This is a genomic window from Flexivirga endophytica, from assembly GCF_014640635.1.
GTDB lineage: Bacteria > Actinomycetota > Actinomycetes > Actinomycetales > Dermatophilaceae > Flexivirga > Flexivirga endophytica.
Genome location: NZ_BMHI01000003.1, coordinates 457281 through 513293, shown reverse-complemented (window position 1 = coordinate 513293; position 56013 = coordinate 457281). Strand labels below are relative to the sequence as shown.

The window sequence follows — 56013 nt, the reverse complement described above, 5'->3', positions numbered from 1 at the left end:
GCAGTATTCGATGCTGTGGCGGGTCATCGAGGACCAGGTCGTGCCGGCGTCGCAGGAGCTGGGCATCTCGCAGATCGTCTGGTCACCGGTGGCGCAGGGCATCCTGACCGGGAAGTACAAGCCGGGCGAGCAGCCGCCGGCCGGGAGCCGGGCGACCGACGAGAAGGGCGGCGCGGACATGATCTCGCGCTTCCTGAACGACGAAACCCTCACGGGCGTGCAGCAACTCGCGCCGATCGCGGCGGACCTGGGGCTCACCATGGCCCAGCTCGCCGTGGCCTGGGTGCTGCAGAACGACAACGTCGCCAGTGCGCTCATCGGCGCGTCGCGGCCGGAGCAGGTCACCGAGAACGTCAAAGCGTCCGGTGTGAAGCTGGACGCGGACGTGCTGTCCCGCATCGATGACGCGCTGGGTGGCCTTGCGCAGCGCGACCCGTCGCTGACGAAGTCGCCGGAGACGCGCGTCGCCTAGCCATGCTGATCGAGTAGCGGGGGAGCGCAGCATCATGCTGATCGAGTAGCGGGGGAGCGCAGCGGAGGAGCGTATCGAGATCGAGGCGCTCGGTCACCTGGTCTCGATACGGCCTCGGCCTACTCGACCCGCTTGTTCCGCTTGTCCTGCTACTCGACCCGCTTGGGGCGGGGTTTTCGCGGCTTGAGGCGCACGGGCGGGAGCTCGGGCGCCGGGATGCGGTCGATCTGGCCGTCATACCCCTCGACCCGGCCGAATCGACCTGTGTCTGCTTGCCATTCGTCGCGCGCGGCCACGACTTCCTCGTGGGTGCGCGCGACGAAGTTCCACCACATCACGATGTCCTCGTCCAGTGGCGTGCCGCCGATGAGTATGGCGCGGGCGGGCGAGTCGCCGGACATGAAACGGATGTGCTCGCGGCCAGGATCGACCAGGCCGAGCTCCGCGTGCTGCAGCACCAGCGCCTCCTCCTCCATCGCGTCCCCCGGGGCGATGGTGAGGTCGCCGTCGTCCAGCAGCACGGCATGCTCGAACGCTGGATCGACCTCGACGTCGACAGCCGTGCCGGGCGACAGCTCGAGCTGTGCGGCGACCAGTGGAGTGAACGTGCGGACCGGGGAGGTCGCGCCGGCCAGCGACCCGACGAAAACCCGCGCACTCGCCTCGCCGGCCATCACCGGAAGCTGGGTGACCGGCGTCGTGAAGTGATCGAAACCGTTGGTGCCGTTGCGGTCCACGTCGGGTTGGGCGACCCACAGTTGGACGCCGCGCAGGTTGTCCGAGCGGGACACCTCCGAATGGCTGATGCCGTTGCCCGCGGTCATCAGGTTGACCTCGCCGGGTCGAACCAACTGCACGTTGCCGGCGCTGTCCCGGTGCTCGACCTCGCCGTCGAACAGCCAGGTCACCGTCTGCAGGCCGCAGTGCGGGTGCGGCGCGACGTCCATCGGCGTGGTGGACGGGCCGAAGTGGTCGGCGAAACACCAGGCGCCGACGAGGGTGCGATCGCGGTGCGGCAGGGTGCGCCGCACCAGCATGGCCCGCAGGCCGCCGAGCGGCACTTCACGAGGCTCCAAACGCTGCAAGGTCGTCATCCAACACACCATAACCTCTCAAATTTGAGACTAGTCTGATCATCGATGGTCACCTCCCGTATGCGCATGTGGCGCGACTACTTCGAGTCGAGTGTGTTGTTGCAGAACGCGCTCGACGAGCAGTTCCGCGCCGACTCCGATCTGACGCTCGCCGAGTACAACCTGCTGTTGCTGCTCCACGACGCGCCGGACCGGCGGCTCCGGATGGGTGATCTGGCGCGCGGGATGGTCTTCTCCAGCAGTCGACTCAGCTATCAGATCAGCGTGCTGGAGAAGCGTGGCCTGGTATGCCGTGAGCGTGACGCGCACGACGCGCGCGTCATACACGCGTGTATGACGGATGCCGGCAAGCAGAAGTTCGACGAATCCGGGCGCTCGCACCTGATGGCGGTGCGGCAGCTCTTCCTCGACGACCTCGACGCGGACGAGGTCGCCACGCTGGAGGCGGTGTTCGGGCGGCTCAAGACGAAGCTGCGCGAGCCCGCCGACCGGACCAGGAATAATTCAAATCTGAAGTAAGTTGATCCCGATATGCCTGCTGTCACAGTGTCGAACATCCTCACCCTCCCGCGCGTGTCCACGCCAGAGCCGAGTGCGCAGTCGCGCCCGGTCCGGTCGGTCACCACCGCCCCGCAGGGTTTCGAGGGTGAAGGTTTCCCGGTGCGCCGCGCGTTCGCCGGTGTCTCGATGGCGGATCTCGATCCGTTTATCCACATGGACCAAATGGGTGAGGTCGAATACGCCCCCGGTGAGCCGAAGGGCACGCCCTGGCACCCGCACCGCGGTTTCGAGACCGTCACCTACATCATCGACGGGATCTTCGAGCACCAGGACAGTGCCGGTGGCGGTGGCAGCATGACCGACGGCGACACCCAGTGGATGACCGCCGGTTCCGGCCTGCTGCACATCGAGAAGCCGCCGGAGTCGCTGGTCGTGTCCGGTGGGCTCTTCCACGGCTTACAACTGTGGGTCAACCTGCCCAGCACGATGAAGATGACCGACCCGCGCTATCAGGACATCCGCGGCAAGGAGGTCTCGCTGCTGTCGAGCCCGGACGGCGGGGCGCTGCTGCGCGTCATCGCCGGTGAGGTCGATGGCCACGACGGCCCCGGCATCACCCACACTCCGATCTCCGTCATCCACGCGACCGTCGCACCGGGCGCGCGCGTGCAACTGCCGTGGCGCAAGGACTTTAACGCGCTCGTCTACGTCCTAGCCGGTCGGGGATCCGTTGGTGCAGAACGCCGTCCGATCGAGATGGGCCAGCTTGCGGTCTTCGGTCCCGGCGACGTCATCGAGGTCGCGGCCGACGACAACCAGGAGTCGCGCAGCCCCAGCCTGGAGCTCGTCATTTTGGGTGGGCGGCCGATCCGCGAGCCCGTCGCGGCATACGGGCCGTTCGTCATGAACACCCGCGAAGAGCTGATCACGGCGTTCGAGGACTTCCAGGCCGGCCGGCTCGGCACCGTCCCCGCGGAGCCGCACCCAGGTCACGACGTCCTCTGACCCCTCCGCCGGCGGGCCGCGGTGTGGCACCGGGCGATCAGCTCGACGGCGGTCCACGTCCACGCCACCAGCACCACGAGTTGTATGACGAAGACCGGCGTCGGCGGCAATGCGTCGTAGTCGGCGAAGAACTGATAGAGCGTCAGGAAGACCGCCGGTCCGACCAGCCAACGGGCGCAGCGCCAGCCGGTCCAGCCGATGAGTGGGCGACCGACGCCGATCGGCGTCGCGATGGCTCGCATGCTCGTTCCGTCGATCGCCAGCGCTGACGTCATACGCGCCTTCCAGCCCAGCCAGGCCGCCGCGGCCGGCAACGGTGTCCAGCCGAAGAAGACGATCGAGAAGATCGCGGCGACCGGTCCCATGCTGTCGCCATACGGGTGATTCCTGTTGCCGCTGACCACACCGGCGGCGATCGTGGCACAGCCGAGCATGGCACCACCGGCGATCACGACCAGGACGCACGTGACGACGGTCCGGAGCGTCGACGGGGCCAGCATGCGCGTCACCCTAGCCGCAGAACCGCGGCCGTATGCCGCGCTCGCAAACTACTACGCGTAGTAGTAACGTTGATTACGACAAAACGTAGTAGTCAATGAGGAGGCGGCGTGGACGCCCTTGAGCTGGCGAGGTGGCAGTTCGCCATCACGACGGTCTACCACTTCCTGTTCGTGCCGATCACGATCGGACTGTCCGCGATCGTGGCCGGTTTCCACACCTGGTACCTCCGCCGACGCGATCCCGAACTGCTCCGGTTGGCGAAGTTCTTCGGCAAGCTCTTCACGATCAACTTCGCGCTCGGGCTCGTGACCGGCATCGTGCAGGAGTTCCAGTTCGGGATGAACTGGTCGGACTACAGCAAGTTCGTCGGTGACATCTTCGGTGCGCCGTTGGCGTTCGAGGCGCTGCTCGCGTTCTTCATGGAGTCGACGTTCCTCGGGCTGTGGATCTTCGGCTGGGGACGCATCCCTGAGAAGATCCACGTCGCCTGCATCTGGATCGTGCACATCGGGACGGTGCTGTCGGCATACTTCATCCTCGCCGCGAACTCCTTCATGCAGCACCCCGTCGGCTACAAGTACAACCCGAAGACCGGGCGCGCCGAGCTGACCGACTTCATCGCCGTGCTCACCAACAAGGTGCAGTTGGTGACCTTCCCGCACGTGCTCGCCGCGGCATACCTCTGCGGTGGCGCGTTGGTGATGGGCGTCGGGCTCTGGTCGATGCGCAAGCACACGCACGACAAACTGATGTACCGCAAGGCTGCACGCGTCGGCGCTGTCATCACCCTCATCGCGGGCATCGGGGTCTCGATCACCGGTGACACGCAGGGCAAGGTGATGACCGAGGTCCAGCCGATGAAAATGGCCGCGGCAGAGGCGCTTTACCAGACACGGGACAGTTGTGCGGAGTTCTCGATCTTCACCATCGGGTCACTGGACGGCGAGCACGAGAAGTTCGCGATCACCGTGCCGTGCGTGCTCAGCTTCCTGGGCACCGGATCCTTCAACGGTCAGGTCAAGGGCATCGACGACCTGAAACATGAGCTCCCGCAACAGATCTCGCAGGCCGCCGAGCAGCGTGGCGAGCCTGCCCGCTACGTCCAGCCGGCCGATGCGGTCTTCACCCCGAACATCCCGCTGGCCTACTGGTCGTTCCGGCTGATGATCGGCATCGGTATGGCGGCCTCGGCCATCTCGGTCGTCGTGCTCTGGCTGACCCGCAAGGGGCGCTCGGAGGTGCCGCGGTGGCTGGTGCTCGCCGGCATCGTCTCACCGTTGCTTCCATTGCTGGGCAACAGTTTCGGCTGGATCTTCACCGAGACCGGGCGTCAGCCGTGGCTGGTGTATGGCGTGATGACCACGTCCTCGGGCGTCTCGCCGAACGTCACGATGGGCACCGTGATCACTTCGATGGCGGTCTTCACGATCCTGTATGCCGGGCTCGCAGTCGTCGAGGTCAAGCTGATGCTCGACTACACCCGGCACGGCGCGGATCCTTACCAACCCACGAAGCAGTCCGCGGACGACGAGCCGCTGGCGTTCTCCTACTGAGGAATTCACCATGCCACTGGAAACTTTCTGGTTCATCCTGATCGGCGTGCTCTGGGCGGGTTACCTCGTCCTGGAGGGTTTCGACTTCGGCGTCGGCATGCTGCTCGCGGTCATCGGCCGGGGGAGTACGAAGGCCGAGACCAACGACAAGCGGCGGCTCATGCTGACCACGATCGGCCCCTTCTGGGACGGTAACGAGGTGTGGCTGATCACCGCGGGTGGTGCCATGTTCGCGGCCTTTCCTGCCTGGTACGCAACGATGTTCAGCGGTTTCTACCTCGCGATGCTGCTCCTTCTCGTCGCGTTGATCCTGCGCAACATGGGTTTCGAATACCGCTACAAGCGGGACAGCGACCGGTGGCGCGCCGGCTGGGACGCGGCGATCATCGGCGGCTCGGTGTTGCCGCCGCTGCTGGTCGGAGTCGCACTGACCAACCTGATCCACGGCGTCCCGATCGACCGGTCCGGCAACTTCACCGGGACCTTCTTCACGCTGCTCAATCCGATGAGCCTGCTCGGTGGGCTGACCCTGGTCGCGGTCTCGCTGGTGCACGGCGCGTTCTTCCTAGCACTCAAGACATCGGGGTCGATCAGGGAGGAGGCGCGCACCGTGGCCCGCCGATGTGCCCCGGTCGCAGCTGTTCTCGCCATCGCGCTGCTCGTCTGGGTCAACGTGCACACCGGCACGATGTGGTCCTGGCTGGTGGCAGGGCTCGGCGTGCTCGCGTTCGTCGGCGCACTCGCGGCCGACCGGATCGGTCGGGATGGGCTGGCCTTCACCGGCACCTTCCTGACCATCGGCGCCACCGTGGCCTGCTACTTCCTCGCGACATACCCCGACGTCATGCCGAGCACGACCGCCGCGGCATACAGCCTGACCGTGCACAGCGCGGCGAGCTCGCACCTCACGTTGCAGATCATGACCGGTGCTGCGTTGGTGTTCACGCCGATCGCGGTGCTCTACTCGGCCTGGAACTACTGGGTCTTTCGTAAGCGGATCAGCACCGATCACATTGCGCCGCAGACGGATCCGCTCGCGAAGGTGAAGGTCGGCTGATGCGACCCTTCGACCCGCGACTATTGCGCGCCGAGCCGCGCGTGCGGCGCCCGCTGGCAGTGCTGGGCGCGATCGGTGTCGCGCAGGGTGTGCTCGCCATCGGGCAAGCACTCGCCGTCGCCGCGCTGGTGGTCGCCGTGGTGCGCGAGCAGCCGTTGCTGGGCCCGTCAATCCTGGTCCTGGTCGTCTTCGGACTCCGCGCAGTGCTCGGGGGAGCAGCGGAACGCGTTGCGGCATGGGCGGGTTCGTATGTCGGGTCCTTGCTGCGACGCCGCGCCGTCGACGGTTGGCTCGAGCGCACCATCGATACGCGGCCCGGCGAGACGGTCATGCTGACGCGTGCCACGAAGGGCCCCGAGGCGATCGAGCCGTATGTCGCCCGCTACCTACCCGCGCTGATCAGCGCGGCGGTCGTGCCCGCGCTGGCGCTGGTGGCGCTGGCATTCACCGACTGGGTCAGCGCGCTCATCGTGGTGCTGACACTTCCGTTGCTCCCGCTCTTCGCCGCGCTCATCGGCATGCACACGCGGGATGAGACGGCGGCGCGCTGGCGCGAGACCGACCGGTTGACAGGGCATTTCCTCGATGTCATGCGTGGCCTGCCGACCCTGGTCAACTATCAACGGGCCGAGCACCAGGTCGGGCTGGTACGTGCGGTCGGGCAGCGGTGGCGGGTCGCAACGGTTCGCACGCTGCGCACGGCGTTCCTCAGCTCGGCCGCGCTCGAACTGCTGGCCACCATCTCAGTGGCGATCGTCGCCGTTGCGGTGGGGCTGCGGCTGGTGAGCGGAGGGATGAGCCTCGAGGTCGGCCTTGTCGCCATACTCCTGGCGCCGGAGGCGTACTGGCCGATCCGCAGGGTGGGGCAGGAGTTCCACGCCGCGGCCGACGGCGCGCAGGCGATCGACGAACTGCTGGCCGACCAACCGGCGCCGGACCCGATGACCGTTGCATCGGGAGCGGCGCTACAAGCACGGAACCTGGACTATCGCCACCCGGGCGTGCGCGACCTGGTGCTGCGTGGTCTCGACCTCGACTGCCGCACCGGTCTGACCGCGCTGAGTGGCCCGTCAGGTAGCGGGAAGACGACCGTGCTGGAGCTGCTCGCGGGCCTGCGCACGCCGACGAGCGGGTCGGTGCAGCGCGGTCGCGGGTCGGCCGTGCACTACGTGACGCAGCGTCCCTTCCTCGTGCCGGGAACCGTCGCCGACAACCTCGCGCTCGGTGGCGCGCTGCCACCCGGCAGCGACTGGCTCCCGGAGCCGCTGCGTCGGCTGCCCGACGGCCTGGCGACGACGGTCGGCGACGAAGGCTTCGGCCTTTCCGCCGGCCAGCGCGCGCTGCTGGCGCTCAGTCGCGCGCGACTGTCCGACGCCTCGATCGTGCTGCTCGACGAGCCCACCGCACACCTCGACCCGGCGATGCGCAGTCAGGCGGAAGCGCTGATCCGCGACCTCGCCCGGAGCCGAACCGTCGTCGTCGCCACGCACAGTGACAGTCTGATCACCTTGGCGGACAACGTGGTTCGACTCGCACCGACGGTGCGCGTCGAGCCTGTGAGCAACGGCTCACGTCCGCGCAGTGCTCCGGCACGCCCCGTCGAGGTGCACCCCGTCGTGGAGCAGCAGGTGCCCAGCACCCACCGCCATTCCGTATGGCGCCCGGTGCCGGGCGTCCTGCGCGCCGCGACGGTCGGATCGCTGGCGACCACCTGCGGGGTGGCGCTGACCGCGACCTCGGGATGGCTGATCGTGCAGGCCAGCACCCGCCCGCCGGTGCTCACCCTGATGGTGGCGATCGTCTGCGTCCGCGCCTTCGGCATCGGGCGTCCGGTGCTGCGCTATGCCGAGCGGATCCGCTCCCACGACGCCGCACTCGGCGATCTGGTCGACCGGCGGGCATCGCTGTTCGCCCGGTTGATTCCGCTCACACCCGCTGGGCTTGGCCGGCGCCGTCGGGCCGACGTGCTGACCGGGGCGGTGAGTGACTTGGACGACGAGGTGGACGTGCAGGTGCGCGCACTGGTGCCGCTCATCGGCGTCGCCGTGACGGCACTGCTGGCCACCGCAGTGGTCACGGCACTGCACCCGCCCAGCGGCATGGTGCTCGCCGGAGCGCTGATGGCAGCGGCTCTGGTCGGCTGGTGCGACTACCGGCTGGAGAGCGCCGGCCAGCGCCATACCCTCCGAGCACGTGCGTCGGTGAACGATGCCGCTCAGCTGCTGACCACCGATCTTCCTGCGGTGCAGGCGATCTCGGCCACCGAGCCGCTGCTCGCGCGACTCGACGATGCCGCTCGGGACAGCACCCGCGCCGCCGGGCGGCAGGCGCACGGCCGCGCCGTGGGTGTCGCACTGACCGCCCTGCTGGCCGGCGTCGCGACCGTCCTGACCGCGATCCTCGCGCAGGACGGGCTGGCCGCCGGCAGGCTCGACGCCCCCGTCGCCGCCCTGCTCGTGCTCGGCCCACTCGCCCTGACCGACGTGTTCGCGGCGATCCCGGACGCGGTCGGCGCTGCGGCTCGGGGACGCTGGGCGCACGCACGGTTGGCCCGGCTCACCGATCAGGAGCCGGCGGTGTCGGACGAAGCGGCCGTCGCCGCCGTTGCGCAGCCGGTCAGCACGCAGCCCGGCCTGCGGTTGCAGGACGTCCACGCATCGTGGACCGGTGCCGACACCGACGCTGACACCGCCCCCGACCTGGCCGTGGACGACTTCCGGCTCGCGCCCGGCGAACGGATCAGCGTGACCGGCCCCAACGGCGCCGGGAAGTCCACGCTGCTGGCGGTGCTCGCGCGGCAGCTCGAGATCGACTCCGGCAGTTACGAATTCGACGGAGTCGAGGCACGGCACCGCAGCCCCGCCGAGGTGCGATCCCGGCTCGCGATCGTCGACGACGAGCCGCACGTCTTCACCGGTACGGTGCGCGCAAACCTGTTGCTGGCCCGGCCCGACGCCGAGGACGCCGCTGTCGCGACCGCGCTCGTCGACGCGGGGCTCGGCCGATGGCTGGCGTCGCTCCCAGACGGCCTCGGCACCGAGCTCGGTGCGGGACGGAGTATCAGTGGTGGCGAGCGGACCCGCCTGGCGATCGCCCGCGCGCTGCTCTCCGAGCGCCCGGTGCTGCTGCTGGACGAGCCGGTGGCACATCTGGATTCGCCGACGGCACGCGCGGTCATGCACGACGTGCGCACTGCGACGGCGGGTGCTTCCGTGGTCGCGGTGTCCCACCAGGCCGTCGCGGCGCTGGCGCCGGACCGTGAGTTCGCCATACGGGTGCCGGGAGCGCGGCGCCCGAGGGTTACCGTGTCGTCGTGGTGAGGCAGGGACGGTCCGGGCTCGGTGACCTGGAGAGTGCGGTCATGGAGCAGCTGTGGGCGCTCCCGGAAGACGGCTGGCTGTCGGTCCGTGAGGTCCACGAACGCCTCGTCGACCGCGACCTGGCCTACACGACGGTGATGACGGTGCTCGACCGGTTGGCGAAGAAGGACCTGGTCAGTCGCGAACGCGCCGGCCGCGCCTGGCGCTACCGCGCGGCGTCGACCCGCGACCAGCTGACCGCCGAGGTGCTGCGGTCCAGCCTCGAGCCGCTCGCGCCGAGCGACCGCAAGGCGGCCCTGTTGCACTTCCTGGACAACGCGTCGGAGGCCGACATCGACGTGCTGCGGGCCGGCCTCGCCGACGTGGAGCGCAAACACTCCCGCTGACGTCAGCCGACTCCCAGCAGCGCACCCCAGGCGATGACGCCGGTCGCGAGCACGATGACGGCAGCGCTCAGCAGCACGCCGGTCGACAGCAACCGGTGGCGGCGCGGGTCGGCGAGCAACTCCATCCGACGTACGGCCGCCTCACCGCCGGCCCCGAGCGTTGCGTCCGGGTGCGTGCCACCGGCCAACTGCACCAGACCCCGTGCCACGGCGACCGCTCCGACCGACCGGCACGCGGCCCGGTCGGCGAGCAACTCGATGAGCAGCCGCACCTCCTGGATGCCGCGGTCGCTGCGGATGGCGCGCGGCACGGTGGTGTGCAGCACGGTGAAGAACTCCAGCACGAGGTCGTGGCGCAACCGCAGATGCGCCCGCTCGTGGGCCAGCACACCGTTCAGCTCGTCCGCAGGCAACGCATGAATCGTGCTGTCGGTCAACACAACTCGACGGCGTCGACCCGGAATGCAATAGGCAGTCGGTGTCGGGTGCGCCAGCACGGTCACCGCGTCGTATGGCGTCCCCGCTGCCGGGGCATCACCCAGCAGGTCGACGAGTTCGGCATGTTCGCGTCGCGTCGCGCGCAGGGTGCGGCCGATCCGGTGCCCCTGCAACAGCAGCCGCGCGAGGATCAGGCCGGAGATCGCCAGTCCGACCAGCAACAACGGTACGTTCGCAGCAGGAGCCGGGATCTGTCGACCGTCCCGGACGAATTGCAGGATCGCCAACGGCGCCAGGCTGACCGACGCGAAGACCGCGGACAACGAAATCGCCTGCCACAGCAGCAGAGTCGGCCCGGGGACCCGCTCCAGGCCGGTGAATCGCGGCAGTAGCCGCGGAGCCGGCCAGGTGAGCAGGACCGCGACCAGGAGTAATCCCGCCGTCAGCACGACGCCATTGTCGCCGAGCGGTCGCGCTACTCCTTGAGTGGCACGGCATACAGCGTGGTGTCGCTGCCGACCGAGGCGACGCAGAAGGCGACCTTGGAGGTGCCGCCGCGCGGGATGCTGACCTGGCCGCTGGTCGTCTTCGCCGGACCGAGCGACTTGCCCTGGTCGGTGGCGGTCAGGACGTTCTCTCCGGACATGCTCCAGCAGTTGTCCTGCGACATGGCGATCGGCGACCACTGTCCGGTGATCACGTGACTGTCACCCGTCGTCATGTCGACCCAGACGTTGCTGCCGACCGCCCAGCTCTCGTCCGGCGCGAGCATGAAGTTGCTCGGGAAGACAGCGGGTTTCACCGGTTCGGTGGTGACGCGCGGGCGCAGCTTCGGCAGCGAGAAGGCACGCAGCAGTGAGGCTGTCGGGTCGTCGTCGGGCACGAAGGCGGTGATGAGCTGGTCGCCGGTCGCCGCGACGAAGGTACCGGGCGTCGTGCCCTTGGGTGCTTGTAGTTGCTTCGGCTTGGGAGCCTTCTTGGCGTCCTTGCTGAGCCACACCCGTCCCTGGGAATCCGTCGCCACCAGGCTGCCGTCGGTGAGCATCGCCACCGGGTTGGCGCCCTTGGGCAGCGCACGCTGGGTCAGCTTGTCGCCGTGCAGGATGTAGGCGCTGTCCTTGTCGTCCGGTTTGGTGAGAATCACCCCGCTGCGGGTGAGCCCCACGCTCCACTTGGGCTCGAGCGGCCACGTCTTCGGATCGCCGCCGTCGAGCGGGTAGGCCAGCAGCTGGGTCTGGGTGCTGAGCAGGATGGCGTCGGTCCCGTCGACGGGCACCAGCGCTGGTCCGTGCGCCACGACCGCCTCGACCGGCAGGTCGGCCTTCCACTGGGTCTTGCCGGTGTGCGCGTCGAGCGACAGCAGCTGGGTGCCGCCGGTGGTGTCGTTGTCGACGGTGCACACCAGTTGCTTCTCGGTCACCGCGAGCTGCGGTGACACGTCGGAGAGTTTGACGACCGACCACAGATAGCTCGCGGGCAGGCCGGCCGGGGAACGGATCCCGTCCGGCAGCGGCGTGCCGGTCACCGCCGGTGTCGGCCCGGTCGCGGTGTCGTCGTCGCGGAACGCGAAGAACCCGGCCGCGGCCGCACCGACGAGCACCAGGGCACCGGCGCCACCGAGCAGCAGGGTACGGCGGGAAGGGCCACCGCGGTCGTCCGCCGGTGCGTTGTCCTCGTCGCGCTGGTAGTCCTCGTCGTCGACGGCCGGTTCGGTCTCCGCGGCCGTGTCGAAGTCGTGCGGTAGATGGGTCAGCGTGGTCGTGGTCGGGATGGGTCGGCCCAGGTCGTCGGTGAGCGCCGCGGTCGGCGGGGTCAGCCGTTCGGTGGCCTCCGCGTCCTCCGGCTGGTGGTCCGGCTCGTGATCGACGTATGCCGGCTGCGCCTCCGGCTCATCTGGTGTCTCCGCGGGGCGGAACGCGTTGACCGGCTCGGCGGCCGCTGCGGCGGGGTGCGCCGGCGGAACCTTGGAGGTCGCCGGTGTGTGAGCGGGTCCGACGACCTGCGGGGTGCCGTCAGGAGCGAGGGCGATGTGCCAGACCCGTCCGTCGGGGGTGCGGCCGAGCACCCGAACGGTGTTGCCGCGGTCGTGCGTGTCCGCGCGCACGCGGGCCTCGCGCAGCAACTCCTCGTAGGGGTCCTCGCCACGTGTCAGGGGGATCTCGTCGTCGTCGACCAGGCCGACGAGTCGGTCGTCGTGCTGCTGCAACTCGATGACGTGCGCGATCGTGTCCGGCACCGGACCGCCTGGCGTTGCGCCGCCTGCTGCGCGCGCCGCTGCTGCACCGGCCGCTGTGCCACCTCCTGCGCCCGCCGTCGTCGCCGGGGCCGGGGTCGATCCGTCGTCCGTCGGCGGCGCCGGGACCTCCCATGCCTCGCCGTCCGGTCCGATGGCCAGATGGAAGGTGGCGCCGTCCTGCGTCATACCGGTGACTCGGATGGTGCGACCCGGCTGCGTGCGATCGGCACGCCGGCGGGCGGCGCGGATCAGCGCGCGGTGGATGCCGACGCCCGGAGGCACGGTGAGCTGCTCGTCGTCCAGCCACGCCGTGGGCGCGCCGTTGGCGTCGTTGCGCACCTGCAGGACGAACGCCGGACGCGGCGGGACGTCGTGTTCGTGCTCAGTCATGGCGCTTTCGGATCGTGGGCAGAGGGTTGGTGTCCGGGCCGGAATATTACCGACGGGTCAGGACGACCGGCCGGGTGTTTCACGGTCGCTCAACGCGAGTCTGACACGGTGCGTGCCCGCCTCCGACGGCGCGCCGCCGCCGAAATCTGTTCGTGACCTTTGCGGGGGCGGGCATCGACGGCTCGTCCTCGGACTCGATGCTGCCGTATAGCTGAATCTAGCAACGAGCAAATATATGAGTAGAAAGCCTCATCGAGGCCGCGGCTCGCCGGGCCTGCCCTGCGCCTGCGAGCGCTGCGGTGGCGGGTACGCTCCCACGGTGTCGTTGGACCAGGAAACCGTTGCCCGAGTGCTCGGCGTGGACGTGCCGCCGCTCGCAGGCCCGATCGTCGCCGTGACCCATGATTCGCGGGACGTCGTGCCTGGCGGTGCGTTCGTGGCGATCAACGGGTTCACCACCCGGGGCGCCGACTTCGTCCCGCAGGCGTTGGAGCGCGGCGCCACCCTCATCGTCGCCGAGGAGCCGATCGACGGCGTGCCGACCGCCGTGGTCGCCGACGACCGGGTCGCGCTGGCGGCGCTCGCGACCGAGCTGGCCGGCCACCCGTCGCACGACCTGACGGTCCACGGGGTGACCGGCACCAACGGCAAGACCACCAGCTCCTACGTGCTGCACGCGATCCTCACCGGTGCGTATGGCGAAGCCGCCACCGGCCTGATGACGACCGCTGAGGTCATCATCGGCTCCGAGCACGAGACGGCCGTGCGCACCACCGGCGAGGCCACCGTGGTGCAGGCCAACCTCGCCCGGATGCGCGACGCCGGTGTGCAGCACGTTGTCCTGGAGACCAGCTCACACGGCATACATCTGCATCGTGTGGATGGAACTCGTTATGCCACAGCGCTTTTCACCAACCTGACGCGCGACCATCTGGACCTGCACGGGACGATGGAGCACTACTACCGGACCAAGCGCAAGCTCTTCCAGTGGACGAGCGGCCCGAAGCTGGCCAATGCCGACGACGAGTGGGGTGCCCGGCTGGCCACCGAGGTCGAGGGCACCCGGACCTTCGGTGCCGCGCAGGACGCCGACTACCGCATCGAGGCCGAGCGTCGCGACGGCGTTCGGACAGTCTTCGAGCTGGTCACACCGGGCCACGGACGACTGACCCTGAGCATCCCGTTGCTCGGCGACTACAACGTGCACAACGTCGCCGGCGCCGCCGGCATCGCCCTCGAGCTGGGTATGTCCCCTGAGGTCCTCACCCGATCCGTTCACGAAATGGCCCAGGTTCCAGGACGATTCGAGCGCGTGCCGGCAGCTGTCGACCTCGGTTTCGAGGTCGTCGTCGATTACGCACACACCGACGTCGGTCTGGCGGCGGTCCTCGAGGTCGCCCGCGAGGTGGCCGGTGACGGCCGGCTGCTGTGCGTGTATGGCGCAGCGGGTGCCCGCGACCGCGACAAGCGTCCGAAGATGGGCGCGGTCGCCTCACGGATGGCGGACGTCGCGATCATCACGACCGATGACGCCTACCACGAGGACCCGCAGGACATCGCGGACGAAGTGATGGCGGGTGCCGATCCGGCCAACACCACCATCGTCATCGACCGGCGGGCCGCGATCGACAGTGCGTTGCGGCAGGCTCAGCCCGGTGACGTCGTCGTCGTGGCGGGCAAGGGCCACGAGCGGGTGCAGCACCTGGCCACCGGCGACGTTCCCTTCCACGACGTCACCGTCGTCACCGAACTCCTCGCCTCCCGCTGACCTCAGCCGGCGCGCGTGTCGCCGGCCCCTGGGGGTGTGCGTTGGTCTCCCCAGTGTCGAGTCGTGTACGGGTATGTCGGTCTGGGGTGTGCGTTGGTCTCCCAGTGTCGAGTCGTGTACGAGTATCGGTGCCCGGAGCGTTCACAGGTCGACACTGGGGAGAGTTGTGTTCGCCTCCCGCTGATCTCAGCGCGGACGGACCCTGCTCGGAGACTTCGCCGTATCCGTGTGAGCGGGTCGGCGCGACTCGCGCCGGCGGCTTTGCGACGATGGACCCGTGCGCACAGTCGGCTCACCTCTCGGTGGCGGCCCTCCCAAGGTGATCGCTCACCGCGGGGCCAGCCATGAAAACCCCGAACACACTCTCGGTGCCTACGAGCGCGCGATCGACGTCGGTGCCGACGGTCTGGAGTGCGATGTCCGCCTCACCGCCGACCGCCACCTGGTCTGCGTGCACGACCGCCGCGTCAACCGCACCTCCAACGGGCACGGGGTCGTGTCGGCGCTGGAGCTGGTGCAGCTGGAGGGACTGGACTGGGGCAGCTGGAAGGCCGCGCACGCCGACGAGAACGAGATGCCGGACCGGCACCACGCCGACATCCTCACCCTGCGGCAGCTGATCCGCTCGGTCGTCGCGAGCGAGCGCAAGCCCGATCTCGTCATCGAGACCAAACACCCGACCAGGTATGCCGGCGAGGTCGAACGCCGACTGGTCGATCTGCTGGGTGAGTTCGACCTGTTGCGACCGGGGCCGGGAAAGCCAGTGATCCGGGTGATGTCGTTCTCCCACTTGGCGATCCAGCGGATGGCCAAGCTCGCACCGCACGTGCAGCGCGTCCAGCTGATCGAGGTGAGCACCTCCCCGCGCTTCCGGGACGGACTGCCGCCCAACGTCGCGATCGCCGGGCCGCGCATGGGGATCGTCCGCCGCAATCCCGAATTCGTTGCGCGACAACACCATTACGGCCACCAGGTGCACGTGTGGACCGTCGACAAGGAACCCGACATCGAGCTGTGTCTGCGGATCGGTGTCGACGCGATCATTTCCAACCGCCCTGCGCTGGTCCGCGAGATGGTCGACGCGGCCTACCCAGGACGGTGAGCGACCGATCCGGCATGATGGCTGGCCGACCCGCTGAGTCGGGCACGACTTACGGACACGACACACGACATACGGCATGCGACGGCAGATGAAGACGACGAGAGGTGGCCACGACGTGAGTGACAAGCGCAAGTCCGAACCCTGGGTGCGGACGGTGCGGCTGCCGTGGACGATCGAGTCGGTGCCGCGGGTGCGCCAGGAGGTCGTGGCGGACCTGGGCGCCGGCAAACTGCCCGACTCGGTCGTCGAGGAGGCCGAGACGGTCGTCGCCGAGCTGGTCGCCAACGCGATCCTGCACGGCCGTCCCCTGCCTGACGGCACGGTGCGCGTCCGGTGGCGGGCCCGCCCGCCCCGCGTCGAGATCGAGGTCACCGACGGCGGATCCGACAAGCAGCCCAAGCCCAAGCCGCAGGCCGACTGGGCGCCGAGCGGCCGTGGGCTGCGCATCGTGCGGTCGCTCGCCTACGAGTGGGGCGTCAATGACGAGGACGGACACACCATGGTGTGGGCGGCGCTCGGTGGCGCGTCCCGACGCCGGATTTGAGAGTCCCCGTATGACGATCCCGATCGACGGCGTGAAGGTCGGCCACTGGACCGACGAGAAGGCCCGAACCGGTTGCACCGCAATCGAATTCCCCACCGAGACCGTTGCGTCATACGAGTGCCGCGGCGGGGCTCCGGCGGCGCGTGAGCTGGCGCTGCTGGAGCCGGACAAGTCCGTCACCAGCATCGACGCGTTGCTGCTGACCGGCGGCTCGGCCTTCGGGCTCGCGGCTGCCGACGGCGTCATGCGCCGGATGGAAGAACTCGGCCGAGGCGTGCCCACCCCCGGTGGTGCCGTGCCCATCGTGCCCGCGCTGGGTCTCTTCGACCTCGCGGTCGGTGATGCGTCCGTCCGGCCCACCGCCGATGACGGGTATGCCGCGGCGGCCGCCGTCACCACGGACGAACCCGCGACCGGCCAGGTCGGTGCCGGCACCGGTGCGATGGTCAGCCACTGGCGCGGCCCGGACGGGGCGCGGCCCGGCGGCATACGCACCGCTACTCGCCGGCTCGGTGCCGTCGTGGTGTGGACCCTGGTTGTGGTCAACGCCTTCGGCGACATCGACGACGGATCCGGGCCGGTCGACACCGCATCGGTGGAAGCGTTGCAGCAGCCCTTCGAATTCGACCGCACCCACACGACGATCGGCGCCGTCGTCACCAACGCGACCCTCGACAAGGTCGGCTGCCGCATCGTCGCCCAGGGCGCACACGACGGACTGGCTCGCGCGATCACCCCGCCGCACACCCGCTTCGACGGTGACGCGTTCGTCGCCGCCGCGACAGGTGAGGTCGAGGCACACGTCGACGTCGTGCGACTGCTGGCGCTCGCCGCGGTCACCGACGCGATCCGGCACGTCTAAGAGCCCTGCGAAATGCGCGGACGGAGAGAGTCGGGTCCCCGCGAAGTATTCGGAGGAACGGAGCGGGGGAAGAAACTTTGTGGGGTGGCTCTACGCTGATGCCCCATGGGTAAGGCATCGCGCCGCAAGGGCGCCGACAAGAAGGCCGCGCGCGCGGCACGAGTGCCCTTCGCGGCCAGGCCGTTCGAAGGCCTGCCGGGGGAGACCAGCTGGGTCGCGATGCGCGAGATCCTGCCAGCTGCCACAGCCCGGCTCTCCTTCTCGTATGACGGGGCGGAGCACTCCGCCACCGTCGCGACCGTCCTCCCGCTGGCCTGGGCCGGCCTGCACCGCTCCGACGGCGAGCGTTTCATCGCGACCCAGTCCGGCGCTGGTTCGGGCGACCTGAGCCGCGACCTGGCTGCCGCCCTGATCGGAACGGTCGAAGCCGGACCGGGCGAGCCGGTGATCAAGACGCCGCCGGTGACCGGTGAGACACCGCGCCTGCAAGACCTGCTGTCCGCCGACGTTCCGGAGATCGAGCTGCACGACGGGTTCGACTTCTGGGTCGAGCAGGACGAGCTCGACGACGCGACCGCCGCCTCGCTGGAGCAGGCCAACGCCGCGATCACGCCGACGGTCGCGTTGCCGTCGACCGAGTCCGCCTACTGGTGCCGCATCGGCGAACGCACTTATGTCCGTTGGGTTTTGCCGCACTCGGAGGACGAGGCCACCGCAGCACTGGCCCGCCTGCACGCCGCCGGCCACGACGGTCTGGATGATGGCCGCCTGTTGGGCGCGTTCCGCACCTGCGGGCTGCTGGTCCCGGTGTGGGAGGTCGACGCTGCGGCGGAGGGTTCGTCATACGACGACGGCATGGAGCAGTTGGCCGGCCGCTTCGACGAGGCGCTCGCGTCGGTGCGCGCCGGTGACGCGCTGACCGACGACGAGCGTCGCGCCCGCGCCGGACTGGTGTCCCGTCAGATCACCATCCGCTGAGCCGGATTCAGCCCTGCCGCGCCTTCATCCGTGGATTCTGCTTGTTGATGACGTACGTCCTGCCGCGGCGCCGCACAACCTGTGACCCCGGCTGGGATTTCAACGAGCGCAACGATTTCCGGACCTTCATGAGCTCACCTTCGGATTGACGAGACCGCGTTCGACGGCACGCGCGATGCGGCGCGGCACGAGGACCATGCCGTCCTGTGTGTGCACGGGGACGAGCGGCGGCGGCAGTGCGCGCCATTGCGCCCGGCGGTGTCGGGTGTTGCTGCGGGACATCTTGCGTTTGGGGACTGCCATGGGTGTTCTCCTTCATCGGTCAGATCAGGTCGTGTACGCCGCCGAGCCAGGGCTCGAGGCCGTCGCGCCGGACGTTCCACCGCGTGCCGCGGGCGAGCAACTCGTCGTCGGTCAACGCGCAGTCGGCGAACGCCCTGCAGATGTCGGTCGGTTCGGCGTGGTCGCGCAGACCGACGACGGTCAGCCGTGAGGTGGGCGCCCCGTTCCACGGGCCATGCGCACCGAGGCGCACCTGTCCGGCGGCGCCGTCGAGGACACAGACCGTTGCGCGGGTGGGCAGCCAGACACAGCCGCGGATCCGATGACTGCCGACGCACATCGTCTCAAGGGCACTGGCGAAGCGGTCCGGGTGCAGCGGGCGGTCCGCACATAGGTCGAGCGACCAGACATGATCGCTGTCCAACGCCGGCAGGTCGTGCCGGCGTACTTCGGCCACCCACTTCTCGGCTTGCCGGTGGGCATGGATGCCGGTCACCAGTTGCCCACCCGGCAGGTCGGCCCAATCGGTGGCGAGCAGCGACGACGGTCGGCGCAGTGCGTTGAGCAGGTCGGTCCCGGCGGCGTCCGCGGGGCCGAGGAGCTGCACCGCATCGGCATACTCGACGATCCCGGCCAGTGTCTCGGCGAGACCGCGGTCGTCACCGGCAAAGGTCGGCACACCGTGCTCGCCGAGGGTCAGGTCGCTGGTGAGGTCGGGCACGACGGTGTCGCCGCGGACCGCCGCGACGACGCCGTGGATGTGCAGCGGCAGTCCGTCGAGTTCGGTCTGCAACGCGCACACGCGGCAGACCTGCAGCGCCGATGCCCCCGCGGGAAGCTGCGCGACGATCGCACCCCATCGGTCGAGCTCCTGCAGCCGGCGCAGGGTCGGGATCACGTCCTCCCGTATGGCGCACGAGGTGCACCCGTGATCCAGCTCGACCCGCTCGGTCTCCAGCCGGCCGCGGATGTCGCTGACGGTGCGCACCAGTTGGTTGGTCGCGTCGTCGATGCGGTATGCCGCGACCACCGGATCTGGGAGATCGAATTGGGTTGCGACTGTGACGGATTCGATCACGTCCGGGTCGACGCCGGTGATCACCACGATCGGGGTCATGGGCGCTCACCACCGTGGTCGTGGAGGGGCGCGTGTCGGGGGTGGATGTCGGGTTTCACGGTGCCTCACTGTAAGTTAATGGGAACGATTCTCATTATATCTGGAGGCATCATGTCACGTCACTGCCAGGTCACCGGAGCGGTGCCCGGCTTCGGCCATCGCATCTCCCACTCGCACCGGCGCACCAAACGACGCTTCGACGTCAACGTGCAGCGCAAGAGGTACTGGGTGCCGTCCCTCGGTCGGTTGGTCACCCTGCGGGTGAGTCCCCGCGGCATACGCACGATCGATCGGCGTGGCATCGACGTCGTCGTGGCCGAGTTGGTCGCGCGCGGGGAGCGGATCTGATGGCGCGGCGTAGCCAGGACGTCCGGCCGAAAATCGTCCTCGAGTCCACCGCGGGCACCGGCTACCGCTACGTGACCGAGAAGTCCCGCCGCAACGATCCCGACCGGCTCCGACTGCGCCGGTACGACCCGGTCGCGCGACGACACGTCGAGTTCAAGGAGGCGCGCTGATGGCCAAGACCAGCAAGATCGCCGCGGACCGGCGCCGTCGGGAGGTCGTCGCGAAACACGCGGCGCGGCGGGCCGAGCTCAAGCAGCTGGCCAGGAACGCTCCGACGGATGACGAACGCGACGCTGCACGTGCAGCGCTCGCCCGGCTGCCGCGCGACGCCTCGCCGACCCGGTTGCGCAACCGCGACGTCGTCGACGGCCGGCCGCGCGGTCACCTCGCGGCGTTCGGCCTGTCCAGGATCCGCTTCCGGGAGATGGCACTTCGCGGTGAGCTGCCGGGGGTCACGAAGTCGAGCTGGTGACCTGCGGGTCGTCCGGTGGGGAAGTGGCGGCGGAGGCATCGGTCGGGGCATTGGTCGGGGCATCGGCAGAGGAGCCGGCCGACTGCTTCGGGTGGGCGAGGGTGCCGCTCACCCGTGCCTCGGCCGGCGGATGACCCGACGGCGCAGCGGCCAGCAGCATCAGCAGCGGTGCCAGCAGCAGCAACCCGGTCGGCGGGATCGACACACCGGAGTCGTTGGACGCGAAACCCAGGATCCAGCAGACGACGATCGCGGCCAGGCCCTCACCGAGCATCGGCACCCGCCGGACCAGCGGGAACAGCAGGCGGCCCGGCCAGCGGGACGGCGTCAGCAGCACGGCGATCGACAGGATCAGGATCAACGGCACGAGTGCGGTCAGCCCGTTGCTGGTCAGCATCGTCCAGTTGGCCCGCACGATCCGCTCGAGCCCGGAGAAGTCGCCGTGGTAACGGATCTGAGCGACGAAATCGCCCAAGTGCGTGCGGTATTGGGGAGGTCGCAGGTAGTCCAGCACGCTGATCGTCCCGACGATCGCGACAGCGGAACCGATGATCAGCGCAGCACGCCGCCAGGTCAGTGCCAGACCGCCGGCGTTGAGTGCGAGGTAGGCGAACGCCGGGAACATCGCGAGCGGGCCTGCCCCGTCGGCGCCCCAAGTGGGCGTGCCGTCGATGAGCAGTGTCACCAGCCCGATCAGGATGACCGTGGTGGCAGCGAGTTTCCGGTGCCCGCCGCGGATCAGCACTCCGGCCAGCAGCGCGCAGATCAACAGCGACGACGTGGCGATCAGGGCGTCGCCGACGTTGCCCATGCCGTAGAACCGGCCGCCATACACCGGCTGCAGACCCATCATCGAGACGAACTGCAACGGCGTCCCGTGTATGACGTCCAACAGCAGCACCGACAACGTCACGAAAGCGATGAACAGCGGTGCGCCGATGGGGTAGCGGCGCCAGGGGCCGAGCAACGCGAGGGCCGCGATGACTACGGCGAAGCCCACCACTCCCCAGCCCAGCGCGGTGCGGGGTTCGGGCGCGTCCCACCAGGGCACCAGCCCGATCAGCCAGGTGCTGACCGGCATCGAGGCGGTCACGGCCGCGCACCCGCTCAGCCACCACCGCAGCGGTGTGCTCGAGCCGGCGGGGACGCCGGACTGTTGCGCGCGACGACGACGGAGCCACCACCAGACGACGCCGGCGCCCAGCAACACCACCATCGCCACCACGAACCGGGTCAGGAAGTCCGCTGACAGGCCGTGCTCCACGCGCAGTTGCATCGCGACCATGCCGGCGTCGGTGATCGCGCTGTCGCCCGCCGGCCGCGGCTGCACGGCCGGGCGCCGTCCCTCCGGCTGGTGCGGTGCCTTGTCGCCGAGCCGGGCGAAGACCAGCGCGGACAGGTCGGTCAGTTGCACGACCCCCGGCTGGCGGGTCGAGTTGGAGGTGAGCAGGCCGTGGGTGACGCCCGGGCCGTTGATCACGACGCTGTGCAGCACCTCCGGGCCGGTGGCATCGGAGAACCCGGCGACCACGACCGTCGCGTTCGCGGGCGCCTTGGCCAGCAGTTTCCCCAGCAGTTTGTCGTCGATGGACTGCAGGCTGATGAACGTGATCGGGCAGGCGTTGATGTCGACGGTGGCCGGATCGGCGACGTAGTGCTCGACCCGCCCCTGGGCGTTCGCGGCCGCCAGCGATGCGTACTGGCCGGCGGAGGTGATGCACTGACCGGCGCCGGTGAGCCGGGTGGCGATGTGTGACGGGTCGGCGGGGACCGACCGGGACAGCGCCCGGTGGCGCACCCGCGGCCACGCCGGGTAGACCGCCGGGGCACCCGAGCCGGTGGTCGACTCCGAGGTGATCGGATTCGGCGGTGCGGGCGACCAGCACTTCTTCGGCGTCTCGCCGGGCGCAGTCATCGGAACGCGTTTGCCCTCGCTGGTGCGCTTGCCCGCGCCGAAAGTCAGCCACGACTGGCCGTCGCAGCTGTGCGAGCTGAGACTGCGGGTGGTCAACGAGCCGACTGCGCCGTCCTCGGCCAGCTTCCACAGGTTCGGCGTCTTCTTCGCGCTCACCTGGTCCCAGGACAGCGTCGGCTGGCTGACGACGATGAGTGGTCCGGGCTGACTGATCTTCTCGGCGGCGGGCCACTGGGTCAGGAACGAGATCAGGTACGACCCACCGACGGCGACGACAGCGACACACACCACGCACACAAGCCACCGTCGGAACACCGGGCAAAGGTTACGGGACGAAACCAGCAATGCCGCATCCCAAATGGTGTATGGCGGATGTGAATCGCCCCGCATTCCCGTCCGTATGACGGTGCGTCGACGCGTGCCCCGGGCGGCGTTCGTAAACTTCGGACGTGATCCAACCTCGACGCATCGCCTACCAGGGCGAACCCGGCTCCAACTCGCACGCGGTGTGCGAGCGCGAATTTCCCTACCTGGAGTCCGTGCCGTGCGCGTCGTTCGAGGACGCCTTCGCCGCGGTGGAACGCACCGACGACGACGGGCCGAGTGCCGATCTCGCGCTGATCCCGATCGACAACTCGCTGGCGGGGCGCGTCTCCGACATACATCACTTCCTGCCGACCAGCGGCCTGCACATCGTCGGGGAGCACTTCCACCGGATCCGGTTCTCGCTGCTGGGTGTTCCGGGTGCGTCGATCGACCAGCTGCGGACCGTGCACAGCCACGTGCACGCGCTCGGGCAGTGCCGCAACGTCATACGGGAGCTCGGCCTGGAGCCGGTGATCTCCGGTGATACCGCGGGCGCCGCGCGCGAGGTCGCCGAGGCGGCCGACCCCACCATGGCTGCGATCAGCCCGCCGCTGGCCGCGTCGATCTACGGCCTGGACGTGCTGCGCGAGGACATCGAGGACGAGGACCACAACACGACCCGCTTCGTGGTGCTGTCGCGGGAGTTCATCGTGCCGCCGCGTGGCTCGGGTCCGATGGTGACCAGCTTCATCTTCAACGTGCGCAACATCCCGGCCGCGCTCTACAAGGCACTGGGCGGCTTCGCCACCAATGGCATCAACATGACCAAGCTCGAGTCCTACATGGTGGGCGGCAAGTTCGCCGCGACGCAGTTCCTCAGCGAGGTCGACGGGCACCCCGAGGACCCGGGCCTGAAGCTCGCGCTGGACGAGCTGCGCTTCTTCACCACCGACGTCAAGATCCTCGGTGTCTACCCCGCGTCCCCCGAGCGGCACTGAGTCGTCTGGCTCGACTCTTCGCACGACGGCCGGGCTGGAGGGTGTCCCGAAGTGCCGACGGTCGGTCCGTGGGGACGGGTTGGGCGCTGGAGTGTGTCCCGAAGTGCCGACGGTCGGTCCGTGGGGACGGGTTGGGCGCTGGAGGGTGTCCCGAAGTGCCGACGGTCGGTCGGTGGGGACGGAGCGCGTGCGCAACCTGACACTGGGGAGACTCCGGCACGGCGGAACCGAACCGGCCGACGGATCAGGCCGGTTTGGTCCAGACCACGTAATTGCTCAGGTGGTGGCCGTTGACCATGGGTGAGGCGATGTCACAGGTCACCAGGGTCACCACCGGGGTCGAGCTGCCGCCCCACACCCGCTGATCGGTCGTCAACGCCGTCTTGGTCACCGACTCCTTGTGCGTGACGGTCAACTCGACGACCTTGTCGTTGCTGCAGACCACCTTCACCCGGGCACCGGTCGGGACGTTGCGCAGGTTGTAGAAGTTGTCCGGGCCGTCATACGTGACGTGACCGGCGATGACCGAGATGCCGTCCTGGCCGGGCTGGGTCGAGCGGTTGTACCACATCGTGGTGTGCGCGGGCGGGTAGATCTGACCCTGTGAGTTGGTGCCCATCGGCACCACACGCTCACCGACGATGCCGACGCTCTTGACCGTCAGGCTTTTCGGAATGCACGCAGCCCCAGCGGGATTCGCGATCTCGACGGGTTTGCTGTTGCTCTTCGGCTCCGGCAGTGCGGAGGCCTTGCGCGTGGCGTGCTTCGCGGACTTCGACGAGCTCGCACTGTGCTTCTTGGGCGAGTGGCTCGACGACGAACTGCTCCCCGCCGACCCGCTCGAGCTGGACGACCCCGGACCCGTCGGAGAGCTCGCCGCGTTGATCGGGGCGGCGGGCGAGTCGTCACTGGTGAGTCCGTGGACGAGCGTCACACCCCCCGCGACCGCGATCGCGGCGCCGGCGACGATCGCGATCGTGCCTTTCGTGCGTCGGCTGGAGTGTCTTCCCACCGGGCATCGTCCCCTCGTCGTATCCCCGCGGCCGGCCGGGCCGCACCGCTCGATTATGTCTCCCGATTCTGTGCGTGCGCAGCAAGCTACTGAACTTCGCGTAAGAAGGGTCTTGACAGCGTCACTTTACAAACGACATGCTTTTGTAAAGCAAGCGACGTGATGGGAGTCACACGATGGCGGTGTTGGACGCATCCGGAACAGTTCCCGGCGACTCGACCCAGGAGTGGCACGACAAGAAGCGCTATCTCTGGCTGATCGGTCTCGTCATACCGTCGGCGTTCGTCGCCGTCTACGCGCTCTATGCGCTGACGGCGTGGTCGGTCTTCCTCTGGGCCGGGCCGATCCTGATCCTCGGCATCGTGCCGGCGATCGACCTCGCGGCCGGCCTCGACCGCAGCAATCCGCCCGACGACGTCATCGAGGCGTTGGAGAACGACAAGTACTACCGGTGGATCGTCTACATGTATCTGCCGCTGCAGTTCGCCGGGCTTTTCGCGATCATGGCGATCATCGGCGGCGTCAACCCGGTGGGCTGGGTGCTGCAGCACACCGCCGGCTACGACTGGGCGCTGGCCAACCTGCCGCACCGCTTCGTGCAGCCGTGGGACCTGAGCGTGCTGGACAAGGTCGCGGGCGCCATCTCGATCGGGTGCGTCGGCGGCATCGGCATCAACACCGCGCACGAGCTCGGGCACAAGCGCGAGAGTCACGAGCGCTGGTTGTCGAAGATCGCTCTGGCGCAAAGCTTCTACGGCCACTTCTACATCGAGCACAACCGTGGCCACCACGTGCGCGTCGCCACCCCGGAGGACCCGGCGAGCAGCCGGATCGGTGAGAACTTCTACCAGTTCTGGCCGCGCACGGTCATCGGCTCGCTCAAGAGCGCCTGGGGCCTGGAGAAGCGGCGCTATGCCCGCCGTGACAAGCACCCCTTCCGGATCGGCAACGACGTGCTCAACGCCTGGCTGATGTCGGTCGTGCTGTGGGGTGCCATCGTCGCGCTGTTCGGCTGGAAAGTGTTGCCCTACCTGGTGATCCAGGGAGTCGTCGGCTTCTCGTTGCTGGAGGTCATCAACTACATGGAGCACTACGGCATGCGGCGACAGAAGGTCGGCGTGCCGGGCAAGGTCCGCTACGAACGCGTCAACCCGAGCCACAGCTGGAACTCCAACAACATCGCGACCAATGTGCTGCTCTACCACCTGCAGCGACACAGCGACCACCACGCGAACCCGACCCGTCGCTATCAGGCGCTGCGCGACTACAAGGAATCCCCAGTGCTGCCAACGGGATACGCCGGCATGATCGTGCTGGCGATAGTTCCCGCCGTATGGCGCAAGGTCATGGACCCGCGCGTGCTCGCCCACTTCGACGGCGACATCTCGCTGGCCAACATCTCGCCGCGCAAGCGCGAGAAGATCCTCGCCCGGTATGGCGCCCGCCCGGACGCCGCACCCTTGGAGGTCGTCGGCAGGGACACCTCGGTGCATGACCAGGCCGGCGGGCACGGTGGCCGCTGCCCCGGTTGCGGCTATGAGTATGACGAGCGCACCGGCGCACCCCGGGAGGGCTTTCCCGCCGGCACGCCGTGGGACCAGATCCCCGACACGTGGTGCTGCCCGGACTGCGGGGTCCGCGAGAAGCTCGACTTCATCCCGATCACTGCGTCGCGAGAGGTGGCGTGATGCGGATCGTCGCGGACATCGGTCAGTGCGAGGGTCTCGGGATGTGCGAGGCGATGGCGCCGGACATCTTCGAGGTCGGTCCCGAGGGGCACGTCGTGATCCACGACGCGTCACCGGACGAGTCGCGCCGGCAGGACCTGCAGGCGGCGGTCGACGCCTGCCCCGTGCTCGCCCTGACCATGCAGGACTGAGCAGCCGGTGACCACGGACCTACGACGCCTGGTCGTCGTCGGTGCCTCGCTGGCCGGCCTGCGCGCCGTCGAGGCGGCCCGGCGGGCGGGGTTCACCGGCTCGATCACGCTCATCGGCGCGGAGCGCAGTGCGCCATACGACCGGCCGCCGCTGTCGAAGGCGCTGCTGCGCGCCGACGCCCCGGCGAGCGTGTCGCCGTTCCACACCGAGGAGCACCTGCGGACCGAGCTCGGGGTCGACCTGCGCTGCGGAGCGCCGGCGACCGGTCTCGACATCGATCACCGCCGGGTGCTCGTCGGGGCTGACCGGGTCGACTACGACGGGCTGATCATCGCCACCGGCGCGGCCGCCAACGCGTGGCCGCTGGGCGCCGGAGTGCCCGGCGTGCACCCGCTGCGCACCGCCGTCGACGCACTCGCGATCCGGGCAGCGCTCGACGCGGGGAAGCGAGTCGCGGTGATCGGGGCCGGTTTCATCGGCTCCGAGGTCGCCTCTGCCGCCCGGGCACGGGACCTGCCCGTCACCGTGATCGAGGCTGCACCCCAGCCGCTGACCCGATCGGTAGGGCCCTCCGTCGCCGACGTGCTCACCGGCCTCCACCGATCGGCCGGCGTCGACCTGCGCGTCGGCACCCAGGTCACCGAGGTGCACCAGAACGCTTCGGGCGTCACGGGATTGACGCTCGGCGACGGCAATTACCTGCCGGCCGAACTCGTCGTGCTCGGCATCGGCGCCCGCCCCGCGACCGGCTGGTTGCGCGACTCCGGACTGGCACTGCACCGCGACGGCGGCGTGCTCGTCGACGCGACGCTGGCGACGAGAGCACCCGGTGTGTATGCCGCCGGCGACGTCGCCCACGCACCGCTTTCCGTCTTCGACGACGAGGTGGTGCGGCTGGAGCACTGGACCAGCGCCGCCGAGCAGGGCGCCGCCGCGGCCCGCCACCTCCTCGACCCCGACACCGCCCGTCCGTTGCAGACCGTGCCCTACTTCTGGTCCGATTGGCACGGGCACCGGCTGCAGTTCGTCGGCGTGCCGACCGCGGACGAAGCGCGCGTCATACGACCGGAGCCGGAGCAGTTCCTCGCCCTCTATCGGCGCGGTGACCGGGTCGTCGGTGCGTTCACCGTCAACGGGCAGCGGGAGATCATGCGCTACCGCCGCCACATCGTCGGGCACGCGCCTTTCGAGGACGCGCTCGCCGAGGCGGGCGCCCACGACCGGGCGGCGGTCTGAAGCGGGCGCCGGCGGTTTCGCCGGCCGGCGGGCAATCGGCGGCACGCATGCTTAGACTCGCGCTCGTGACGTCGGCATCGCCCGCAGACGAGGATCTGCGCACCCGCCTGCTGCGGGTGGCGGCCACGATGACGGTCGCGGACGGGTGGTCGAAAATGACCATGTCGCGGCTGGCCGACGAGGCCGGGGTCTCCCGTCAGTCGGTCTACAACACCTTCGGCAGCAAGCCGGCGCTCGCTCAGGCGCTGGTCATGTCGGAGCTGTCGGTCTTCCTCGGCAAGGTGGTCGACGCATTCGAGGGCAGTGGCGGCGACCCGGTGAAGGCGGTGCACGACGCCGCGCTGGGTGTGTTGCTCCTCAGCCGGAAGAGTCCGCTGTTGCGCGCCGCCGTCGCCGGCTCGCACGGTGCCAATTCGGAGTTGCTGCCGTTGCTGACCACCGACAACGAGCAGTTGCTGGCCACCGCGAAGCGCGTGGTGACGGACGGCATGCTGCGCTTCCAGCTACCGCTGGACCGTGCGCAACTCGACATCGGCGTCGATGTCATCGTGCGCACCGTGCTCAGCCATGTCATCCAGCCCAGTTCCACCCCGGAGAAGACGGCCACCGGCATCGCCTGGGTGGCCAGCGCCGTGTTGCATTGGGCCGAGTGAGGATCGGCCCGCTTCAGCTCTCGCGGGCTCGATGGGTCAGCCCACGCATACCGGCCCGCATCATCGTCGCGTGATTGGCCAGCAGCACCGGACGCGCCGGGGCGGAGCACGCCAGTCGGCCGAGCAGGCCCGGCATACCGAGGTCGACCTCCTGCGTGTAGTCCAGGATCGTCCGGTCGACCCCGTCGGCACGCACCGCGAATTGGGACCAGCCGACCAGATCGCCGCTCAATCTTGCTCGCAACACACCGGATTCGGCGTCGACCAGCTCGGTCGCCAGCTCGACGTGCAGGGTCAGGGGCAGCACACTGCGGATCTCCGCACTGCCGTGCGTGTCGTCGTATGGCGTCACGGACCGGATCTGCGGCCACCATTCCGGCCAGCGCTCGGCATCCCGCAGCACCTCGAAGACGGCGTCCCTGGGTGCGGCCAGGTGGTGCGAGCTGGCGAAGCGGAAGTGCCGTCCCATCAGCGAGGCAGGCGCACCGTCAGGGCCCCGCGATCGGCGCGGAAGCGCACGGAGTACGCCATACCGATGACGTCGCCGTCGACCTCGACCCGTTGCGGCATGTCCACGTCCACGATCATCTCGGTGAACTGCGCACGCATGAAGTGCTCGGAGTCCTTCTGCGAACGCGTCAGCACCTTGCCGACCACCGGCAGCCAATGCGCCCCGCCGCCCCGGACGACCACGGCGTCGAGCAGTCCGTCGTCGACGACGGCCTTCGGCATCAGCTTCATTCCGCCCTGCAACATGCCGCAGTTGCCGGCCAGCACGCTGGTGACGTCGCGCCGGATCTCCGGGCCGCCGTCGATGCGGATCCGGGCGGGCACCAGCTCGTGCCGCAACTGCTTCATGCCGGCGACGAGGTATGCCGTCCAGCTCAGCCGAGCCTTCAACTTCTCGGTGGTGTCGGCCATGATGTCGGCGTCCCGGCCCACTCCGCCCATGACCAGTCCGATGTGGTCGGCGTCGAACTCTCCCGGTGCACTCCCGGCCAGCGAGATCCGGATGGCGTCGATCGCGCCGTCCGCGCCCGACAGGCCGATGCGCAGCGCGTCGGCATACCGATTGACCGGCAGGCCCAGCTGCCGCGCGAAGAGGTTGCCGGTGCCGCCGGCGAGCACGGCCAGCGGCGTCCCGGTCCCGAGCATCGCCGATGCGGCGCACCGCATGGTGCCGTCACCACCCAGGGCGGCGACCAGGTCGACGCCCTGCTCGAGCGCAGCACGCGCCTGCCCCTCGCCCGGGTCCTCCACGGTCGTCTCCGACCACAGCGGCGGTGCCCATCCGTAGCCCCGGAAGATCGCCGTCAACCGGTCGCGCAACACCTGGAGGTCCTTGACCTTCGTCGGGTTGACGATCACCGCAGCACGTTGCACGAATAGAACCTTCCTGGTTACTGACGGGTCCGCCTGATTCCGGCAGACGTTATCGGGTTGCGCGCCCGCATGGTGCGCCGCGTAGCCTTGCCTGTCGTGATCGACATCAAGCTAGTGCGCGACAACCCCGACCTCGTGCGTGCGAGCCAGCGCGCTCGCGGCGCCGACGAGACCCTGGTCGACCAGGTGCTCGCAGCCGACGAGAAGCGGCGCTCCTCCATCACCGAGTTCGAGAGCCTGCGTTCCCAGCAGAAGACCGTCAGCAAGTCGGTCGGCGCTGCCATGGGGAAGCTGAACGCCGCGCGCAAGGCCGGGTCGGCCGATGTCGACGTGCTGGCCAAGGAGGCCGACGAGGCACGTGCCCGGGCGACCGAGCTGTCCGCGCAGGTCAAGCAGCGCGAAGCCGCCGCGGACCAGGAGGACAAGGAGTTCACCGCGCTGCTGCGCGAGCTGGACAACATCGTCCTCGACGGTGTCCCCGCCGGCGGCGAGGAGGACTTCGAGACCCTGGAGACCGTCGGTGAGCCGCGCAGCTTCGACTTCGAGCCGCTGGACCACCTGGCCCTCGGCGAGAAGCTCGACGCCATCGACATGCAGCGGGGTGCGAAGGTCAGCGGCTCGCGGTTCTACTTCCTCAAGGGCGCGGGTGCCCGCCTGTCCAACGCACTGATGGCCTACGCCCAGAGCATCGCCGCCGAGGAGGGTTTCACACCGCTCATCGTGCCGACGCTGGTCAGCGCACAGTCGATGGGCGGCACCGGCTACCTCGACGCACACGAGGACGTCTATGAACTGGAGTCGGGCGAGCTCTACCTCACCGGCACCAGCGAGGTGGCGCTCGCCGGCTTCCACACCGACGAGATCCTCGACCTGTCGAACGGTCCGTTGCGCTACACCGCCACCTCGACGTGCTATCGCCGCGAGGCCGGGTCCTACGGCAAGGACACCCGCGGCATCTTCCGGGTGCACCAGTTCACCAAGACCGAGATGTTCGTCTACTGCGACCCGCAGCAGGCGGTCGAGGAGCACCAGAACCTGCTGCGCATCGAGCGTCGGTTGCTCGACGGGCTGGAGCTGCCCTACCGCGTCATCGACGTCGCCGCCGGTGACCTCGGTGGCTCCGCGGCGCGCAAGTACGACTGCGAGGCGTGGGTGCCGACGCAGGGCAAGTACCGTGAGCTGACGTCGACCTCCAACTGCACGACCTACCAGGCGCGCCGGCTCAACATCCGCCAGCGCGGCGAGGGCGGCAAGACGGAGTTCGTCGCCACCCTCAACGGCACCATGCTCACCGACACCCGGCCGATCGTCGCGCTGCTGGAGAACCACCAGCAGGCCGACGGCTCGATCCGGGTGCCGCAGGCGCTGCAGCCGTTCCTCGGCACGGACGTCATACGCCCCGCCTGAGGAACAGCGCCGCCGCCCCACCCGACCGCCACCTCCCATGCCGAATGACGGCTTCTTCGCCGAGTGACGGTCCGATTGGGCCGTCACTCGCCGAGAGAGCCGTCATTCGGCATGGGAGGGACGCGCTCAGTCGCGCAGCGAATACGTCAGTATGGCGTTCCCCGCGGACGTGATCTGCGAGTCCACCAACCGCAGGCGAGTCATCGGCACGGTCTCGTCGAACAGCCGCGCGCCGTCGGGCGTGACGACCGGGTGGGTGGTCAGGGTCAGCGCGTCGACGACGCCGGCGGTGAAGAGCGACCGGATGGTCTTGATGCCGCCCCCGATAGAGATGTCGCCCTCGGCGCCGTTGTCACGCAACGCCTTGACGTAATCGACCGGATCTCCTTGCACCAGAGTGCTGTTCCACGGCAACTCACCGGACAGCGTCGAAGAGACGACGTGCTTGCGCACCGGGTTGATGAAGCTGCCGAACAGATCGTCGTTGCCCGGCCAGTACTGCGACCACTCCTGCCAGAGCGTGCGGCCGAGGACCATGTCGGTGACGGGTGCGATCGACTTGCCCATGGCTTCCCCCTCCTCCGGGCCGAACGAGTCGAACTGGAAGAGGTTCGGCGCCTCGACGACGCCGTTGACCGAGTGGAAGAGGTGGGCTGTGACCTTGCGGCTCATGATGGGCTCCCTGCGTCCGTGGTGTCGGAGATGTTCGTCGTATCCGCGATGTTCGTAGTGTCCGTGATGGTTGCTGCCAAAACGGTTGGACAAAGGGTTGGACCAGGCAGCGCCCGATAACTCATCGGTCGCACCGAAGAACCCGGAAGAACCCCGAAGAAGCTCCGTAGAAGCACCGAGGAGCTCCGCAGAGGCTCGGCCACCTCCGTCGCGCGGCGGAGGTGGCGCCATACGCCAGTGGTTAACCTCGCCGTGTGCCCGACTCCTGGCGTTCCACGCTCACCATCGACGACAGCTGGACGCGTCCGCTGCCGCCGCGGTGGTGGCGCGTCGACGGACCCGTGGCGCTGATCTGGCTGGCGGTGGCCGCGATCTGCACGGAGGGCTATCGCGCGGTCGGCGCGCTCGCGCAGGACCACACGGACATCCGACTGCAGTACCTCTACGTCGTCGTTCCGTGCGCCGCGCTCGTGGTCCGCCGGCGTTTCCCGGTGGCCACGACCGCGTTCGTGACGTGCGCGTGGGTGATCACCGGACAGCTCGACGGGCGGCTCACCACGACCCTCGGCATCCAGTTCGTCTACCTCTTCGCGATCTACTCGGGGGCGGCCTGGGGCCGGCGCCGCGTCGTGGGCGCGTGGGTGATCGGCGGCTGCCTGGCGCTGCTGGCCGGCTGGGTGGTCTACGTGCTGTTCACCGAGTCGTATGACGGGATGCGCGGCTCCGACGTCATACCCGGCTGGTTGGGCGCGACCGTCATCACGGTGCTCACCAATGTGATCTACCTCGGCGGCGCGGTGCTGCTCGGCATCCTGGAGTGGCGCAACCTGCGGCGGCGGCGTGAGCTCGAGGACCAGGCGCGCACCATCGACTTGCAGGCCGTGGAGTTGCGCCGGCAGGCCGTCGACGCCGAGCGGCTGCGGATCGCCCGCGAGTTGCACGACGTCGTCGCGCACCACGTGTCGGTGATCGGCGTGCAGGCCGGCGCGGCCCGGCGCGTGCTCGACAAGCAACCGGACGCCGCACGGGACGCGCTGACCGGGATCGAGCGCTCGTCGCGGTCGGCCGTGGCCGAGATGCGAGCACTGTTGGGCACGTTGCGCTCGTCGGCCGACATCGACCGCGCGCCCACGCCCGGGCTCGACGACGTCGACGCGCTGGTGAGCGACTACCGCGCCACCGGCCTCGCGGTCGACTGGCGGGTCGTCGACGACCGACGGGCGCCGACGGAGGTCCCGCCCGGCATCGGGCTGGCCATCTACCGCACTGTGCAGGAAGCCCTGGCCAATGTGCAGCGGCACAGCAGCGCGACGACCGCGTCGGTCGTCACACGGTTCGGGCAGGCGGATCGCCCGTATGCCGAGGTGGAGATCGTCGACGCCGGACGCGCCCGTCCCGGGACCGCCGGCACCGGACTCGGCCTGGTCGGCATGCGCGAGCGGGTCGAGGTGCTCGGCGGGGAGGCGGAGATCGGACCGCGGCAGACCGGCGGCTTCCGGGTGCGGGTGCGGTTGCCCTTCGACTGACCGCGAAGGAAGCCACTCCTGGCTAGAGTTGCCCCACGCACCCGACTCGTCGCGCCGCCGGATCGCTCCGGCCCAGGGAGAGGCATGACTGACAACCCGTACAACCCGCAGCAACGACCCCAGCAACAGCCGCCGCAGGGACAGCCCGGTCCGGGCTATGGCGGCCCTCACGGCCAGCAACCGCAGGGCAATCCGCCGCCCCAGCAGCCGCCATACGGGCCACCAGGTTACGGCCGACCGGCCTACGGGCAGGGGCAACCGCAGCAGCCGGGCAACCAGGGGTATGCCGGGCCGCCGCAGCAGTTCCAGCAGCCCTACCAGCAGCAACCGTATGGCGGCCAGCAGTTCCAGCAGCAGCCGTATGGCGCACCCCCGGCCGCCGGCCCGTCGCCGCTGCCGAAGGTCTTGGGCTGGCTGATGGCGCTCTTCGCGGTCGTCGCGATCGCCTGCTGTTTCGGGCCGTGGGCGTCGGCGAAGGTGTCGAGCAACGTGCTGCCGATCAGCGCGTCGATGTCGGTCAACGCGTTCAACCACGCGTCGTGCTCGGGACCGGGCGACGCCTGCGACAGCGACTCGAGCTCCGACGGTGGCTCGTCGAGTTCGACCTCGGCCACCAGCGCGACGTCGGACGAGGACGGCTCGCTCTGGGAAGGCTGGGTGATCGCCGCGATCGGTGCCGTCGTCATCGTGCTCGGGGTGCTGCGTGGCCTCGGCAAACGGGCACTCTCCGTCCCGGCCGCCGTCGCGGGCGCCGTCGGCGGGCTGGCAGTCGTCGGCCTGACGATCTACCGGTGGAGCTGGGTCCATGACAAGGCCGGCGAGGCCAAGGACCAGCTCAAGGCGTCCGGCGACATGGGCAGCATCGACTTCCACTTCGGCAGCGGCTGGGGCCTGTGGCTGACGCTGGTCGCCGGCGTTCTGCTGTTGCTGGCCGGCGTCGGTGGCCTGGTCAAGCGACAGTGACGGCACAACCTCGAACGCCCGCACCGACCCGGGTCGTCGTGGTCGATGACCAGCGGCTGGTCCGCAGCAGCTTCGCGATGATGCTGTCGGTGGAGGACGACATCGAGGTGGTCGGCGACGCCGCCGACGGTGCGCAGGCCATCGAGGTGGTGCGCCGCGAGCGCCCCGACCTGGTGCTGATGGACGTGCAGATGCCCGTCATGGACGGCATCGCGGCGACCGAGCAGATCGTCGCCGCGGGCCTGGCCAAGGTCGTCCTGCTGACCACCTTCGACCGGGACGACTACCTCTTCGACGGATTGCGTGCGGGGGCAAGCGGATTCCTGCTGAAGAACACCGAGCCGGAGGGCCTGGTCGACGCGATCCGATCCGTCGCGCGCGGGCACGCCCTGCTGGCGCCGGAGGTCACGCTGCGCGTGATCGAGCGTATGACGGCGGGCCCCGCCACCAGCACGGCCGATCCACAGCCGACCGCCGCGCTGGAGCGGCTGACACCGCGTGAGCGAGAGGTGTTGGAGCTGGTCGGCCGGGGCCTGGCCAACGCGGAGATCGCCCGCCGGCTCTTCCTGGGCGAGGCCACCGTCAAGACGCACGTGTCCAACGTGCTGTCCAAGCTGCAGGTGCGCGACCGAGTGCAGGCGGTGGTGTTCGTCTACGAGAATGGCCTCATCCGAGCGGGGGAGTAGCACCACGATCGGCTGCGCGGATCTCCGTCGCCGGCCGGATCCGTGGTCGCGCGTTGCGCCATACGGTCGAGATGAACGCGTGAGGGGAGTCGGATGAAGATCTACCGGGGACGCCCCACCGTGATCACCACGGTCGGCATCGGCACGTCACAGGTGGAGATCCGCATGGTCCCCGTCCCCTGCGCATCGCAGTTCATCGTCAGTGGTCGACCCGGTCGTGCCTTGCTGGCAGAGCTGGGCTGACCACCCACCCATGGAGAAGAGGGAGACACCTGATGTTGCGGCTTGACCGACTGACGCGCCGGTTCGGCGGGCACGTGGCCGTGGACGACGTCAGTTTCGAGGTGGGCGACGGGCAACTCGTCGGCTTCGTCGGCGGCAACGGCGCCGGCAAGACCACGACCATGCGGATGGTCATGGGCGTCCTACAGGCCAGCGCCGGCGAGGTGCGGTGGAACGACGCACCGGTCACCGCGATCGACCGCCGCGAGTTCGGTTACATGCCGGAGGAGCGTGGGCTCTACCCGAAGCAACCGGTGCTGGAGCAGGTCGCCTATCTCGCACAACTGCACGGGGTTTCGGCCCACGATGCTCGTGAGCGGGGGACAGCACTGTTGGACCGGTTCGGCCTCGCCGACCGGGCCAAGGACAAGCTGGAGGCGCTGTCTCTGGGCAACCAGCAGCGGGTGCAGATCGTCGCCGCGGTGATCGCGCGGCCCAAGATGCTGGTCCTGGACGAGCCGTTCTCCGGCCTCGACCCGGGCGCCGTCGACGACATGGTCGCGTTGTTGCGCGAATTCACCTCGACCGGCACTCCGGTGCTGTTCTCCTCCCATCAGCTCGACCTCGTCGAGCGGCTCTGCGACCGCATCGTCATCCTGTCGCGCGGCCGGGTCGTCGCCGACGGCGTCGCCGACGAGCTGCGACGCAGCGGACCACTTCGACACCGGCTGGTCACCGGCAACGACGCCGGCTGGGTGCGCGACCTCGGCTGGCTCGATGTCATCGATGTGGGCGGCGACACCGCCGTCGTGCAACTGGCGGCTGCCGAGGACACCGATCGACTGCTGACCGAGGCCCTGCGCCGCGGTTCGGTGCGCGAACTCGCCGAGATCGTCCCTTCCGTCGCCGACATCTACCGCGAGGTCACCGCATGAAGTCGACCAATTCCGTATGGCGCCTCGTTGCCGTCCGCGAGGTCTCGGTCAAGCTGCGCGATCGCAACTTCCTGGTGTCCACCGCCCTGATGCTGGTCCTGGTGGTCGCCGCCATCGGCATACAGTTCGCGTTCGCCGGACACACCGACACCAAGAAGATCGCCGTTCCGAACGCCACGGCGTCCAAGCTCGTCACCGCCGCCGACCGGATGGCGGACACGGCCGACGCGAAGTTGGAACTGCAACCGCGCCAGGCCGATTCGGCGAAATCGGTCACGGAGATGGTGTCCGACGGTACGGCGGACGCCGGCCTGGTCCGATCCGGCGACGGCTGGCGGCTGATCGGCAAGTCCAGCCGCAACACCGACGTCGCGACCTACCTCGGCCAAGCGGTGCAGCAGGACGCCGTCCGCCGCAACGCCGCAGCGTCCGGCACCACGCTCGCGCAGTTGCAGAAGGGCTCCCAGCTGCCCTACGAACTGCTCGCTCCGAACGATGACGACGAGGGCGCCGCGCGCGTGGGCGGAGTCGTCTTCGGGATGCTGTTCTACCTCGCCGCACTGCTCTTCGGCATGGCGATCGCGAACAGCGTCGTGGAGGAGAAGCAGAACCGCATCGTCGAGATCATCGCCTCGGCGATCCCGTTGCGGCAGCTGCTGATCGGCAAGATCATCGGCAACACGGTCCTGGCGCTCGGGCAGGTGGTGCTGTTGTCACTGGTCGGCGTCGGCGGGCTGCTGGTGACCGACAACACCGACCTGCTGGGCCAGTTGGCGCCGGGCATCGGGTGGTTCGTGCCGTTCTTCCTGATCGGGTTCCTCGCCCTGGCAGCGCTGTGGGCGGTCGTCGGCGCGCTCGCGACACGCTCGGAGGACGTGCAGTCGACGTCGGCGCCGATGACCGCGCTCGTCGCGATCGTCTTCTTCGGCGGCATCCTGACGACCGGGGTGTTCCAGGCGGTGCTGTCCTTCGTCCCGATCTTCTCCACCATCGCGATGCCGGCCCGCGTGCTGGCCGGTGACGCGGCGTGGTGGGAACCGTTGGTGGCGTTGCTGATCGCGCTCGCCGGTGCATACGCGATCCTGCGCTTCGCGGAGCGGATGTATCGCACAGCGCTGATGCAGACCTCGCACAAGCTGAGCTTCCGGCAGGCGCTGCGCCAGGGCGCCGAGTGACAGCCGACTGACGAGGCCGGCCGCTACTCCGTGCCGGCCGGTGTGTCGACGCCGCGGTGAGGAAGTGGCGGAGCAGCGCCGTCCGGTCGAGATCCCCGGGGCGCCGCCGGGCGTCCGCCTGCACGCCGTGGCCGAGGAGGTGATCCGGACCAGGGCGATCGCCGAGGCGCTCGGCGAAACACTCGACCTGCCGGTGGTTTCCATCGATCCCGCCGATGCCGCCGAGCACTTCGGTGTCGTCGCCCACTTCTTCGGCCAGACCCTGACCGGCGCCAGCGCGCTGACCCGCGAGCTCCTCGCATGGGAGCCGGCAGGGCCGACACTGCTCGACGACATCCGATCCGGTGCCTACACGGACTGACCACTTCAGGGAGCCCGCCACCACGCATCGCCGCAGGGGTCCGCCACCGTCCGAGGTGCTCGCCATAGGCTGACGCCGTGCAGAAGAAACTTGTGGCACTGGACATCGACGGCACGTTGCTGCAGTACGACGGCCGGTTGGACGAGGAGGTGCGTGATGCGGTGCGGGCAGTCGCCGACGCCGGACACCATGTGGTGATCGCGACCGGTCGTAGCATCCTCGGTGCGGCCCCGGTCTTCGAATTGCTTTCGCTGACAGACGGATTCGCCGTGACCTCCAACGGCGCAGTGACGGCGCGGTTGCACGACGACGCGTGGGAGATCATCGACAAGGTCACGTTCGACGCCACCCCGGTCCTGAAGTTGCTCAAGGACTCCTGGCCGGACGCCGTGGTGGGCGTGGAGGAGCCAGGTGTCGGCACCAAGGTCAGCGCACCGTTCCCCGAGGATGAGATCGTCGGACCCACGAAGGTCCTGCCCTGGGAGGAGCTCGGCGCCGAGCCCACCACCCGGCTCACCTTCCGCTCGCCCAGCGGCACCGCTGAGGACTTCGTCGAACTCGTCGATCGGCTTGGTCTGCACGGCGTCAACTACGCCGTCGGCTACACCGCCTGGCTCGACGTCAACCCCGAGGGTGTCTCCAAGGCGTCCGCGCTCGAGCAGGTCCGCCGCACGTTGCACGTCGAGCCCGCGGACACCATCGCGATCGGCGACCACACCAACGACCTGGAGATGCTGCACTGGGCGGCACGTGGTGTCGCCATGGGGCAGGCGCCGGACGAGGTCAAGGCCGTCGCCGACGAGGTGACGCTGTCCATCGACGAGGCGGGCGCAGCCGTCATACTCCGTCAGCTGGTGTGAGGTGGCCGAGCACACGATCACCTCTCCGGCCAACCCGCGGCTGAAGGCACTCGTCGCGCTGCGCCGCCGCCGGCGGCGGGAAGAGACCGGCCGCACGCTGCTGGAGGGGTATGACGAGCTCGCTCTCGCACTGGACGCAGGGGTGCACCCCCACGAGCTGTTCACCTGCGACGACCTGATGGCCGATCCGGCCGCGCAGGCCGATGTGGTGCGTCGCGCGCGGGAAGCGGGTGCCGAGGTGATCCGGCTGAGCCGGCAGGCCTTCGAGAAGGTCGCCTACCGCGAGGGCGCCGACGGGTTCTTGGCCGTGGTGCCGGCGGTCGGTGTGACACCCCGCGAGCTGGCTCTTCCGGACCGGCCGCTGGTGCTCATCGCGGAGGGTGTGGAGAAGCCGGGCAACCTCGGCGCGATGCTGCGCACCGCCGACGCCGCCGGGGTGGACGCCGCCGTGGCCGCGGCACCGATGACCGACTGGGGCAACCCCAACGTCGTCCGCAGTTCCAAGGGCACGGTGTTCTCCGTGCCGGTGGCGACGGCGACGACGGAGGAGACCTTCGGCTGGGCGCGCGAGCGTGGCATCCGTGTCGTGGCTGCGACGCCGGCGGCCACCAGCCTGCACACGGACGTCGACCTGACCGGCCCCGTCGCGATCGCGGTCGGCACCGAGAAGGAAGGTCTGACCGACACAGCGCTCGACCTGGCCGACATACACATCCGAATTCCTATGAGTGGCAAGGCGAATTCGCTCAATGTCGCGACGTCGGCGGCCATCATCCTGTATGAAGCGGTGCGTCAGCGGTGACGCATCGTGGACCCGGACGGCAGACCCGCTGCACGGCGAGAGTGTGAGCAGTGGCACCATCGGTTCATGCGAGTTGATCACCTGGTTTTTGCGGCTGAGCCCGACGGAATGATCGCCACTGCGAAGCGTCTCGGGGACCTGCTGGGGGTGGATCCGGTCGACGGCGGCCTGCACCCGCGATTCGGCACTCGCAACTCGATCATCCCGCTGACCGATCGCCGGTTCATCGAGGTCGTCGAGGTGCTGGACCACCCGGCATCCGACAAGGCGCCCTTCGGTCAAGCGGTGCGTGCCTGCTCCGCGGCGGGCGGCGGCTGGCTGGGTTGGGTCGTCGAGGTCGAGGACATGTCGATCGCCGAGCGACTGCTCGGCCGCAGCGCGGTCCCGGGTAACCGGCACCGTCCCGACGGCGTCGAGATCTGCTGGAAGCAGATCGGCATCCGTGGGCTGATGGCAGACCCGCAGGTTCCGTTCTTCATCGAGTGGCCCGAAGGTCAGGACCACCCCTCCACCGAAGGTGTGACGAACGCTGCGCTGACCGGCCTGCAGATCGCCGGATCACCGGACCGCGTGCGTGAGTGGCTCGGTCTGGTCGGCGAGCCCGGTGTGGACCGCGAGGAGTGGGAGCCGGAGATCGACTTCGACTTCGCCGCGCCGCACGGCACCCCGGGTCTGATGTCGGTGCAGTTCCAGAGTGCCGACGGGCCCGTCTCCATCTGAGCACCCGCCCGGGGCACCGGCCGGACGTCAGCCCACGACGACGTCGTAGCCGGCTTCGTCCACGGCGGCGTTGACCGCCACCGGGTCGAGTTCGCGGTCACTGGTGATGCGCACCGGCGAGTCGCCGCCCTCGTGCAGCTCGATCTGCACGTCGGTGACACCGTCGATCGTCTTGAGCTCCTCGGTCACCGCGGCCACGCAGTGACCGCACGTCATACCGTGCACGGTGATGTCGGTCTGAGCCATCAACTTCTCCTTCGTTCGGTGGGGTCAGCTGCGCACGAGGCGCGCGATCGCGTCGGACGCCTCACGCACCTTGGCGTTCGCGGCCTCGTCGGACTCGCGGGCGGCGTCCACCACGCAGTGGCCGACGTGGTCCTCCAACAGCCCGAGGCTGACGTTCTGCAGCGCCTTGGTCACCGCGCTGACCTGGGTCAGCACGTCGATGCAGTAGGTGTCCTCCTCGACCATGCGCTGTATGCCGCGCACCTGCCCCTCGATGCGGCGTAGCCGCTTGAGGTAGTCGTCCTTGCTGCCGGCGTAACCGACCACGTGTGCCTCCGCTGGTTGAAGCTCGCGACCGGTGGGCCGCTTTCGTCATACCAACAGCATACCCGGAGGGGGTATTGCCGGTCCGGGCCGGCGCGCATAGGTCTCCCCAGGGTCAGGTCGCGCGCAGGTTTGGCGGCAGGGACGTGCGTAGGCCGACACTGGGTCGACCTACGCACGCGTGCGGATGGTCAGTTGACGGTCAGTTTGCAGAACGACGCGTAGTCGTCCGGCGTGTAGTACCAGACTGACGGGCTGCTCACCGAGGTGCCGCCGGTGACGATGCGCCGCGAACCCCGGGTCGAGTCGCCAGGGGTCGGCACGGTGTAGAGGTGGTAGAAGCTGCTGGACTCGGCCGGCAGGATGCCTTCGCGGTTCTGGTAGACCGTCCCGTCCTGGTCGTAGGGGAACGGTCCGTCGTCCTTGATCAGCTGCTCGGTGCCGGCGACCTCGTCGGGCACCGAGGCCGGGTCGCAGTCCGCGACACCGCCGTCACCGCCACCGTTGACCCCGGTGATCTTGCAGAAGGACGAGTAGTGGTCGCCGGTGTAATACCAGTTCGGCGGGCTGGTCAGCGGAGTGCCGCCGGTGACGATGCGTCGCGTGCCGCGGGTCGGAGCGCCCGGCGTGATCACGGTGTATTCGTGGTAGTACCCGCTGGATTCGGCGGGCAGGATGCCCTCGCGGTTGGTGAAGACGACGCCGTCATTGTCCGGGTAGGGGAACGGCCCGCCCTGCTTGATGAGGTTCGCGGTGTCGGTCGCTTCCGGCGGCAGCGAGGACAGCGCGCAGTCCGGTATGGCGGCCGCTGACTGCGCGAGCGCCACGTCATACATCGGGGACGCGTGTGCGGTCGTCGGGGCGGCGGCGACGCCGGCGCCCGCGATCAGTGAGGCGGCAACAGCGGCGTATCCGAGGCGTGCGGTAAGGATTTTCATCCTGCGAGCCTGCCAATGGCAAGAATCCCGCAGGTGACCGAGCGGTCAGGATTTCGTCAGAAGTTGGTCAAGGTCCCCGCGCCGTCACTCGGCGAGGGCGTGCTAGTGGTGTTAGTCGTGCTAGGGGTGTTAGTCCTGTAGGTACTTCACCAGTTGCGGGGCCAGCCCGACATACGTGGCGGGGGTCATCGTCAGGAAGCGCTCCTCGACCTCCGCCGGCAGACCCAGTCCGCGCACGAACTCCCGCAGGTCGGCCTCGCTGATCCGGCGGCCGCGGGTGAGCTCCTTGAGCCGCTCGTAGGGCTGCTCCATCCCCGGCACGCCCTGGGCGCCGAGGGCGCGCATCGCGGACTGGATCGGCTCGCCGAGCACCTCCCAGTTGGCGTCGAGGTCGGCCGCCATCTTCTCCGGGGCCGCGTCGAGACCGGCGAGGCCGCGGGAGACGTTGTCGATCGCCAGCAAGGAATGGCCGTATGCCGTGCCGATGTTGCGCTGCATGGAGGAGTCGGTCAGGTCGCGCTGCATCCGCGAGGTGACCAGCGTGCGCGCCAGCACGTCGAGCAGGCCGTTGCTGACCTCGAGGTTGGCCTCGGCGTTCTCGAAGCGGATCGGGTTGACCTTGTGCGGCATCGTGCTCGAGCCGACCGTGCCCTGACCGCGGGACTGGGCGAAGTAGCCCATCGAGATGTAGGTCCACACGTCGGTCGCGAGGTTGTGCAGGATCGAGTTGAACCGGGCGATATCGCTGTAGACCTCGGCCTGCCAGTCGTGGCTCTCGATCTGCGTCGTGAGCGGATTCCACTGCAGCCCAAGGGATTCCACGAAGGACTTGGAGAGCGCGACCCAGTCCGTCTCCGGCACCGCCGCGACGTGTGCGCCGTACGTGCCGGTCGCGCCGTTGATCTTGCCGAGGTATTCCGCGCCGGCGATCCGGCGCAGCTGACGCCGCAACCGGTGCGCGAGCACCGCGAGCTCTTTGCCCATCGTGGTCGGCGTGGCAGGCTGCCCGTGCGTGTGCGCGAGCAGCGGCACATCTGCGAGTTCGGTTGCCATCGCGGCGATCTGGTCGACCAGAGCACTCGCCTTCGGCGACCACACCTGCTGGGTCGCCCCCTGCACCATCAGTGCGTAGGACAGGTTGTTGATGTCCTCGCTGGTGCAGCCGAAGTGCACCAGCTCGGCCAGCCCGGCCGCGTCGTCGGTGCCGACGATCTGCGGCAGTCGGCGCTTCAGGTAGTACTCGACCGCCTTGACGTCGTGCACGGTCTCGCGCTCGATGTCGGCCAGCTCGGCGACGTCCGCGGTGTCGAACTGCGCCGGTATGTCGCGCAACCCGGCGATCTCACCCTCGGACAACCGGCGAACACCCGGCACCGCGTCGTTCGACGTCAGGTGGATCAGCCACTCGACTTCGACGTGCACCCGCTCGCGGTTGAGCGCGGCCTCGGAGAGGTGGTCGACCAGCGGGGCGACGGCGGTCCGGTAACGCCCGTCCAGGGCGCCGAGCGCGATGGGCGGGTTGGCATCAGCAAGCGAACGCATGCGCAGATTGTCCCAGAGGTGCCGGGCGGGCCGCCTCGCGCGTCCGGTGCCCGGGCGGGCGGACTCCCGCGCGTCCGCGCTGCGAGCGCACGGGTACGAGATTTCCGGTCGAAGGAGACCGGGGTCCCCGCGAAGTATTCGGGAGAGGCGGGCCCCGACGAAGTATCGGAGGAGCGTGTCGGGGTCCCAGCGAAGTATCGGAGGAGCGAAGCGGGGGAGAACTTCGTGGGGTGACGGAGCGGGGGAGAACTTCGTTGGGTGCAGGGCAGCGGAGGAGAGACTTCGTGGGGTGGTCACGGTATGGCGAGCGCGGCCCGCATGACGGCCGCTGAGCCCAGCCGCGCGGCCTGGGTGGCCGGGACCCGGCGGGCCTGCCAACGGCGCAGGTCGCCGTCGGAGTTCAGCGTCCCGGCGAGCGTGGCGGCGTCCACGATCGCGCTGCACGCGCCCCGGCCGAGATTCGGCAGCATCGCGTGCGCGGCGTCGCCGATGACGACACACCGGCCGTGCGCGTAGCGACGCATCGGCGGCGCCACCCACAGTGCGGTCGCCAGCGTGTCCGGGCCGGCATCCGCCAGCGCCCGGCGGATCCCCGGCGCCGCGCCGGCGAACCGCTCGCGAGCCTCGTCGAGCACGTGCTGCACCTCGAAGGGTTCGGTCAGCTCGCTGCGATGGGTGGTGAACCAATAGGTCCTATCCCCGGCGATCGGCACCAGTCCAGCCAACAGACCACCGCCCCAGTACTCGCCGATGTCAGCGGATCGCGTTGTGCCAGAACGTATTCCGCGCAGTGCGACGTATGGCGTGCCGACCCGCTCCGCCGCCGACGGCTCGACCAGGCCGCGCACACGGCTGCGAACCCCGTCCGCCCCGATCACCAGGTCCGCGTCGAGCGACTCCGGGTCGGTGACCTCCTCGGTCACCCGGCGCACCGTCGCCGGCACGGCGGCATCCAACGCCGCGAGCAGCGTCGGCCGGTCGACCATCACTGGCCCGGGACCGTGCGCCGCCAGCAGGCGACGGCCGTCCATCCGGTGCAGCGCACCACCGGTCTGCCGGGCGCCGGACTCAGGTAAGGCGTCCAACCGCCGCAGCACCCGGCGCGCCGCACCCCACAGGCCGAGCGCGCTGCCGACCGCAGCCCGCTCCGGCTGCGCTTCATGCACGCTGACCTCGAAGCGGCGCGGGTCCAACGAGGCCGCCAGCGTCATACCGGCGATGCCGCCGCCGACGGTCGCGATCCGCTGAGGCATCCCGCCGGTCAGTCAGCGTCCGCGCCGGTGTCGTTCATGGCGATGACGGTGAAGATCTCGCCGTGCTGGCCCTGTAGCAGCGCCTCCGGCCCGAACGGCGTGTCCATCATCATCAGGATCGAGGCACCCAGCTCCTGGGCGATCTGCGCGGACGAATCACGATCAGCCACCGCGAAGTGCACCAGCCAGGACGGCGGCGCGCCGTCCGGCAGCTCCACGGCTTCGTGTATGCCGCACACGGTCTCTCCGGTCGGCAGTTTCGCCACCGCGTAGGAGTTGTCGCCGTCGTCATACGTGAAGCCGAAAACGTTGGCGTAGAAGGACTTTGAGCCTTCGAAGTCGCGGGTCATCAGGTCGTTCCAGGCGACCGAACCCGGCTCGTTGACAAGTCCGAAGCCGGGCAGCTCGCCGCCCTGCCACAGACCGAAGAAGGCACCGGTCGGGTCGGCGCAGTAGGCGGCCTGCCCCGACGCGGCCATCTCGAACGGGTCGGTCAGGACCTTGCCACCCGCTGACGTGACGGCCGCGCAGGTGGCGGCGATGTCGTCCGTGGCGAAATAGGTGGTCCAGAACGGCGGTGCCTCGGAGCCGTTCTTGTGCTCCAGCCCGGCGACCGGCTGGTCGTCCTTGCGACATACGCGGTAGTCCTCGTGCTCGGCGTCGCGCCGCACGTCCCAACCGAAGAGCTTCTCGTAGAAGTCCTGTGCGTGGTGCATCCCACGGTGTGCGGGCTCGAAGGCGCAGTCGGCCCAGCAGGGAGTGCCGGACGGCCACGGTGCGGTGCGAGTCGTCATGTCAGGCAGCTTAGGTGGCTCCCATACACGTCGGCACACGGAACGCGCCCGGAGTTCGCGGAACGGTCAGGGTTTTTCCAAGGTTTCGCCAACCCGCACCCGGCGGTGCCTGGACCGCCATACCGTATCCGCATGAGCATCGATGGGGTGGGGAGGTGTCCACAGATGATGGGGGACCCGAGCGACTCGATCGCGTTCCGGGCATCACGGGAGGCCGCCAAGGCGCTGCTGGGTGACGCGCACGCGCTTCGCTGGCTGATGCACTGCGTCGAAGCCAGGCTGCGCGCCGACGGGGACACCGACGTCGCCACGCACATCCACCTCGACATCGCGGAGGCGATCGTCGAGGCACACGCGGAAGAACTGCTGGAGCCGTCACTGTCCGAGCATCGGCTGGCGCAGTTGCGCAGCCACCCGCGCTGCCTCGTCGTCGTCGCGGCATTGCACTACGTCACGATGCCGCACTGCCCGTCCATGGCCGGCCCGGCGAGTGACTTGGCGATCCTGCGGTGGGCGACCGACGTCGCCCGCTGCGAGCTGCCGGTCAGCTGAGGCCACCCCACGAAGTTCTCCCCCGCTCCGCTCCTCCGATACTTCGCGGGGACCCCGGCTCTCTCCAGCGATATTTCGCCGGGTCACGTTCAGAGCTCATCCCTCAGCTCGGCGACGAGACCGCGGCAGGCTGCCTCGACCTCGTCACGGCAGCGGTCGAAGTCGGTGGCGTTGCCGAAGTAAGGGTCGTCCAGCTCGAGCTTGCCGGCCGCCATCGCGTCGGAGTCGAACTCACGCACCAGCCGGGTCTCCGCAGTCACCTCGGTGCCCTCGCCCAGCTCCAGCAGGTCGTGCAGGTGGCCGCGGTCGGCCGCCAGGATCAGGTCCCGATCGGCGAGGTATGACGCCTCGAGCTGCCGGGCCCGGTGCGCGTTGCCGTCGTAACCGGCCCTGCTGAGCGCGGCCAGCGTGCGTGGATCCGCACCCTGACCGACGTGCCAGTCGCCGATGCCGGCCGAGTCGACCACGACCTGGTCGCCCAGTCCGGCTTCGTCGAGCATCGCCCGCAGGATCACCTCGCCCATCGGCGACCGGCAGATGTTCCCCGAGCAGACGAAGCAGACTGAATAGCTCACCCGGCCGACCTTACGTCACCGGATGCGGTCGGCACCGCCACTCGCGACAGCCTGGAAGATCGCCGGGGTCGGGTGGCCTGCCTGCTCCGCCGCCCGAACGCACGCGTCCGCGACCGCAGCCGCGTCGCCCTGATCGACCAGGGCGATCACACAACCGCCGAAACCGCCCCCGGTCATGCGCGCTCCGTGCGCTCCCGCGGCGACCGCGGCCTCCTGGAGAGTGTCGATGCTCGGCACGGTGATCTCGTAGTCGTCCCGCATCGACGCGTGAGAGTCGTTGAGCAGTGGGCCGATTCGGCGCAGATCGTCCCCGGAGAGCAACAGCCGCGCGGTCTGCTCGACGCGCGCCGAATCGGTCACCACGTGCCGGGCGCGGCGGCGCAACAGCGGCGGCAGCTTGTCCAGCGTGGTGGCGAGGCTCTCCAGCGGAACATCCCGCAACTCGCGCACGCCGAGCCGCAGCGCCGCCTCCTGGGAGGAGTGGCGACGTTCGGCGTATTCGCCGTCGGCGTGCGAGTGCTCGGTACGCGAGTCGATGACCAGCAACGCGAGCCCGGCGCCGGTCAGGTCGAAGGGGAGCTGCTCGATCGTCACCGCACGGGTGTCGATCTGCATCGCGTGCGCCTCCTGGCCGCACACCGACGCGAGCTGATCCATCAGACCGGTCGGGGCACCCGCGATCTTGTTCTCGGCGTCACGGCCCAGGTCGGCCACCGTCTCGTCGTCTAGCCGCCAGTCGAGCAGATCGGACCACGCCCGTGCGGTCACGCACGACAACGCCGCGGAGGACGAAAGGCCAGCACCCACAGGCACATTCGAGTCCAGCGCGATGTCCAAACCGGTCACCGGCAAGCCGCGTTGCGCAGCCGCCCACCCCACGCCGACGACGTATGCCGCCCAGCCGTAGTTGCCACCTTCGACGATGTCGGTGAGATTCAGCGTGACGACGGCGCCGTCGTCCATCGAGGTCGACGCGACCCGGAGCACGGAGTCGTCGCGCCGGCGGACTGCCGCGACCGTGTGCTGGGCCAACGCGATCGGCAGCACGAATCCGCCGTTGTAGTCGGTGTGTTCGCCGATGATGTTGACCCGTCCGGGCGCTGCCCAGAGCCCGTCGGGCTCGGCGTCATACAGCGAGCGGAAGCGGGCGGCCAGTGCGTCGAAATCGATCGGGTCGGGCGTGGAGACCACCCGTGTCTCGTCATGCGGTTGATTCATCAGTTCACCTCACGCAGGCGCTGCGCCATACCTTCCGGCAGACCGTCGTTGACGAAGGCGCCCTGACCCGACTCGGACCCGGCGAGGAACTTGACCTTCCCCTCACCGCGGCGGATCGAGTAGAGCTCCAGGTGCAGCCACGCGACGTCCCGGTATGACGACACCGGCGCCTGCTGCCAGGCTGCGATGTACGGCGTCGGTTCGTCATACAACCGGTCGAAGCGCTGCAGCACGTCGAGGTAGACCTCGACGAAACCGTCACGGGCGGCGTCGTCCAGCGCGGGGATGTCCGGCACCTGCCGCTTGGGATAGAAGTGCACCTCGATCGGCCAGCGCGCGGCGAACGGCACGAAGGCGATCCACTCGTCGTTCTCGGTGACAACCCTTGTGGCTGCTGCGGATTCGCTGTCGATGATGTCGCCGAAGAGACTGCTGCCGTGCTCGTTGAGATGGGCTTGAGCGTGCTCCAGCTCGGTCTGCGCGCGCGGCGGGACGAAGGGATAGGCGTAGATCTGCCCGTGGGGGTGCTGCAGGGTGACGCCGATCTCCTTGCCGCGGTTCTCGAAGGGGAAGACGTGCTCGACCCCGTCCATCGCGTTCAGATCGGTGGTCCGGTCCGCCCAGGTGTCGACAACCAGCCGCGCCTGCTGCGGGGTCAGTTCGGCGAAGGACGAGTTGTGGTCGCTGGTGAAGCACACGACCTCGCACCGGCCGCGGCCGGCGCGGATCTGCTCCAAGCCCTCGGTCCTGGTCTCCGGAACCTCGGCGCTCAATTCGTATGATGGAAAACGGTTCTCGAAGGCAACGACCTGATACTCGGAGGACGGCACCTCCGAGAGGTGATCGCGGGACGGGCACAGCGGGCATTGGTCGGCCGGAGGCAGGTAGGTCCGGCTCTGCCGATGCGACGCGACGGCGATCCACTCGCCGGTCAGCGGGTCACGGCGCAGCTGCGAGCCGGTGACTGTCGTGGGCAGGTCGCGCCGGTCGGGCACCGCGGTGCGGTGGGTGCCGTCCGCGTCATACCAAAGGATCTGACGGCCGTCGGCCAGCTGTCCCGTCGTGCGCTCCATCGCGGCCCTCTCGCAGAATCGAATTGTTCGAACGTTTGAAAATGTTCAAGTCTGTTGTACACGATCTCACGCGTCGCACGGAATGGCGGCACCGCGCAGACGGTTGTCCTTCTCATGCGGATTGCGGTGATCGGAGCCGGCGGTGTCGGCGGATACTTCGGCGGACAACTGGCAGCAGCGGGCAACGACGTGCTCTTCGTCGCGAGGGGAAGGCAACTCGAGGCTCTGCGCACGCATGGCCTGACAGTCGCCAGCGACGAGCGCCCGGTCACCCTCGACACGGTCGATGCCACGGACGACATACACGCGATCCAGGGCGCCGACCTCGTGCTGATCGCGGTCAAGCTCGGCGAGACCGAGAACATCGCCCGCCGGATCGCCGAGGCGCCCGGCAGCACGCCGCCGATCCTGTCGCTGCAGAACGGTGTGCAGAAGGACGAGGTGCTGCGGGCGCACCTGCCGGACGCCGAGATCCTCGGTGGCGTCTGCTACATCTCGGCCGCCATCGAGTCGCCGGGCGTCATCCGACACAACGGGTCACTGGCGCGCATCGTCCTGGGGTCGTACGGCGGCAAGCCCAGCGCGGCAGCCGTCGCGATGCACCGAGCGCTGGACGAAGCGGGTGTCGAGGCCGAGTTGAGCGACGACATCGAGTCGGCGCTCTGGCGGAAGTTCGTGTTCCTGGTCGGCCTGTCGTCGGTGACGACCGTGGCGCGGCAGCCGATCGGTGTCCTCCGGGCACACGTACCGACCCGACAGCTGCTCGCCGACGTGATGACCGAGGCGGTCGCCGTCGCGGAAGCGCGCGGCGTCGCGTTGCCCGCGGACTACGTCGAGCAACAGCTCGCCTTCGTCGACACCCTGCCGGAGCAGATGAGTTCGTCGATGCACCGCGACCTGACGCACGGCAACCCGCTCGAGCTGCCCTGGCTGGGTGGCGGCGTGGTGGCCATGGGCGCGGACGCCGGTGTGCCGACGCCGGCGGGCCGGGCGCTCGCGGCCGTCCTTGCGCCATACGTCGCAGGCGGCGCGACGGACTGACCGTCCCACGGAACGACAAACGGCCGGCGCCTCCGAGAAGGAGACGCCGGCCGTTCGCCGTTTGCCGTATTGCGGAGTCGCTCAGTCCTTCGAGCGCTGCGCGATGCGCGCGACGTTGATCGCGAGCTCGAGCGCCAGGCGGACGATCGCGACGATCACGACCAGCCACACCAGGTCCGAGATCGTGTGCATGATCCCGGAGAAGGTGCTCATGTTCTTGACACTCTGGCCGCCGAAGTCCTGGCTGCCGAAGTTGTAGGTCAGCTTGCTGATGAAGTTCAGGACCGCCCAGATGATCACACCCAGGAAGGTCAGGCTGGCGATCTTCTCGGTCAGCGACTTCTTGAACTGCAGGTCGGAGAAGAGGTCACCGACACCTTCACCCGCACCGGAGACGACCTGGCCGGCGTCGGAACCGAACTGCTGACCGACGTGCTGGGCGTGTCCGCCGAAACCGCCGTGCTGACCCTGGTCGGCCTGCTGCGGCTGCTCACCCGGCTGACCGTAGCCCGGCTGCGGCTGCTGTCCCTGCGGCTGGCCGTATGCCGGCTGCTGGGGCTGCTGGCCGTAGTCCGGCTGCTGCTGGTCGAACGCGGGCTGACCCTGCTGCTGGCCGTAACCCTGACCCAGACTCTGTCCCTGGTAGCCCTGGCCCCCCTGCGGGGCACCAGGCCCCTGCTGATCGTTGTTCCACGAGCCACCTGTGGGCGTCGACATAAGTTCCCTCCTCAAGTTGTTCAGGCCCCTACCCGGTGCCCGCTGTCATGCTCCATCCAACCTGCTCTCAGGCAACGCGTCCAACGAACGCACTGCCGAGTTTCTGATCGGCGGGCGATCCGGCGCTCCATGTCGCCCGCTGTGATCGCCCCGAACGGTCGAATACCCGCGAGTATGGCGACATACCGGCGGGTACTCGACCGCTCGGGGCACTTTCCCTTGGTTGGCACCCGGCTGCAGCGCGCCTGTGGACAACCACCGCGAGCATCCGGCGAGCGGTCAGACTCGGGTATGGCGAACCCGCGAACGGAGCTGCACGACCCGCCAGTGCTGCGAGCAGACGTCCCCCGCACCCGGGCCGAGCTGCGCGCTGTCGGGATCAGCGACTCGTGCTTGGGGCGCGAGCACACGCGTCTGTTGCGAGGGCAATGGCTGCACGGCGCCGTGGCGCCCGAAGCACGCCACTTCCTGCTGGCGGCGTTGCAAAGGTCACCCGACGATGCCTTTCTCACCCGCCAGACCGCCGCAGCGGTCCACGGTGGTGTCGTCCCGTCCGAGGGCGTCATACACGTCGGCACGGCCAGCGATCGACGGGTGCGAACTCCCGGCATGACACTGCATCGATACGCACAGCGGCCGGACGTCGTCATGGTCGACGGACTTCCGGTGACGACGAAGCCGCAGACGTTCGTGGATCTCGGGGCCGTCCTCGGGCTGGTCGATCTCGTGGTCCTCGGCGACTCCTTCAGCCGCGGTGCCCCCGGTATGCCGGAGGAGCTCCGGCGCCATACGGCTGCGTCTCACGGTCGAGGTGTGGTCGCTGCGCGAAGCGCCGCGACGCTGGTCCGGGTCGGCGCCGAGTCCGCGCAGGAGACGCGCACCAGGTTGCTCATGGTGCTCGCCGGACTGCCCGAGCCGGTGTTGCAGCACCCGATGTATGACGTGCACGGCCGCCAAGTCCATCGCCTCGACATAGCACATCCGGACGCGCTGCTGGCGATCGAGTACGACGGCGACCACCACCTCGATCGACGACAGCGCGATCGGGATCTGCTGCGTCGCGAGAAGTTCGAGGCATCCGGATGGCGTTTCGTCATCGCCGTCACCGCGGACATCCATCAGCGCCCGGCGCCGTTCCTCGACCGGGTCGTGGTTGCGTCGCGCGAGCGTGGGATCGCGGTGCCGAAACGGCTCGACCCGCGCTGGCAGTTGCACTTCGGCCGCTGACGTCCGCCGCTGACGTCCGCCGGGGCACGCGCGTCCGATCGCCCCGAAAGGTCAAGTACCCGTGGGTATTTCGTCATACCGACGGGTATTCGACCGTTCGGGGCGTCTGCTCGCCCCTCTCGTCGCGCCCCCGCCATGCCGTCCGCGGTGAGGCGCACATCACACCCCATGAATTTGCACTTTGCTAACCTAAAGGGCAAAAATAAGTCTCGTGTTCCACTCCACCTCGACCGACCGGACTCCGCGACTGCGCATCGCGGAGCCGATGTCTGCCAAGCGGGTGCGCACGAGTCGCGAGATCACGCGGGCGGCCCGCGAACTGGCCGCTGAGAAGGGGTATGACGAGTTCACGCTCGACGAACTCGCCGAACGTGCGGGCGTCTCACGGCGCACGCTCTTCAACTATTACGACGGCAAGCTCGAGGCGACCCTCGGCGGTGGCCCGCAGCTGACCCAGGACGACATCGACACGTTTCTCGCCGGCGGCCCTACGGGGGAGTTCGTCGACGACGTGGCGGCGCTCGCGCTGGGTGTGCTGCGGGCCAGTGGCGGCGCACCGATGGGCCGGGACGACTGGTCCATCACCCAGCGTTGCCTGGAGGCCAACCCGAAGCTCATCATCGGCGCACAGCGTCAGTTCGAGGGTTTCGGCGAAGGGATCCTCGAGCTGCTGGCCCAGCGCTCCGGGCGGCCGGCCGTGGAGCACCAGTTGCTCCTCGGTGTCCTCGGCATGACGTTCAAGATCTCGATCGACCAGTTCAGCTGCGGCGGCGATGACCGAGAGGTCCCGGACATCTTCCGCGACAACCTGTTGACCGTGCGCCGGCTACTGAGCTGACGACAGCGTCCGCCCACCAACTGCTACTCCCACCCACTGCGTTCCACCAACCAGGAATCGAAGGATCTTCATGGCTTCCCTTCTCTATCGACTCGGCCGCACGGCCTATCGCCGGTGGCCGATGTTCATCGCCGCGTGGGCGATCGTGCTCGTCGGCTTCGGTGCGGTGGCCATCGGCGTCAGCAAGCCGATGGTCGACAAGTTCAGCATTCCCGGCATCCCGTCGCTGCAGGCGCAGACCATGCAGCAGAAGCTCTTCCCCGGCACCGGTGACGTGCAGGACGAAGCGGCCGCAACGGTCGTCGTCGCCGCCCCGCAGGGCCACACCCTGCAGGAGACGAAGTACAAGAACGCGGTCAACGACCTCATCTCGGACCTGAGCAAGGTCCCGCAGATGCCCTCCGATCCCAAGGCGCAACCGGTCAACCCGGTCGACGCGGCGAAGGCCCAGCGCCAGCAGATCCTGGCGCAGGCCGGCAAGAGCCCGCAGGAGCAGGCCGCTGCGAAGAAGAACGCGCAGGCAGTCTCACCCCTGTCGAAGGACGGCCGCACCGGGACGATCGACTGGAAGTTCAAGGTCGACACCGTCGCCGACGTCAAGGCGAGCACCCAGGACGACGTCCTCAAGGCACTCGACCACGCCCGCGCCGACGGGCTGCAGGCCGAGGCCAACGGATCCGGCATGCAGGCGATGCCCGAAACCGGTGGCAGCAGTGAGCTGCTCGGCGTCATCGTTGCGGCGCTCGTCCTCTTCATCACCTTCGGCTCGCTCGTGGCCGCCGGTATGCCGATCATCTCCGCCGGCGTCGGCGTGCTGATGGGCGAGCTGGCGATCCAGTTCGCGACCGGGTTCACCACGATCGGCACCACGACCCCGATCCTGGCCACGATGATCGGCCTCGCGGTCGGCATCGACTACACGCTGTTCATCCTGGCGCGCTATCGAAACGAGCTGCAGAACACCGACGATCGGGCGCACGCCGCCGGCCTAGCGGTCGGAAAGGCAGGCAGCGCAGTCGTTTTCGCGGGCCTGACGGTGCTGATCGCACTGTGCGCGCTGTCGGTCGTCGGCATACCGTTCCTGACCTCGATGGGTCTGGCCGCTGCCGGCTCGGTGTTCTTCGCGGTCTGCGTCGCCCTCACCCTGCTGCCGGCCGTGCTCGGCATGCTCAAGTCCAAGGCGTTCGGCGCCCAGCTGCGCAAGCGGCACGACAAGATCGCCGACGACGGCAAGACCACCAACAACGGTGTTCGCTGGGCCAAGCTGCTCGGCAAGAAGCCGGCGATCATCGTCGCGCTGGTCGTCGTCGTGCTCGGTGGTCTCGCAGTGCCGATGAAGAGCCTGCACCTGGCACTCCCGAGCGACTCGACCGCGGCGTCCTCCACGACGCAGCGCAAGGCCGCCGACATGGTGACCGAGGCCTTCGGCGCCGGGCGACAGGCCCCGCTGCTGACGGTCGTGGACGGCAGCAAGATCGACGGTCAGCAGCAGCGGATGGCGGCCTACGGCCAGGTCATGGGCTGGGCCGGCAGCCAGCAGGACGTCGTCAACGCGCAGATCATCGGCGTCAACAAGGACAAGTCCGGGGCGCAGATCCTGATCACGCCCAAGAGCGGCGCCGACGACCAGTCGACGCTCGACCTGCTGGACACCCTCCGCAGCGGTCAGTCGGCCATCGAGGCCAAGACCGGCACCGAGGTCGGCGTCACCGGCACGACCGCCGTGCAGACGGATGTGTCGACCCAGCTGACCAACGCACTGCCGAAGTACCTCGCGGTGGTCATCGGTCTGGCGTTCCTGCTCCTCATGGTGGTCTTCCGGTCGATCCTCGTGCCGCTCACCGCGACCCTGGGCTTCCTGCTCTCGGTGCTGGCGACGCTCGGTGCGACGGTGGCGGTCTTCCAGGACGGCCTCTTCGGCATCGTCGAGGGGCAGCCGATCGTCAGCTTCATGCCGATCATCCTGATCGGGATCGTCTTCGGGCTGGCGATGGACTATCAGGTCTTCCTGGTCACCCGAATGCGCGAGGCCTACGTGCACGGCGCCGACGCCCGCGAGTCGATCGTCGACGGGTTCCGGCACGGTGCCCGCGTGGTGGCGGCTGCCGCGACCATCATGATCTCGGTCTTCGCCGCGTTCATGTTGCAGAGCAACAGCCTCATCCAGTCGATGGGCTTCGCGCTCGCGGCGGCGGTCTTCTTCGACGCCTTCGTGGTGCGGATGATGCTGATCCCGGCCGTCATGTACCTGCTGGGTGACAAGGCCTGGTGGCTACCGAAGTGGCTGGACAAGATCCTGCCCCGTGTCGACGTCGAGGGTGAGGGGCTGGCCAAGCAGCTCGCGGCCGCGCCGGTCGAGGACGACGAGGCGCTCGCGAAGGCCTGACGCCTGATCCGACGGCGCCGTACGGCGCCATACGAACAAGGAAGCGACCCGGTGAGCGTGATGCTCACCGGGTCGCTTCGTGCTTCGGGTGCTCGTCCTTCAGCGCCGCGGTGCGGTCACTTGTTGACCGAGGACGGCACCGTGATCGGGTTGGCGGGCGCCTGGGTCTTGGGCTGCTCGTTCCAGCCGGTCACGGTCATCTTGCCTTTGGCGCTGTTGAGCTCGAGCACGTACTTCTTGTCCGCGCTGATCTTGATGGTGTTGCCCTTGGACGTCGTGATGACGTAGATGTCCTTGCCGTCCATCGTCGACTTCGAGGTCTTCGCGGTCGCCAGCTTGCTGTCGGTGACGGCGGCCGGTCCCATGACCGAGTCGAGGATCCCCTTGATGTTCAACGACGTCAGGCTCTTGGCGGTCGAGGCCGGCGCGGACACCCACTTGTCGGCGAGCAGCGCGGCAGTGGCCTCCGGGGCACCACTGCCCTTGGTCCAGAAGATCTTGTTGCCCTTGATGTAGTTCTTGGGGTCGACGGTCCGCACGGTCGCCGTGCCCTCGTCCTCGGTGGCGATGGTGAGGTCCTGGTTGGAGCCGTCCACGTCGCCCTGGATGTCGACGACCTCCTTCTTGCCCTCGTCGGCCATGTCGGCGTGCAGCTTGGCGTTCTGCGCCGAGTTGTATGCCGCCCGGGCCTCGTGCACCAGGGTCTTGGCGTCGGGGACGCCCGCCTGGTCGGAGCCGCCGGTGGCAGAGGACTGCTCGGAAGTGGCGGCCGACGTCGGAGCCGACGACCCACCGGTCGCCGAACCGCTCGTGGCCGGAGTTGCGGCACCGCTGGTGGCCTTGCCGGCGGAGGTGTTGCTGCCGGAGCTGGAGCTGGAGCCGCAGGCGGCGAGGGACAGGCCGAGCGCCGCGGCGACGGTCAGCTGGGAGATTCGTGTGACGGTACGCATGGCTCCAAACTACGTGACGGTAGGTAGGGATTCACGCACCGCCCACGTGCTGAAAGGACCCCGCCGGTGCGTCCGGCGGGGTCCTCTCATCAGCGGTGAACCGATCGTCACTCGTCGTCCGCGGCGGACGGGATCGCACCGCCGGGCACCGTCTTGGGCGTGTAGATCTTGCTGTCACCCGGGTACGGCTTGGACCAGTTGTGGTCCTGGTACCAGATCCAA

General features: G+C 68.9%; 60 protein-coding genes and 1 pseudogene (2 of these 61 running past the window's edge). 37 read left to right on the top strand and 24 right to left on the bottom strand.

All coding sequences use genetic code 11. The annotated features are described in order from the left end of the window. Window positions 1-472, top strand: the final stretch of a protein-coding gene (locus tag IEX71_RS11045; RefSeq protein WP_188837055.1) for an aldo/keto reductase family protein. 533 nt of this gene lie to the left of the window's left edge; only the last 472 of its 1005 coding nucleotides appear in the window; its start codon lies off the left edge, out of view; the stop codon is at window positions 470-472. A 149-nt stretch (window positions 473-621) separates the two neighbouring features. On the opposite strand, the gene IEX71_RS11040 is transcribed toward IEX71_RS11045, so the two are convergent. Further along, window positions 622-1566: a pirin family protein gene (locus IEX71_RS11040; protein ID WP_229749645.1), complete on the bottom strand. Its 945-nt coding sequence runs from the start codon at window positions 1564-1566 to the stop codon at window positions 622-624. 45 nt (window positions 1567-1611) lie between these two features. Here IEX71_RS11040 and IEX71_RS11035 point away from each other — a divergent pair, with 45 nt between their 5' ends. Both IEX71_RS11035 and IEX71_RS11030 read left to right on the top strand, forming a co-directional pair. Next, window positions 1612-2085, top strand: coding sequence for a MarR family winged helix-turn-helix transcriptional regulator (locus IEX71_RS11035; protein ID WP_188837053.1), 474 nt, complete (start codon window positions 1612-1614; stop codon window positions 2083-2085). Window positions 2086-2139: 54 nt separating this feature from the next. Further along, complete coding sequence (locus IEX71_RS11030) at window positions 2140-3072, top strand: pirin family protein (protein ID WP_229749644.1); 933 nt, start codon at window positions 2140-2142, stop codon at window positions 3070-3072. Here IEX71_RS11030 and IEX71_RS11025 read toward each other — a convergent pair. After that, a complete protein-coding gene (locus IEX71_RS11025) occupies window positions 3057-3572 on the bottom strand; it encodes a hypothetical protein (protein WP_188837051.1) in 516 nt (171 codons plus the stop codon). The two genes, IEX71_RS11030 and IEX71_RS11025, sit on opposite strands and share 16 nt — an antisense overlap. A gap of 108 nt (window positions 3573-3680) precedes the next feature. Between IEX71_RS11025 and IEX71_RS11020 the strand changes: the two genes are divergently transcribed. The 5 genes and pseudogenes from IEX71_RS11020 to IEX71_RS11005 all read left to right on the top strand — a co-directional run bounded on the left by IEX71_RS11020 (window position 3681) and on the right by IEX71_RS11005 (window position 9889). Next, window positions 3681-5126, top strand: a complete 1446-nt coding sequence (locus IEX71_RS11020) for a cytochrome ubiquinol oxidase subunit I (protein WP_188837050.1) — start codon at window positions 3681-3683, stop codon at window positions 5124-5126. Between the two features lie 10 nt (window positions 5127-5136). Continuing rightward, window positions 5137-6183 carry a cytochrome d ubiquinol oxidase subunit II gene (gene cydB / locus IEX71_RS11015; protein WP_188837049.1) on the top strand — a complete coding sequence of 349 codons (1047 nt, stop codon included), beginning with the start codon at window positions 5137-5139 and terminating at the stop codon, window positions 6181-6183. Then, window positions 6183-7676 (top strand): annotated as a pseudogene (locus IEX71_RS22885) (ABC transporter ATP-binding protein/permease); the annotation flags it as partial. The gene cydB and the pseudogene IEX71_RS22885, both read left to right, overlap by 1 nt. A gap of 27 nt (window positions 7677-7703) precedes the next feature. After that, the gene (gene cydC, locus IEX71_RS22880; RefSeq protein WP_444542666.1) at window positions 7704-9503 is read left to right on the top strand and encodes a thiol reductant ABC exporter subunit CydC; all 1800 of its coding nucleotides are present in this window, start codon (window positions 7704-7706) and stop codon (window positions 9501-9503) included. Beyond that, window positions 9497-9889, top strand: a complete 393-nt coding sequence (locus tag IEX71_RS11005; protein WP_268235951.1) for a BlaI/MecI/CopY family transcriptional regulator — start codon at window positions 9497-9499, stop codon at window positions 9887-9889. Before cydC ends, IEX71_RS11005 begins: the two co-directional genes overlap by 7 nt. Before the next feature lie 2 nt (window positions 9890-9891). On the opposite strand, the gene IEX71_RS11000 is transcribed toward IEX71_RS11005, so the two are convergent. After that, the gene (locus tag IEX71_RS11000; protein ID WP_188837047.1) at window positions 9892-10776 is read right to left on the bottom strand and encodes a M56 family metallopeptidase; all 885 of its coding nucleotides are present in this window, start codon (window positions 10774-10776) and stop codon (window positions 9892-9894) included. 26 nt (window positions 10777-10802) lie between these two features. Continuing rightward, the gene (locus IEX71_RS10995) at window positions 10803-12953 is read right to left on the bottom strand and encodes a hypothetical protein (RefSeq protein ID WP_188837046.1); all 2151 of its coding nucleotides are present in this window, start codon (window positions 12951-12953) and stop codon (window positions 10803-10805) included. Between the two features lie 319 nt (window positions 12954-13272). Here IEX71_RS10995 and IEX71_RS10990 point away from each other — a divergent pair, with 319 nt between their 5' ends. The 5 genes from IEX71_RS10990 to IEX71_RS10970 all read left to right on the top strand — a co-directional run bounded on the left by IEX71_RS10990 (window position 13273) and on the right by IEX71_RS10970 (window position 18207). Further along, window positions 13273-14721: a UDP-N-acetylmuramoyl-L-alanyl-D-glutamate--2,6-diaminopimelate ligase gene (locus IEX71_RS10990; RefSeq protein ID WP_229749643.1), complete on the top strand. Its 1449-nt coding sequence runs from the start codon at window positions 13273-13275 to the stop codon at window positions 14719-14721. A 277-nt stretch (window positions 14722-14998) separates the two neighbouring features. Further along, on the top strand, window positions 14999-15823 hold the full coding sequence (locus tag IEX71_RS10985; RefSeq protein ID WP_229749642.1) for a glycerophosphodiester phosphodiesterase: 825 nt from the start codon (window positions 14999-15001) through the stop codon (window positions 15821-15823). Between the two features lie 115 nt (window positions 15824-15938). Further along, window positions 15939-16367 carry an ATP-binding protein gene (locus IEX71_RS10980; RefSeq protein WP_229749641.1) on the top strand — a complete coding sequence of 143 codons (429 nt, stop codon included), beginning with the start codon at window positions 15939-15941 and terminating at the stop codon, window positions 16365-16367. A gap of 10 nt (window positions 16368-16377) precedes the next feature. Then, a complete protein-coding gene (locus tag IEX71_RS10975; protein ID WP_188837043.1) occupies window positions 16378-17229 on the top strand; it encodes a P1 family peptidase in 852 nt (283 codons plus the stop codon). Window positions 17230-17334: 105 nt separating this feature from the next. Further along, the gene (locus IEX71_RS10970) at window positions 17335-18207 is read left to right on the top strand and encodes a DUF5926 family protein (RefSeq protein ID WP_188837042.1); all 873 of its coding nucleotides are present in this window, start codon (window positions 17335-17337) and stop codon (window positions 18205-18207) included. Window positions 18208-18214: 7 nt separating this feature from the next. On the opposite strand, the gene ykgO is transcribed toward IEX71_RS10970, so the two are convergent. Genes ykgO through IEX71_RS10955 form a run of 3 tightly spaced genes read right to left on the bottom strand, consistent with a single transcriptional unit; the run spans window position 18215 to window position 19606 of the window. Continuing rightward, on the bottom strand, window positions 18215-18337 hold the full coding sequence (gene ykgO, locus IEX71_RS10965; protein WP_188837041.1) for a type B 50S ribosomal protein L36: 123 nt from the start codon (window positions 18335-18337) through the stop codon (window positions 18215-18217). Next, complete coding sequence (gene rpmF, locus IEX71_RS10960) at window positions 18334-18510, bottom strand: 50S ribosomal protein L32 (protein ID WP_188837040.1); 177 nt, start codon at window positions 18508-18510, stop codon at window positions 18334-18336. Before rpmF ends, ykgO begins: the two co-directional genes overlap by 4 nt. 19 nt (window positions 18511-18529) lie before the next feature. Next, window positions 18530-19606, bottom strand: coding sequence for a GTP-binding protein (locus IEX71_RS10955; protein WP_188837039.1), 1077 nt, complete (start codon window positions 19604-19606; stop codon window positions 18530-18532). A gap of 111 nt (window positions 19607-19717) precedes the next feature. Here IEX71_RS10955 and rpmB point away from each other — a divergent pair, with 111 nt between their 5' ends. From rpmB to rpsN, 3 genes are read left to right on the top strand one after another with little or no spacing between them, the layout of a single operon-like run. Next, on the top strand, window positions 19718-19954 hold the full coding sequence (gene rpmB, locus IEX71_RS10950) for a 50S ribosomal protein L28 (protein WP_188837038.1): 237 nt from the start codon (window positions 19718-19720) through the stop codon (window positions 19952-19954). Next, window positions 19954-20124 carry a 50S ribosomal protein L33 gene (rpmG, locus tag IEX71_RS10945; RefSeq protein WP_188837037.1) on the top strand — a complete coding sequence of 57 codons (171 nt, stop codon included), beginning with the start codon at window positions 19954-19956 and terminating at the stop codon, window positions 20122-20124. Before rpmB ends, rpmG begins: the two co-directional genes overlap by 1 nt. After that, window positions 20124-20426 carry a 30S ribosomal protein S14 gene (gene rpsN, locus IEX71_RS10940; RefSeq protein ID WP_188837036.1) on the top strand — a complete coding sequence of 101 codons (303 nt, stop codon included), beginning with the start codon at window positions 20124-20126 and terminating at the stop codon, window positions 20424-20426. Before rpmG ends, rpsN begins: the two co-directional genes overlap by 1 nt. On the opposite strand, the gene IEX71_RS10935 is transcribed toward rpsN, so the two are convergent. Continuing rightward, entirely contained in the window at window positions 20407-22632 is a 2226-nt protein-coding gene (locus IEX71_RS10935) for a hypothetical protein (protein ID WP_188837035.1), read from the bottom strand. The genes rpsN and IEX71_RS10935 overlap by 20 nt on opposite strands. 158 nt (window positions 22633-22790) lie before the next feature. Between IEX71_RS10935 and IEX71_RS10930 the strand changes: the two genes are divergently transcribed. Further along, window positions 22791-23645 carry a prephenate dehydratase gene (locus IEX71_RS10930; protein WP_188837034.1) on the top strand — a complete coding sequence of 285 codons (855 nt, stop codon included), beginning with the start codon at window positions 22791-22793 and terminating at the stop codon, window positions 23643-23645. Window positions 23646-23889: 244 nt separating this feature from the next. Here IEX71_RS10930 and IEX71_RS10925 read toward each other — a convergent pair whose 3' ends face one another. After that, the gene (locus IEX71_RS10925; RefSeq protein WP_188837033.1) at window positions 23890-24657 is read right to left on the bottom strand and encodes a class F sortase; all 768 of its coding nucleotides are present in this window, start codon (window positions 24655-24657) and stop codon (window positions 23890-23892) included. 176 nt (window positions 24658-24833) lie between these two features. Here IEX71_RS10925 and IEX71_RS22520 point away from each other — a divergent pair, with 176 nt between their 5' ends. The 4 genes from IEX71_RS22520 to IEX71_RS10905 all read left to right on the top strand — a co-directional run bounded on the left by IEX71_RS22520 (window position 24834) and on the right by IEX71_RS10905 (window position 28426). Continuing rightward, complete coding sequence (locus IEX71_RS22520) at window positions 24834-26345, top strand: fatty acid desaturase (protein ID WP_188837032.1); 1512 nt, start codon at window positions 24834-24836, stop codon at window positions 26343-26345. Continuing rightward, window positions 26345-26536: a ferredoxin gene (locus IEX71_RS10915; protein WP_188837031.1), complete on the top strand. Its 192-nt coding sequence runs from the start codon at window positions 26345-26347 to the stop codon at window positions 26534-26536. The genes IEX71_RS22520 and IEX71_RS10915 overlap by 1 nt, the downstream gene beginning before the upstream one ends. Window positions 26537-26543: 7 nt before the next feature. Beyond that, the gene (locus IEX71_RS10910; protein WP_188837030.1) at window positions 26544-27773 is read left to right on the top strand and encodes an NAD(P)/FAD-dependent oxidoreductase; all 1230 of its coding nucleotides are present in this window, start codon (window positions 26544-26546) and stop codon (window positions 27771-27773) included. 65 nt (window positions 27774-27838) lie between these two features. Then, window positions 27839-28426 (top strand): TetR/AcrR family transcriptional regulator, encoded by a 588-nt coding sequence (locus tag IEX71_RS10905; RefSeq protein WP_229749640.1) that lies wholly within the window; start codon window positions 27839-27841, stop codon window positions 28424-28426. A 13-nt stretch (window positions 28427-28439) separates the two neighbouring features. Here the strand turns inward: IEX71_RS10905 and IEX71_RS10900 are convergent, their stop codons facing one another. Both IEX71_RS10900 and IEX71_RS10895 read right to left on the bottom strand, forming a co-directional pair. Continuing rightward, window positions 28440-28895, bottom strand: coding sequence for an SRPBCC family protein (locus tag IEX71_RS10900; protein WP_188837028.1), 456 nt, complete (start codon window positions 28893-28895; stop codon window positions 28440-28442). After that, on the bottom strand, window positions 28895-29809 hold the full coding sequence (locus tag IEX71_RS10895; protein ID WP_188837027.1) for a diacylglycerol/lipid kinase family protein: 915 nt from the start codon (window positions 29807-29809) through the stop codon (window positions 28895-28897). Before IEX71_RS10895 ends, IEX71_RS10900 begins: the two co-directional genes overlap by 1 nt. A gap of 96 nt (window positions 29810-29905) precedes the next feature. Here IEX71_RS10895 and serS point away from each other — a divergent pair, with 96 nt between their 5' ends. After that, window positions 29906-31216, top strand: coding sequence for a serine--tRNA ligase (serS, locus tag IEX71_RS10890; protein WP_188837026.1), 1311 nt, complete (start codon window positions 29906-29908; stop codon window positions 31214-31216). A 126-nt stretch (window positions 31217-31342) separates the two neighbouring features. Here serS and IEX71_RS10885 read toward each other — a convergent pair whose 3' ends face one another. Then, window positions 31343-31888, bottom strand: coding sequence for a dihydrofolate reductase family protein (locus IEX71_RS10885; RefSeq protein ID WP_188837025.1), 546 nt, complete (start codon window positions 31886-31888; stop codon window positions 31343-31345). A gap of 254 nt (window positions 31889-32142) precedes the next feature. Between IEX71_RS10885 and IEX71_RS10880 the strand changes: the two genes are divergently transcribed. The 10 genes from IEX71_RS10880 (at window position 32143) to IEX71_RS10835 (ending at window position 40138) form a co-directional block, all read left to right on the top strand. Next, complete coding sequence (locus tag IEX71_RS10880; RefSeq protein ID WP_188837024.1) at window positions 32143-33414, top strand: sensor histidine kinase; 1272 nt, start codon at window positions 32143-32145, stop codon at window positions 33412-33414. Window positions 33415-33498: 84 nt separating this feature from the next. Next, complete coding sequence (locus IEX71_RS10875) at window positions 33499-34377, top strand: hypothetical protein (RefSeq protein ID WP_188837023.1); 879 nt, start codon at window positions 33499-33501, stop codon at window positions 34375-34377. Next, complete coding sequence (locus IEX71_RS10870; protein ID WP_268235950.1) at window positions 34374-35063, top strand: response regulator; 690 nt, start codon at window positions 34374-34376, stop codon at window positions 35061-35063. Before IEX71_RS10875 ends, IEX71_RS10870 begins: the two co-directional genes overlap by 4 nt. A 93-nt stretch (window positions 35064-35156) precedes the next feature. Continuing rightward, window positions 35157-35306 carry a hypothetical protein gene (locus tag IEX71_RS10865; RefSeq protein ID WP_188837022.1) on the top strand — a complete coding sequence of 50 codons (150 nt, stop codon included), beginning with the start codon at window positions 35157-35159 and terminating at the stop codon, window positions 35304-35306. Window positions 35307-35338: 32 nt separating this feature from the next. Next, window positions 35339-36220 (top strand): ABC transporter ATP-binding protein, encoded by an 882-nt coding sequence (locus IEX71_RS10860; RefSeq protein WP_188837021.1) that lies wholly within the window; start codon window positions 35339-35341, stop codon window positions 36218-36220. Then, window positions 36217-37395 (top strand): ABC transporter permease, encoded by a 1179-nt coding sequence (locus IEX71_RS10855; RefSeq protein WP_188837020.1) that lies wholly within the window; start codon window positions 36217-36219, stop codon window positions 37393-37395. Before IEX71_RS10860 ends, IEX71_RS10855 begins: the two co-directional genes overlap by 4 nt. Window positions 37396-37459: 64 nt before the next feature. Continuing rightward, a complete protein-coding gene (locus IEX71_RS10850) occupies window positions 37460-37756 on the top strand; it encodes a Rossmann-fold NAD(P)-binding domain-containing protein (protein ID WP_188837019.1) in 297 nt (98 codons plus the stop codon). Window positions 37757-37833: 77 nt separating this feature from the next. Then, entirely contained in the window at window positions 37834-38616 is a 783-nt protein-coding gene (locus IEX71_RS10845) for an HAD family hydrolase (protein ID WP_188837018.1), read from the top strand. Between the two features lies 1 nt (window position 38617). Continuing rightward, window positions 38618-39418, top strand: coding sequence for a TrmH family RNA methyltransferase (locus IEX71_RS10840; protein WP_188837017.1), 801 nt, complete (start codon window positions 38618-38620; stop codon window positions 39416-39418). 66 nt (window positions 39419-39484) lie between these two features. Next, window positions 39485-40138, top strand: a complete 654-nt coding sequence (locus IEX71_RS10835) for a VOC family protein (protein ID WP_188837016.1) — start codon at window positions 39485-39487, stop codon at window positions 40136-40138. Between the two features lie 27 nt (window positions 40139-40165). Here IEX71_RS10835 and IEX71_RS10830 read toward each other — a convergent pair whose 3' ends face one another. From IEX71_RS10830 to IEX71_RS10805, 6 genes are all read right to left on the bottom strand, one after another. Then, window positions 40166-40384, bottom strand: coding sequence for a heavy-metal-associated domain-containing protein (locus IEX71_RS10830; protein WP_188837015.1), 219 nt, complete (start codon window positions 40382-40384; stop codon window positions 40166-40168). Between the two features lie 24 nt (window positions 40385-40408). Then, window positions 40409-40690, bottom strand: coding sequence for a metal-sensitive transcriptional regulator (locus tag IEX71_RS10825; protein ID WP_188837014.1), 282 nt, complete (start codon window positions 40688-40690; stop codon window positions 40409-40411). A gap of 188 nt (window positions 40691-40878) precedes the next feature. Beyond that, complete coding sequence (locus tag IEX71_RS10820) at window positions 40879-41625, bottom strand: guanyl-specific ribonuclease (RefSeq protein ID WP_188837013.1); 747 nt, start codon at window positions 41623-41625, stop codon at window positions 40879-40881. A gap of 129 nt (window positions 41626-41754) precedes the next feature. Next, window positions 41755-43167, bottom strand: a complete 1413-nt coding sequence (gene purB, locus IEX71_RS10815) for an adenylosuccinate lyase (RefSeq protein WP_188837012.1) — start codon at window positions 43165-43167, stop codon at window positions 41755-41757. A 293-nt stretch (window positions 43168-43460) separates the two neighbouring features. Next, window positions 43461-44420: an FAD-dependent monooxygenase gene (locus IEX71_RS10810; protein ID WP_188837011.1), complete on the bottom strand. Its 960-nt coding sequence runs from the start codon at window positions 44418-44420 to the stop codon at window positions 43461-43463. 8 nt (window positions 44421-44428) lie between these two features. Then, a complete protein-coding gene (locus tag IEX71_RS10805; RefSeq protein ID WP_188837010.1) occupies window positions 44429-45214 on the bottom strand; it encodes a VOC family protein in 786 nt (261 codons plus the stop codon). Window positions 45215-45346: 132 nt separating this feature from the next. Here IEX71_RS10805 and IEX71_RS10800 point away from each other — a divergent pair, with 132 nt between their 5' ends. Beyond that, window positions 45347-45766, top strand: coding sequence for a hypothetical protein (locus IEX71_RS10800; protein ID WP_188837009.1), 420 nt, complete (start codon window positions 45347-45349; stop codon window positions 45764-45766). An 89-nt stretch (window positions 45767-45855) separates the two neighbouring features. On the opposite strand, the gene IEX71_RS10795 is transcribed toward IEX71_RS10800, so the two are convergent. Genes IEX71_RS10795 through galT form a run of 3 tightly spaced genes read right to left on the bottom strand, consistent with a single transcriptional unit; the run spans window position 45856 to window position 48632 of the window. Further along, entirely contained in the window at window positions 45856-46341 is a 486-nt protein-coding gene (locus IEX71_RS10795; protein ID WP_188837008.1) for a low molecular weight protein-tyrosine-phosphatase, read from the bottom strand. A gap of 15 nt (window positions 46342-46356) precedes the next feature. Next, entirely contained in the window at window positions 46357-47559 is a 1203-nt protein-coding gene (galK, locus tag IEX71_RS10790; RefSeq protein WP_188837007.1) for a galactokinase, read from the bottom strand. Further along, entirely contained in the window at window positions 47559-48632 is a 1074-nt protein-coding gene (galT, locus tag IEX71_RS10785) for a galactose-1-phosphate uridylyltransferase (protein ID WP_188837006.1), read from the bottom strand. Before galT ends, galK begins: the two co-directional genes overlap by 1 nt. 114 nt (window positions 48633-48746) lie before the next feature. Between galT and IEX71_RS10780 the strand changes: the two genes are divergently transcribed. Next, a complete protein-coding gene (locus IEX71_RS10780; protein ID WP_188837005.1) occupies window positions 48747-49673 on the top strand; it encodes a ketopantoate reductase family protein in 927 nt (308 codons plus the stop codon). Window positions 49674-49754: 81 nt separating this feature from the next. Here the strand turns inward: IEX71_RS10780 and IEX71_RS10775 are convergent, their stop codons facing one another. After that, window positions 49755-50390 (bottom strand): DUF4282 domain-containing protein, encoded by a 636-nt coding sequence (locus tag IEX71_RS10775; RefSeq protein WP_188837004.1) that lies wholly within the window; start codon window positions 50388-50390, stop codon window positions 49755-49757. 291 nt (window positions 50391-50681) lie between these two features. Between IEX71_RS10775 and IEX71_RS10770 the strand changes: the two genes are divergently transcribed. The 3 genes from IEX71_RS10770 to IEX71_RS10760 all read left to right on the top strand — a co-directional run bounded on the left by IEX71_RS10770 (window position 50682) and on the right by IEX71_RS10760 (window position 54841). Further along, the gene (locus IEX71_RS10770; RefSeq protein ID WP_188837003.1) at window positions 50682-51617 is read left to right on the top strand and encodes a putative endonuclease domain-containing protein; all 936 of its coding nucleotides are present in this window, start codon (window positions 50682-50684) and stop codon (window positions 51615-51617) included. Between the two features lie 211 nt (window positions 51618-51828). Further along, a complete protein-coding gene (locus IEX71_RS10765) occupies window positions 51829-52455 on the top strand; it encodes a TetR/AcrR family transcriptional regulator (RefSeq protein ID WP_188837002.1) in 627 nt (208 codons plus the stop codon). A gap of 70 nt (window positions 52456-52525) precedes the next feature. Continuing rightward, on the top strand, window positions 52526-54841 hold the full coding sequence (locus IEX71_RS10760) for an MMPL family transporter (protein WP_188837001.1): 2316 nt from the start codon (window positions 52526-52528) through the stop codon (window positions 54839-54841). Between the two features lie 116 nt (window positions 54842-54957). Here the strand turns inward: IEX71_RS10760 and IEX71_RS10755 are convergent, their stop codons facing one another. Together IEX71_RS10755 and IEX71_RS10750 are read right to left on the bottom strand one after the other, a co-directional pair. Next, a complete protein-coding gene (locus IEX71_RS10755; RefSeq protein ID WP_188837000.1) occupies window positions 54958-55791 on the bottom strand; it encodes a hypothetical protein in 834 nt (277 codons plus the stop codon). Window positions 55792-55898: 107 nt separating this feature from the next. Then, a protein-coding gene (locus IEX71_RS10750) for a bifunctional YncE family protein/alkaline phosphatase family protein (protein ID WP_188836999.1) crosses the window boundary here: on the bottom strand, window positions 55899-56013 show its final stretch. Its footprint extends 2684 nt past the window's final position; only the last 115 of its 2799 coding nucleotides appear in the window; its start codon lies beyond the right edge, outside the window; it ends in the stop codon at window positions 55899-55901.

Coding starts and splice junctions, on each gene's coding strand:
- IEX71_RS10885 (WP_188837025.1), bottom strand. CDS start 31,888: ATGAGCCGCAAGGTCACAGCCCACCTCTTCCACTCGGTCAACGGCGTC.
- IEX71_RS10770 (WP_188837003.1), top strand. CDS start 50,682: ATGGCGAACCCGCGAACGGAGCTGCACGACCCGCCAGTGCTGCGAGCA.
- IEX71_RS10760 (WP_188837001.1), top strand. CDS start 52,526: ATGGCTTCCCTTCTCTATCGACTCGGCCGCACGGCCTATCGCCGGTGG.
- IEX71_RS10805 (WP_188837010.1), bottom strand. CDS start 45,214: ATGACGACTCGCACCGCACCGTGGCCGTCCGGCACTCCCTGCTGGGCC.
- IEX71_RS10900 (WP_188837028.1), bottom strand. CDS start 28,895: ATGGGACGGCACTTCCGCTTCGCCAGCTCGCACCACCTGGCCGCACCC.
- rpmG (WP_188837037.1), top strand. CDS start 19,954: ATGGCGCGGCGTAGCCAGGACGTCCGGCCGAAAATCGTCCTCGAGTCC.
- IEX71_RS10860 (WP_188837021.1), top strand. CDS start 35,339: ATGTTGCGGCTTGACCGACTGACGCGCCGGTTCGGCGGGCACGTGGCC.
- rpmB (WP_188837038.1), top strand. CDS start 19,718: ATGTCACGTCACTGCCAGGTCACCGGAGCGGTGCCCGGCTTCGGCCAT.
- IEX71_RS11035 (WP_188837053.1), top strand. CDS start 1,612: ATGGTCACCTCCCGTATGCGCATGTGGCGCGACTACTTCGAGTCGAGT.
- IEX71_RS10975 (WP_188837043.1), top strand. CDS start 16,378: ATGACGATCCCGATCGACGGCGTGAAGGTCGGCCACTGGACCGACGAG.
- IEX71_RS10865 (WP_188837022.1), top strand. CDS start 35,157: ATGAAGATCTACCGGGGACGCCCCACCGTGATCACCACGGTCGGCATC.
- IEX71_RS10970 (WP_188837042.1), top strand. CDS start 17,335: ATGGGTAAGGCATCGCGCCGCAAGGGCGCCGACAAGAAGGCCGCGCGC.
- IEX71_RS10780 (WP_188837005.1), top strand. CDS start 48,747: ATGCGGATTGCGGTGATCGGAGCCGGCGGTGTCGGCGGATACTTCGGC.
- IEX71_RS10810 (WP_188837011.1), bottom strand. CDS start 44,420: ATGCCTCAGCGGATCGCGACCGTCGGCGGCGGCATCGCCGGTATGACG.
- IEX71_RS11040 (WP_229749645.1), bottom strand. CDS start 1,566: ATGACGACCTTGCAGCGTTTGGAGCCTCGTGAAGTGCCGCTCGGCGGC.
- ykgO (WP_188837041.1), bottom strand. CDS start 18,337: ATGAAGGTCCGGAAATCGTTGCGCTCGTTGAAATCCCAGCCGGGGTCA.
- IEX71_RS10955 (WP_188837039.1), bottom strand. CDS start 19,606: ATGACCCCGATCGTGGTGATCACCGGCGTCGACCCGGACGTGATCGAA.
- IEX71_RS10820 (WP_188837013.1), bottom strand. CDS start 41,625: ATGAAAATCCTTACCGCACGCCTCGGATACGCCGCTGTTGCCGCCTCA.
- IEX71_RS10875 (WP_188837023.1), top strand. CDS start 33,499: ATGACTGACAACCCGTACAACCCGCAGCAACGACCCCAGCAACAGCCG.
- IEX71_RS10755 (WP_188837000.1), bottom strand. CDS start 55,791: ATGCGTACCGTCACACGAATCTCCCAGCTGACCGTCGCCGCGGCGCTC.
- IEX71_RS10915 (WP_188837031.1), top strand. CDS start 26,345: ATGCGGATCGTCGCGGACATCGGTCAGTGCGAGGGTCTCGGGATGTGC.
- IEX71_RS10800 (WP_188837009.1), top strand. CDS start 45,347: ATGAGCATCGATGGGGTGGGGAGGTGTCCACAGATGATGGGGGACCCG.
- rpsN (WP_188837036.1), top strand. CDS start 20,124: ATGGCCAAGACCAGCAAGATCGCCGCGGACCGGCGCCGTCGGGAGGTC.
- IEX71_RS10775 (WP_188837004.1), bottom strand. CDS start 50,390: ATGTCGACGCCCACAGGTGGCTCGTGGAACAACGATCAGCAGGGGCCT.
- purB (WP_188837012.1), bottom strand. CDS start 43,167: ATGCGTTCGCTTGCTGATGCCAACCCGCCCATCGCGCTCGGCGCCCTG.
- IEX71_RS10855 (WP_188837020.1), top strand. CDS start 36,217: ATGAAGTCGACCAATTCCGTATGGCGCCTCGTTGCCGTCCGCGAGGTC.
- IEX71_RS22520 (WP_188837032.1), top strand. CDS start 24,834: ATGGCGGTGTTGGACGCATCCGGAACAGTTCCCGGCGACTCGACCCAG.
- galT (WP_188837006.1), bottom strand. CDS start 48,632: ATGGAGCGCACGACGGGACAGCTGGCCGACGGCCGTCAGATCCTTTGG.
- IEX71_RS10835 (WP_188837016.1), top strand. CDS start 39,485: ATGCGAGTTGATCACCTGGTTTTTGCGGCTGAGCCCGACGGAATGATC.
- IEX71_RS10995 (WP_188837046.1), bottom strand. CDS start 12,953: ATGACTGAGCACGAACACGACGTCCCGCCGCGTCCGGCGTTCGTCCTG.
- IEX71_RS10830 (WP_188837015.1), bottom strand. CDS start 40,384: ATGGCTCAGACCGACATCACCGTGCACGGTATGACGTGCGGTCACTGC.
- galK (WP_188837007.1), bottom strand. CDS start 47,559: ATGAATCAACCGCATGACGAGACACGGGTGGTCTCCACGCCCGACCCG.
- rpmF (WP_188837040.1), bottom strand. CDS start 18,510: ATGGCAGTCCCCAAACGCAAGATGTCCCGCAGCAACACCCGACACCGC.
- IEX71_RS11025 (WP_188837051.1), bottom strand. CDS start 3,572: ATGCTGGCCCCGTCGACGCTCCGGACCGTCGTCACGTGCGTCCTGGTC.
- cydB (WP_188837049.1), top strand. CDS start 5,137: ATGCCACTGGAAACTTTCTGGTTCATCCTGATCGGCGTGCTCTGGGCG.